The sequence below is a fragment of the Pseudomonas sp. RA_15y_Pfl2_54 genome, assembly GCF_963971015.1.
Classification (GTDB): Bacteria; Pseudomonadota; Gammaproteobacteria; order Pseudomonadales; family Pseudomonadaceae; genus Aquipseudomonas; species Aquipseudomonas baetica_A.
Genome location: NZ_CAXAPN010000040.1, coordinates 1 through 57,671, shown reverse-complemented (window position 1 = coordinate 57,671; position 57,671 = coordinate 1). Strand labels below are relative to the sequence as shown.

Here is a 57,671-nt window from a genome sequence, read left to right as displayed (position 1 = left end):
TGCTCCCACATGGATTTACGGAGATTGTTTTTCCGGCGTTTTTTCTCTGGTCATCATCAGGCTCAACAACACTGAGCCCAGAATCACCACACCCACCACCGCCAGCGACCACTCCACCGGCATGTGGAGCCACGGCATCAACGTCATCTTGGCGCCAATGAACACCAGCACAATCGCCAGCCCGTACTTGAGCAGATGAAAGCGCTCAGCCATGTCTGCCAGCAGGAAATACAGCGCCCGCAGGCCCATGATCGCGAAGATGTTCGAGGTGAACACGATGAACGGGTCGGTGGTGACGGCGAAGATCGCCGGGATGCTGTCGACCGCAAACATCAGGTCGCTCGCTTCGATCAACACCAGTACCAGAAACATCGGTGTGGCCCAGCGCACGCTGTTTTGCAGCACGAAAAAGCGCTCGCCATGAAAGTCCTTGGTGATCCGCATGTGCCCGCGGACCCAGCGCAGCAAAGGGTTTTTTTCCAGATCCGGTTGTTGCTCGGCGAACACCAGCATCTTGACCCCGGTGATGATCAAAAACACGCCGAAGGCATACAGCAGCCACTCGAACTGCGACACCAGCCACACGCCGGCAAAAATCATCACCGCACGCATCACGATCGCCCCGAGCACGCCGTACAGCAGCACCCGGCGCTGCAACTCCGGCGGCACGGCGAAGTAGCTGAAGATCATCACGAAGATGAACATGTTGTCGATCGACAACGATTGCTCGATCAGGTAACCGGTGAGGAATTCGAGGGTTTTCTGCCGGGCGATTTCGCCGCCGAACGTGCCGTTCAGGTACCACCAGAGCAACCCCGCGAAACTCAATGCCAACAAGCACCAGGCAATGACCCAGGACAAGGCTTCGCGCACCGAGACGCGATGCGCCTTGCGCCCCCCGAACACAAACAAATCCAGTGCCAGCATGGCGAGTACGAAGACGATGAAGGCGCCCCACATCCAGGGTTCGCCGATATTGATGTTCGTGGCAGGCATGTCGCGCTCCCTGTCTTTGTTGTACGAGCTTTGTTTGAGTGAGGGTCAGACGAGGCCATGCTAGCGACGAGTTTGCGCCAAAGAAAAATCGTTTATTTCTGGGGGAGAGTTCGTAAAAAACGAAGTGTCGGGTCGCAGCGGCGATCTTCTGGAGTCGCTGGCGGTTCGCTGATTAACGAAAAAACTCCCCTGGCGTTTCGCCGAACTGTTGGCGAAACGCCGCGATAAACGCCGAGGTCGAATCGTAGCCACAGGCCAGCGCGACGTCGGTAACGCGTTCACCTTTCTCCAATGGCGTCAGGGCGCCGAGCAGGCGTAAGCGCTGGCGCCAGGCACGAAAGGTCAGGCCGGTATCGCGCAGGAACAGGCGTGTCAGGGTCTTTTCGGTGACGCCGAATTTCTCGCTCCAGTGGCTTAGTGTGGTTTGCTGTTCCGGATGCTGCTCCAGGCTCTGGTAGATCTGCCGCAAACGTGCGTCCTGAGGCAGCGGCAGCATCAGATCAATCTGGGGTGCCTCGGCCAATTGATCGAGGATCACTTGCGCCAAGCGTCCATGGGCGCCGTTCTGGTCGTATTCCACAGGCACCCGGCTGAACGCGCGGATCAGCTCCCTGAGCAAATCGCTGACGCCCAGCACATGGCAATGCCCAACCGCCCAACCGGCGACACTGTAATCGATGTACAGGCTGCGCATCTCGGTGTGCGGTGAGCTGAATACCCGGTGCGGCACGCCGGCCGGAATCCACACGGCGCGCTCCGGCGGCGCAACGAAACGTCCGGCGCTGGTCTGTACTTCGAGCACGCCCTGAATGGCGTAAGACAGTTGCACCCAAGGGTGGCTGTGGCGACGGGTCAGCGCACGATTGGGCAGCGATTCGGTGCGCCCGTACAGTGGGCGCGGCAGGCTGGGCAGCCCGGGAATGCTGCGTCGGATGCTCTTTGTGTGTCCTTTAGGCGGCATCTGCGGGCTCTTCGGCGTTAGTCGGTAATGGCCTGTCACGTTAGAGTCGTCGGCACGCACTGGCAACCCCCGGATGAACACACCATGACGCGCCCACGATTTTTGCCCGACAACTTCACCCTGACGCTGATTGGCGTTGTGTTGCTGGCCAGTTTTCTGCCCGCCAGCGGCCAGGTCGCGGTCGGTTTTGGCTGGCTGACCAACATTGCCATCGCGCTACTGTTTTTCCTCCACGGCGCCAAACTTTCCCGCGAGTCGATCATTGCCGGTGCGGGTCACTGGCGCCTGCATTTGCTGGTGTTCGGCCTGACGTTTGTTCTTTTCCCGCTATTGGGTCTGGCGCTGAAACCGCTGCTGTCGCCGTTGATCGGTGATCAGCTGTACATGGGCATGCTTTACCTGTGCGCCTTGCCAGCCACGGTGCAGTCGGCCATTGCCTTCACTTCGCTGGCGCGGGGCAATATTCCAGCGGCGATTTGCAGCGCAGCGGCGTCCAGCCTGTTCGGGATTTTCCTCACGCCGTTACTGGTGACGTTGTTGCTTGACGTGCAGGGCGACGGCGGTTCGACCCTCGATGCGATCCTGAAAATCAGTGTGCAACTGCTGCTGCCCTTCATTGCCGGGCAGGTCGCACGGCGCTGGATTGGCGCGTGGGTGGGGCGCAACAAAAACTGGCTGAAATTTGTCGATCAAGGCTCGATTCTGCTGGTGGTTTATGGCGCGTTCAGTGAAGCCGTCAACGAAGGTATCTGGCATCAGATCCCAATCGCCGATCTGCTGGGGCTGGTGGTGGTGTGCTGCATCTTGCTGGCGCTGGTACTGGTGGCGTCGACGCTGCTGGGCAAGGCGTTTGGCTTCAGCCAGGAAGACCGCATCACCATTTTGTTCTGCGGCTCGAAAAAGAGCCTGGCCACCGGCGTGCCGATGGCGCAGGTGTTGTTTGCCGGGAGCACCATCGGCGTGCTGATCCTGCCGCTGATGCTGTTCCATCAGATTCAACTGATGGTCTGCGCGGTGTTGGCGCAGCGCTATGCGAAACGGCCGGAGTCGGTGCCGGAATTGATGGCGCAGGTGGATCCGTGATCAAAACCGAACGCCCTGATTTTCTGGGCGCCGCACTCCGTGAGGATGATGTTTGAAGATAGAGCGTTCGCTTCCTTGCAGGCAGCCGCAAGAACCAATCAGTCTAAAAACACTCATCCGTGCTCGCGTCGCTTTGCTAGGCTCAAAGATGTAGGCGAAGACGCAGACTGATGCGCAAGCGGATAGCAAGGGGACGTGGGGCGCGTTCCGAAGGGTACACGGTTAGAAAGATCTCCGCGCTGAGATCCAGCCCTTACGCCGTGTGAAGCAGCCGAGACCGTACCTTTTCAATTTGGTCCGGTACTGTGAGAAGCCTGATAAACCTTGTAAGCCAGAGACCAGCACTGGCCGCCTACTCGAATACCAAAGCCCGCATCGTGCGGGCTTTGTCGTGCTTGCCGGACTAGATTTTCGTCAGTGCTTGGGCCAGATCGGCGCGCAAGTCCTCGATGTCTTCGACACCGACGGACAAACGCACCAGCCCATCACCAATGCCCAGTTTTGCGCGGGTTTCAGGTGGAATGGTGGCGTGGGTCATGATCGCCGGATGCTCGATGAGGCTTTCGACGCCGCCGAGGCTTTCGGCCAGGGCGAAGATCTTCACGGTTTCCAGAAAACGCCGCGCACCGGCCAGATCGCTGTTCAAGTCCACGGCGATCATCCCGCCGAAGCCGCGCATCTGTCGCTTGGCCAGTTCGTGCTGCGGGTGGGATGGCAGGCCCGGGTAATAAACGCGCTTGACCTGCGGCTGATGTTCCAGCCACTGCGCCAGATCCAGCGCATTGCTGCAATGACGCTCCATGCGCAACGCCAGGGTTTTCACCCCGCGCAACGTGAGAAACGCATCGAACGGCCCGGCGATCGCGCCGACCGCATTCTGCAAAAAGCCCAAACGCTCGGCCAGTTCGGCGTTCTGCCCGACGACCGCGATGCCGCCGATCACATCGGAGTGACCGTTCAGGTACTTGGTGGTCGAGTGCAGCACAATGTCGAAACCCAGCTCCAGCGGCCGCTGGATATACGGGCTGGCGAAGGTGTTGTCGGCAACCGTGATGATCCCGCGGGCCCGGCAGAGGCGGGCAATGGCGGCCAGATCCGACAGGCTCAGCAATGGGTTGGTCGGTGTTTCGACCATGACCATACGCGTGTCCTCCTGCAGCGCCGCTTCGAACGCTGAGAGGTCGGTCAGATCGACGTAGCTGAAACGATGCCCGGCGCTGCGTTGACGCACCTTGTCGAACAGCCGGAAGGTGCCGCCGTACAGGTCGTTGCCGGAAATGACGTGTGAACCCGCGTCGAGCAATTCCAGTACCGTGGAGATCGTCGCCAGCCCGGAAGCGAACGCAAATGCACGGGTGCCACCCTCCAGATCCGCCACGCAGCGTTCCAGCGCAAAGCGCGTCGGGTTGTGCGAGCGGCCGTAGTCAAAACCCTTGTGCACGCCGGGGCTGTCTTGCAGGTAAGTGGAGTTGGCATAGATCGGCGGCATCAGCGCGCCGGTGGTCGGGTCCGGTTCCTGCCCGGCATGGATCACCCGGGTCGCGAAACCTTGGGCATTCTTGTCGTGCTGACTCATGCGAGGGATCTCCGTAATTGGTTAAGCATGTCGGTGCGGGTGATCAGGCCATGAAAGCCTGAAGCATCGGCGATGATTGCCACGAGGCCGCGGCTGAGCACTGATTCCAGCTCAGCGAGGGGCGCACCGGGGGCGAGGGTTTGCAGTTTGTCGGTCATCACGCTGGAGACCGATTGGCTGAAGCGAGCGGCATCTTCGTGAACGGCCAGCAGGATGTCCGATTCGTCGATCACGCCGACCAGTTCCTTGCCTTCAACCAGTACCGGCAACTGCGAGACATCCGCCAGGCGCATGCGCTGGAACGCGGTCAGCAACGTGTCGCCGGGGCCGACGCTGATCACCCGGCCGTCCTCGAAACGCCGTGCGATCAGATCGCGCAAGTCGCCGTAGCCCTTGCGCTGCAACAGGCCCTGATCGGTCATCCACTGATCGTTGTAGACTTTGGACAAATAGCGCGTGCCGGTATCGCAGACGAAACTCACCACGCGTTTCGGTTCGGTCTGTTCGCGGCAATAACGCAAGGCCGCTGCGAGCAGGGTACCCGTCGACGAGCCGCCGAGTATGCCCTCGGCGCGCAGCAATTGGCGGGCGTGATCGAAGCTTTCTTCATCGCTGATCGAGTAGGCGTGGCGGACGCTGGAGAGGTCGGTGATCGACGGAATGAAGTCTTCGCCAATGCCTTCAACCGCCCAGGAACCGGGTTTGGGCAGCGTGCCGTCGCGGCTGTATTGAGCCATCACCGAGCCCACCGGATCGGCCAGAACCATCTCCAGATCCGGTTGCACGCGTTTGAAGAAACGGGTCAGTCCGGTCAGCGTGCCGGCCGAACCGACGCCGACCACAATCGCATCCAGATCATGCTCGGTCTGCGCCCAGATCTCCGGCGCGGTGCTGCACTCATGGGCCAGCGGGTTGGCCGGGTTGTTGAACTGATCGGCGAAAAACGCGCCGGGAATGTCTTTCGCCAACCGCGCCGCGACGTCCTGGTAATACTCGGGATGACCCTTGCCGACATCCGAGCGGGTGATGTGCACCTCGGCACCCATGGCTTTCAAGTGCAGGACTTTCTCGGTGGACATTTTGTCTGGCACCACCAGCACCACGCGATAACCCTTGGCGCGGCCGACCAGTGCGAGGCCCAGCCCGGTATTGCCGGCCGTGGCTTCGACAATCGTGCCGCCGGGTTGCAGGCGACCATCACGTTCGGCGGTGTCGATCATCGCCAGGCCGATGCGGTCCTTGATTGAGCCGCCGGGGTTTTGTGATTCAAGTTTGAGAAACAGCGTGCATGGCCCGGTATTGAAGCGGGTGACTTGTACCAGCGGTGTATTTCCTATCAGCCCAAGGACGGCGGGGCGGGATTCCTTTGACATTCTTCACCTCTTGTTGGTGATGGATCGCGTTCCGTTCGCGAGGAAAAGCCTCGTTTGCAACATAGGCCCGGACAGACTTGCCCGCAACCTTTGAACAGTCTCATCGGGAAAGTGCTGACCGGGCTCAGGCCATAACGAAAAATGCTCCGCATCTTTCGATACGGAGCATTTTTTTGAGCACTTAGCCGATTGCCAGGTTTTCACGCCATCTGAATTGGCGTTTTTTATCGGCTAACCGAAGATCACTCTTCGATGTTGCCCATGGCGGTGGTGTTGAAACCGCCGTCCACGTACATGATTTCACCGCTGATGCCCGACGCCAGATCGGAGCACAGGAAGGCGCCGGCGTTGCCGACTTCGTCGATGGTGACGTTGCGACGCAGTGGGGTTTGCGCTTCGTTGGCGGCCAGCATCTTGCGGAAGTTCTTGATGCCGGAAGCGGCCAGGGTGCGGATCGGACCAGCCGATACGCAGTTGACGCGGGTGCCGTCCGGGCCCAGGGAACCGGCCAGATAACGCACGCCCGCTTCCAGCGAAGCCTTGGCCATGCCCATCACGTTGTAGTTCGGCATGGTGCGCTCTGCGCCCAGGTACGACAGGGTCAGCAGGCTGCCGTTGCGGCCTTTCATCATTTCGCGGCCAGCTTTGGCCAGGGCCACGAAGCTGTAGGCGCTGATGTCGTGAGCGATGCGGAAACCGTCACGGGTGGTGGCTTCGGTGAAGTCGCCGTCCAGTTGATCGCCCGGGGCGAAACCAACGGAGTGGACGATGCAGTCCAGGCCGTCCCACTTCTTGCTCAATGCTTCGAAGACCTTGGCGATTTCTTCATCGCTGGCCACGTCGCACGGGAAGCACAGCTCAGGGCTCGAACCCCAGCCTTGGGCGAATTCTTCGACACGACCTTTGAGTTTGTCGTTCTGATAAGTGAAGGCAAGCTCAGCGCCCTCGCGATGCATGGCGGCAGCGATGCCGGATGCGATGGACAGCTTGCTGGCGACACCGACGATCAGTACGCGCTTACCGGCGAGAAAACCCATGTGTTGCTCCTCTTTCAGGTTATTGCGCAGTGGCTGGTGCCAAAAAAGCGGCTTCCAGCAACTGCTGTGTATACGGATGTTGAGGGGCGGCAAAGATACTTTGCGCGTCCCCCTGTTCGACCACTTGGCCATGCTTGACCACCATCAACTGGTGGCTCAGCGCTTTGACGACAGCCAGATCATGGCTGATGAACAAATACGTCAGGTTGTACTTGGCTTGCAGTGAACGCAAGAGCTCCACCACTTGCCGCTGCACCGTCCGGTCGAGCGCCGACGTCGGCTCGTCCAAAAGGATCAGCGCCGGTTTGAGCACCAAAGCCCGGGCAATGGCGATTCTCTGCCGTTGCCCACCGGAAAATTCGTGGGGGTAGCGGTGCCGGGTTTCCGGATCCAGACCTACCTCCTTCAATGCCGCAATAATCGCCGCTTCCTGCTCGGCGGCGGTGCCCATCTTGTGAATCCGCAGGCCTTCGCCAACGATGTCGCTCACGCACATTCGTGGGCTCAGGCTGCCAAACGGGTCCTGAAACACCACCTGCATCTCCCGACGCAACGGACGAATCTCGTTCTGCGTCAGGCAGTCTAGCTGCTTGCCTTCAAAGCGGATCGCGCCTTTGCTGCCGATCAGCCGCAAAATCGCCAGACCCAGCGTGGATTTACCTGATCCGCTTTCGCCAACAATCCCCAGCGTCTGCCCCTGAGGCAAGCTGAAATGGATACCATCGACTGCCTTGACGTAATCCACCGTGCGCTTGAGCAAGCCTTTCTTGATCGGAAACCAGACTTTCAGGTTCTCGACTTCAAGCAGCGGCGCCCCGATTTCATTGGTCGCCGGGCCTCCGCTGGGCTCTGCGCCGAGCAATTCCCGAGTGTACGGGTGCTGCGGCGAACGGAACAGCTCTTCGCACGATGCCTGTTCGACGATGCAACCGCGCTGCATGACACATACGCGATGCGCAATTCTTCGCACAAGGTTCAAATCGTGACTGATCAGTAGCAGCGACATGCCCAATCGCGCCTGAAGCTCCTTGAGCAAATCGAGGATTTTCAGCTGAACGGTCACGTCCAGGGCGGTGGTCGGTTCGTCCGCGATCAGCAGTTCCGGCTCATTGGCCAGGGCCATGGCGATCATCACCCGCTGGCGCTGGCCACCGGATAATTCGTGGGGCAGGGCCTTGAGGCGCTTGTGGGGCTCGGGGATGCCAACCATCTCCAGCAATTGCAGCGTGCGCTGGGTCGCGACTTTGCCGGTCAGGCCCTTGTGGATGCCCAGCACCTCGTTGATCTGCTTCTCAATCGAATGCAGTGGGTTGAGCGACGTCATCGGCTCCTGAAAGATCATCGCGATGCGGTTCCCGCGGATGTGACGCAGGGCCTTTTCGCTCAGGCTCAGCAGACTTTTCCCGGAGTAATTGATGCTGCCGGCCGGATGGCGGGCCATCGGGTAGGGCAGCAAGCGCAGAATCGAATGCGCTGTCACCGATTTGCCCGAGCCGGATTCGCCGACCAAGGCCAGGGTTTCGCCGCGCTTGATGTCGAAACTCACACCTTCGACGACCCGGTGTACGCGCTCACCGAAACCGAATTCGACGGCGAGGTCGCGCACTTCGATCAGATTGTCCTGACTCATTTCACTTCCTCGGGTCGAAGGCATCGCGAGCGGACTCGCCGATAAACACCAGCAAACTCAGCATCAGCGCCAACACGGCGAAGGCACTGATGCCCAGCCACGGCGCTTGCAGGTTGGATTTGCCCTGAGCGACCAGTTCACCCAGCGACGGACTGCCGGCCGGCAAGCCGAAACCCAGGAAGTCCAGCGCGGTGAGGGTGCCGATGGCGCCGGTGAGGATGAACGGCATGAAAGTCATGGTCGAGACCATGGCGTTGGGCAGGATGTGGCGGAACATGATCGCGCCGTTCTGCATGCCCAGTGCCCTGGCTGCGCGCACGTACTCGAGGTTGCGGCCACGGAGGAACTCGGCACGTACCACGTCGACCAGACTCATCCATGAAAACAGCAACATGATCCCCAGCAACCACCAGAAATTGGGCTGGACGAAGCTGGCGAGAATGATCAGTAAATACAGCACCGGTAAACCCGACCAGATTTCCAGAAAACGCTGGCCGGCCAAATCGACCCAGCCGCCGTAGAAGCCCTGCAGGGCCCCGGCAAGTACGCCGATGATCGAGCTGAGTACGGTCAACGTCAGGGCAAACAGCACCGAGATACGGAAGCCGTAAATCACCCGCGCCAGCACATCGCGGCCCTGATCGTCAGTGCCCAGCAGGTTGTCCGCCGACGGTGGGGCCGGGGCCGGGACTTTCAGGTCGTAGTTGATGCTTTGATAGCTGTACGGAATTGGCGCCCACAGCACCCAAGCCTTTTTGGCTTCGAGCAGTTTGCGGATGTACGGGCTCTTGTAGTTGGCTTCCAGCGGAAATTCGCCGCCGAAGGTGGTTTCCGGGTAGCGCTTGATTGCCGGGAAATACCAATTGTTGTCGTAATGCACCACCAGCGGTTTGTCGTTGGCGATCAGCTCGGCGCCCAGGCTCAACCCGAACAGGATCAGAAACAGCCACAGCGACCACCAGCCACGTTTGTTGGCCTTGAACAATTCGAAGCGGCGGCGGTTGAGAGGGGACAGGTTCATCTCAATGCTCCCGGCTTTCGAAGTCGATGCGCGGATCGACCAGGGTGTAGGTGAGGTCGCCGATCAGTTTCACCACCAGCCCCAGCAGGGTGAAGATGAACAGGGTGCCGAACACCACCGGGTAATCGCGGTTGATCGCCGCTTCAAAACTCATCAGGCCCAGGCCATCGAGGGAAAAAATCACTTCCACCAGCAACGAGCCGGTAAAGAAGATGCCGATGAACGCCGACGGGAAACCGGCAATCACCAGCAGCATGGCGTTACGGAACACATGGCCGTAAAGCACGCGATGGCGGGTCAGGCCCTTGGCCTTGGCGGTGACCACGTATTGCTTGTTGATCTCGTCCAGGAAGCTGTTTTTGGTCAGCAGGGTCATGGTCGCGAAGTTACCGATGACCAGCGCGGTCACCGGCAATGCCAGGTGCCAGAAATAATCGAGGATCTTGCCGCCCAGGCTCAGCTCATCAAAGTTGTTCGAGGTCAGCCCCCTGAGCGGAAACCAGTCCAGATAACTGCCGCCGGCAAACACCACGATCAACAGAATCGCAAAGAGGAACGCGGGGATCGCGTAGCCGACGATGATTGCCGAACTGGTCCAGACGTCGAAATGGCTGCCGTGTCGTGTGGCCTTGGCGATCCCCAGCGGGATTGACACCAGGTACATGATCAACGTGCTCCACAGCCCCAGGGAGATCGACACCGGCATCTTTTCCTTGATCAGGTCGATGACCTTGGCATCGCGGAAAAAACTGTCGCCGAAGTCCAGCGACGCGTAGTTCTTGACCATGATCCATAGCCGTTCCGGCGCCGATTTATCGAACCCGTACATGTGCTCGATTTCTTTGATCAGTGCCGGGTCCAGGCCTTGCGCGCCGCGATAGGAGGAGCCCGCCACCGACACTTCGGCGCCACCGCCGGCAATGCGGCTGGTGGCGCCTTCGAAGCCTTCGAGCTTGGCGATCATCTGCTCCACCGGCCCACCGGGCGCGGCCTGGATGATCACGAAGTTGATCAGCAAAATGCCGAACAGGGTGGGAATGATCAGCAGCAGTCGCCGAAAAATATACGCCAGCATCTGATTACTCCGTGCCCGCAGGGTCGGCTTGCAGTTGGGTTTCGATTTCTACGGCTGGCTTCGTTTCCGGCTTGACCCACCAGGTATTAATGCCGATGTCGTACTTGGGGGAAACTTTCGGGTGACCGATGTGGTTCCAGTACGCCACGCGCCAGGTCTTGATGTGCCAGTTGGGGATCACGTAGTAGCCCCACTGCAACACGCGATCCAGCGCACGGGCGTGTGCGACCAGGCTTTTGCGCGAATCGGCATTGATCAGGCTCTCGACCAGTTGATCGACGATCGGATCCTTCAAGCCCATGGTGTTGCGGCTGCTGGGCCGGTCGGCGGCGGCGCTCATCCAGAATTCGCGCTGTTCGTTACCTGGCGAATTGGACTGTGGGAAGCTGCCGACGATCATGTCGAAGTCGCGCGAACGCACACGGGTGATGTACTGCGAAACGTCGACGCGACGGATCACCAGATCAATGCCCAGGTCGGCGAGATTGCGCTTGAACGGCAGCAGCACCCGTTCGAATTCGGTCTGGGCCAGCAGAAACTCGATCACCACCGGTTTTCCGGTGGCATCGACCATTTTGTCGTCCACGACCTTCCAGCCCGCTTCTTGCAGCAGTTGATAGGCCTCGCGTTGCTGAGCGCGAATCATGCCGCTGGCGTCAGTCTTGGGGTTTTCGAAGGCTTCGCTGAACACCTGGGCCGGCAGCTTGCTACGCAATGGATCAAGAATGGCCCGTTCTTCGGCGTCGGGCAGGCCGGTGGCGGCCATTTCCGAGTTCTCGAAATAACTGCGTGTGCGCACGTAGGCGCTGTTGAACAATTGCTTGTTGGTCCATTCGAAATCGAGCAAAAGGCTCAATGCACGACGTACCCGTATATCCTGGAATACCGGACGACGCAGGTTGTAGACGAAGCCTTGCATGCCGGTCGGGTTGCCGTTGGGGATCTGCTCCTTGATCAATCGGCCTTCGATGACGGCGGGGACGTTGTAGGCGTTGGCCCAATTCTTCGCGGTCATTTCCAGCCAGTAATCGAACTGGCCAGCCTTCAGCGCTTGCAGTGCGACGGTGTTGTCGCGGTAGTAGTCGGTGGTCATCGAGTCGAAGTTGTAGAAACCACGATTGACTGGCAGGTCCTTGCCCCAGTAGTTCTTGTCCCGTTCATAACGCACGGAACGGCCAGCGTTCACTTCGGCCACTTTGTAGGGGCCGCTGCCCAGCGGGATTTCCAGATTGCCCTTGGTGAAGTCGCGACCGGCCCACCAGTGTTTTGGCAGCACCGGCAACTGGCCGAGGATCAACGGCAATTCACGGTTGTTGGTGTCCTTGAACTTGAACAGGACTTTGAGCGGGTTCTCGGCAATGACTTCGGCAACGTCTTTGTAGTAGCCGCGAAACAGCGGTGAACCTTCCTTGGTCAAGGTCTGGAAACTGAACACCACGTCGTCGGCGCGCACCGGGTGGCCATCACTGAAGTGTGCTTCGGGGCGCAGGTAGAAACGCACCCAACTGTTGTCCGGAGCCTTTTCGATCTTGCCGGCGATCAGCCCGTACTCGGTGAACGGCTCATCGAGGCTGTGCTTGGTCAGGGTGTCGTAGATCTGGCCGATGTCATCGGCCGGCACACCTTTGCTGATGAACGGGTTGAGGCTGTCGAAGCTGCCGAATCCGGCCTGACGGAAGATTCCGCCCTTGGGCGCGTCGGGGTTCACATAGTCGAAATGCTTGAAATTGGCCGGGTATTTGGGCGGCTCGTTGTACAGGGTCAGTGCGTGTTGCGGCGCAGCGCAGGCCAGCCCGGCAAACAACAAGCCGCTGGCCTGCACGATCAGGGCGCGGAAAGGTTTCATTGATCTTTCTCCGAAGATTTCAGCCACCACGCGCTCAGGCCCAGGGTGTAGGGCGGCGTGGTGACGAAGGCCAACCGGCTACGGTAGGCCAAACGGTGATAATTGAGGTACCAGTTGGGAATGCTGTAGTGCTGCCACAGCAGCACACGGTCGAGTGCCTTGCCGGCGGCGATTTGTTCATCGCGGGTGCGTGCGGCGAGCAATTGTTCAAGCAGGTGATCGACCACCGGGTTGGCGATGCCGGCGTAATTCTTGCTGCCCTTGACCCTGGCCTGACTGGAGTGGAAATACTGCCATTGCTCAAGGCCCGGGCTGAGGGTCTGGTTGAGCGTCATCAGGATCATGTCGAAATCGAACTGATCCAGACGTTGTTTGTACTGGGCGCGATCCACGGTACGCAGGCGGGCGTCGATGCCGATGCTGTTGAGGTTTTCGATGTACGGCTGGAGGATGCGTTCCAGATTCGGGTTAACCAGCAACAGCTCGAAGCTCAGTGGCTGCCCGGCGGCGTTCTGCAAACGCTGGCCATTGAGCTTCCAGCCAGCCTCGGCGAGCAGTGCCAGGGCTTTACGCATGGTTTCTCGAGGAATACCACGCCCGTCGGTCCGCGGCAGCGTGAACGGCTCGGTGAACAGTTTGGCCGGCAGTTGATCCTTGTAGGGCTTGAGCATCAGCCATTCATGCCCGATCGGCAGGCCGCTGGCGGTGAATTCGCTGTTGGGGTAGTAGCTGGCCGTGCGTTTATAAGCGTCGCTGAACAAGGCGCGGTTGGTCCATTCGAAGTCGAACATCAAGCCCAGGGCTTCGCGGGTTTTGACGTCGGCGAACGTCGTGCGCCGGGTGTTCATGAACAGGCCCTGGCTCTGGGTCGGGATCTGATGCGGGATCTGTGCCTTGATCACGTCGCCGCGGCGTACTGCGGGGAAGTTGTAGCCGTTGGCCCAGTTCTTCGCCTGATGCTCGATGTAGATGTCGAACTCACCGGCCTTGAAGGCCTCGAACGCCACGTCGCTGTCGCGGTAGAACTCGACCTCCATGCGATCGAAGTTGTATTTGCCGCGATTGACCGCCAGGTCCTTGCCCCAGTAATCCTTGACCCGCTCGAAAATCAACTGCCGACCCGGCGTCACCGAGGTGATTCGGTATGGCCCGCTGCCCAGAGGTGGTTCGAAGGTGGTGGCCTTGAAGTCGCGGTCTTTCCAGTAATGTTGCGCCAGCACCGGCAATTCACCGAGGCGCAAAATCAATAGCGGGTTGCCGGAGCGTTTGAGCACGAAACGAATGCGCTGCGAGTTGAGGATGTCGACCCGCAACACCTCCTGAAGGGCCGTGCGATACAGCGGATGGCCTTCTTTGAGCAACAAGCGGTAGGAGAACGCCACGTCGTAGGCAGTGATCGGCGTACCGTCGTGGAAACGCGCTTGCGGGCGTAGATTGAATACCACCCAGCTGCGATCTTCGCTGTACTCCACCGATTGTGCGATCAGTCCATAGCTGGACGCCGGCTCATCACCGGACGGCGAGTATTGGCCAGTACCGACCATCAACGGCTCATTCAGCTCGTTGATGCCGTATTGGAGAAAATTCGCGGTAGTGACCGGGCTGGTGCCTTTGAATGTGTATGGATTGACCGTATCGAAGGTGCCGAACGCCATCACCCGCAACGTACCGCCCTTGGGCGCTTGCGGGTTGACCCAGTCAAAGTGGGTAAATCTGGCCGGGTACTTGAGCGTGCCGAATTGCGCATAACCGTGACTTTCGGTAATCGTCGCGCTTGCGGGTGAGCTCAAGGCCAGGCTGATCAGGAGCAGGAGGAGGGGACGCTTCAAGTCAGATCCGATCCAGGCGGCTGGGGCTTTGTGGGCCGTACAGTAACAGCTTGTATGGACAGGAAAAAGATAGCGGCTTAATGCTGTGTTAATACAAAAAAAGATCGCAGCCTTCGTCAGCGCCTGTCGGGGTCAATGCAGGCGCTGACGAAGGCTGCGATCTTTTGATATCAAATCAATGCGGCTGATAAACCGTGAGCATCTGCCCAGGCTTCAAGGCCTTGCCAGTGCCCGGATTCCAGCGCTTGAGGTGCTGCATCTCAACGTTGAAACGCTTGGCCACTCTGTACAGCGAGTCGCCTTGCTTGACCTTGTACTGGGTCCGCTGCTTGCTGGCGTTTTTGCCTTTGGTCTTGCTGTTGGCGGCGACAACGGTGTTGACCCGGCCACTGCTGCGCGAAGGGCTGCGCCTGGTGGTGTCCCGCATGACCAGGGTCTGGCCGATCTTGAGGTTATGGCCGGTCAGTTTGTTCCAGCGTTGCAGGTCCTTCACCTGGACCTTGTTGGCCTTGGCAATGGAACCGAGGTTGTCTCCACGCTTCACGCGATAGGCGCGCTTGAGCTGGGCCACTTCGCCAGGGTCGGCACCGTCGAATACCGGCTTCAACGAACGAGGACTCATCAGCTCTTCAGGTCGCATGGTCTGCAGGCTGGCGGTCAGCAGTTGCGCCTTGGACGTAGGCACCAGCAGATGCTGAGGACCGTCGATGGTGGTGCGCTGCTTGAAGGCCGGGTTGAGCTGGAACAGTTCGTCTTCGTCGATGTTGGCAACGGCAGCGACCTTGGACAGGTCCATGCGGTGGTTGATTTCGACGACCTGGAAATAGGGTTCGTTGGCGATCGGGTTGAGGTTCACACCGTAGGCTTCCGGCGTCAGCACCACTTGCGACAGTGCGAGAAGCTTTGGCACGTACGCCTGGGTTTCCGCTGGCAATGGCAGGTTCCAGTAATCCGTTGGCAGGCCGAGTTTCTCGTTGCGCTCGATCGCGCGGCTGACCGTGCCTTCACCGGCGTTGTAGGCCGCGAGGGCCAACAACCAGTCACCGTTGAACATGTCGTGCAGGCGGGTCAGATAATCCAGCGCCGCCGTGGTCGAGGCGGTGATGTCTCGACGGCCATCGTAGAAGCGGGTTTGACGCAGGTTGAAGTAACGCCCGGTGGAGGGGATGAATTGCCAGAGGCCCACCGCATTGGACCGAGAGTAGGCCATCGGGTTGTAGGCGCTCTCGATCACTGGCAGCAAGGCCAGTTCCAGCGGCATGTTGCGTTCTTCGAGGCGTTCGACGATGTAGTGAATGTAGAGGCTGCCGCGTTCGCCGGCATTTTCGAGGAAAGAGGGATTGCTGGCGAACCACAGGCGCTGCTGCTCGATGCGCGGGTTCACGCCCAGGCCATCCTGCAACTGGAAGCCTTCGCGCATGCGCTCCCAGACATCCTGAGGCGCCTGTTGGCTGGCCTTTTCGGTCAGCCAGATCGGCTTCTGTTTGGCTCGCGCAGCGATGTTCGGCGTATGGGTCGCTTCAGTCTGCGGTGCATGGCTGGAGCAGCCCGCCAGCGTGGCGGACACAGCCACCGCGATGGCTTGCGCCAAGCGGGTCAATGCGTCTGAATTGACGGACTTACGTATTGATGACGACATTGGCTGGAAGTAAGTTCCGGGCAAAAATGTCGGGCGATTCTAGAAAGCACACCCCCTGAGGTCAACCTTTCAGAATTTTTGTACCAAGCGGTGAGGTACTTAGAACTTATCTTTCCAGGCCCGCAGAGCCGCAAAAACCTCACTCGGCGCCCGGTTTTGAGCGCCTTCCCGTTCGTCCACTTTTTGTGTAACCAATCTTTCTCCGGTGCGCAAAAAGGGATTCGTGAGTTTTTCAAGGGCCAGGGTCGAAGGCAGGGTCATGACGTTGTTCTGCCGTTGCTGAATGACTTTTTCCAGACGAGCGGCGATGTCCGGGTTGCTCGGCTCGACCGCTGCGGCGAACTTGAGATTGCTCAGTGTGTATTCATGCGTGCAATAGACCAGCGTATCTTCCGGTAAAGCGGCGAGGCGGCTCAGCGAGTGGTGCATCTGCTGCGGCGTGCCTTCGAACAACCGGCCGCAACCAGCGGCGAACAGGGTGTCGCCGCAGAACAGCAAACCGTGGTGGTAATAGGCAATGTGTCCCAGTGTGTGACCGGGCACCGCGTAGACATCGAAGTCCCAGCCGAGCACGTTGACGGTGTCGTTGTCATTGAGCGCCACATCCCGCGCTGGAATGTTTTCGCTGGCCGGGCCGTAAACGGTTGCGCCGCAGGCGTTCTTCAAGCGCTCGACGCCGCCGACGTGGTCGTGGTGATGGTGGGTGATCAGAATGTCGCTCAACACCCAGCCCGGATGGGTAGCAAGCCACGCCTGGACCGGCGCGGCATCGCCCGGATCGACCACGGCACAACGCTGGGTACGGTGATCCTGTAACAACCAGATGTAGTTGTCGGTGAAGGCGGGCAGGGCACTGATCTGTATCATCGTCGGAATTCGCCAAGCGGAAAACATTGGCGCATCTTAGTGGTTCCTGGCGCGTTGGAGAATGACATGACCGATAAAGCGTTCGCTCAGGCTGATCCGGACTGGCTGGCGTTGATCAGCGCCGCCCGTGAATGGCTGTCGAGCCCGATCGGGCAATTTCTGCTGGATGAAGAGCGGCGCATGCTCGAAGACGAGTTGGGTCGCTTTTTTGGGGGCTACCTGGTGCATTACGGCCCGTCCGCCGACAATCCGCCCTCGGCACCGCAGGTGCAGCGCAACGTCCGTCTTGGTGCGCCATTGCCCGGTGTCGAGATCGTCTGCGAAGAGCAAGCCTGGCCGCTGAGCGAGCATGCCGCCGACGTGGTGGTGATGCAGCATGGGCTGGATTTCTGTCTGTCGCCCCACGGCCTGTTGCGTGAAGCGGCGAGCAGCGTGCGCCCCGGCGGGCATCTGCTGATCATCGGCATCAATCCCTGGAGCTCTTGGGGTTTGCGTCACGTATTCGCCCATGACGCCTTGCGCCAGGCTCGCTGCATCTCGCCCTCACGGGTTGCCGACTGGCTCAATCTGCTCGGCTTTGCGCTGGAGAAACGCCGCTTCGGGTGCTATCGTCCGCCGCTCGCGTCGCCCAAGTGGCAGGCCCGTCTGGCGGGTTGGGAACGCAAGGCCGGTGACTGGCAGCTGTCGGGCGGCGGCTTCTACTTATTGGTGGCGCGCAAGATTGTGGTCGGTCTGCGACCGGTGCGCCAGCAACGTCGCGAACCGATGGGCAAGCTGATTCCGCTGCCGATGGCCAAGGTCAATCGTCGCCGTATCGAACCGTAAACCTTCTTTTTCTAAGTGGCCGGACTCGCTCCGGCCGCGGCCATCATCGATCCACGATGGGTGGGGCCACGCATTTTTTTCTGGATAGATTGGTATGAGCGAAAGCGTCGATAGCGTAGAACTTTTCACTGACGGCGCCTGCAAGGGCAACCCCGGACCGGGCGGCTGGGGCGCGTTGCTGGTATGCAAGGGCGTCGAAAAGGAACTGTGGGGCGGCGAAGCCAATACCACCAACAACCGCATGGAGCTGCTTGGTGCCATCCGTGGCCTCGAAGCATTGAAGCGTCCGTGCGAAGTGCTGCTGGTGACCGACTCGCAATACGTGATGAAGGGCATCAACGAGTGGATGGCCAACTGGAAAAAGCGCGGCTGGAAAACCGCTGCGAAAGAGCCGGTAAAGAACGCCGATCTGTGGAAAGAGCTGGATGAACAAGTCAATCGCCACAAGGTCACCTGGAAGTGGGTGCGTGGGCACATCGGCCATCACGGCAACGAACGGGCTGACCAGTTGGCCAACCGTGGTGTAGACGACGTGCGCGGCTACAAGCAGACCTGATTCCACCGAAACGGTGTACCTGAAACACCTTGGTGAGCGTGTTAACATCGCCGCTTTTGCACGATTGCCCCCGTTGAGAGCTGAACACTGATGGCCACCAGATCCGTTGTACTCGATACCGAAACCACCGGCATGCCGGTGACCGATGGTCACCGGATTATCGAAATCGGTTGTGTCGAACTGATCGGTCGGCGCCTGACGGGCCGGCACTTTCACGTTTACCTGCAACCGGATCGCGAGAGTGACGAAGGCGCCATCGGCGTCCACGGCATCACCAATGAATTTCTGGTGGGCAAACCGCGGTTTGCCGAAGTCGCTGATGAGTTCTTCGAGTTCATCAAAGGCGCACAACTGATCATCCATAACGCGGCGTTCGACGTTGGCTTCATCAACAACGAATTTGCCTTGATGGGTCAGCAGGATCGTGCCGACATCACGCAGCATTGTTCGATCCTCGATACCCTGATGATGGCCCGGGAGCGTCACCCGGGGCAGCGCAACAGCCTCGATGCGTTGTGCAAACGTTATGGCGTCGACAACTCCGGTCGTGAACTGCACGGCGCCTTGCTCGACTCGGAGATTCTCGCCGACGTTTACCTGACCATGACCGGTGGCCAGACCAGCCTGTCGCTGGCCGGCAATGCTTCCGACGGTAATGGTACGGGTGATGGCGCGGACAACTCCGCCACGGAAATCCGTCGGCTGCCGGCCGATCGTCAGCCGGCACGAATCATTCGTGCGACGGAAGATGAGCTGGCGGCACACCAGGTACGCCTGGAGATCATCGCCAAGTCGGCCGGTGGCCCGGCGCTTTGGACGCAAATCGCAGAAGCGGACGCACAGGGCTGAAAGATCATCGCCTCGTGGAAGTACTGACAAGTGGCCACCCTCGCCACTTTCGCTGCAACCCTCTACCCTGAGTGCATGGGTGGATTCAAATCCGCCGCCTCAGGACACTGAGCCTCATGTACAAAGATTTGAAGTTTCCGGTGTTGATCGTCCATCGCGACATCAAGGCCGATACGGTCGCCGGCGAGCGTATTCGCGGTATCGCCCGGGAATTGGAACAGGAAGGTTTCAATATCGTTTCGGCCACCGACTATGCCGAAGGGCGCCTGGTGGCATCGACTCATCATGGTCTGGCGTGCATGCTGATCGCCGCCGAAGACGCCAGCACCAATTCACATCTGTTGCAGAACATGGCCGAACTGATCGGCCTGGCCCGGGTGCGCGCGCCGGACCTGCCGATCTTTGCCCTGGGTGAACAGGTCACGCTGGAAAACGCCCCGGCCGATGCCATGGCCGAACTCAATCAATTGCGCGGCATCCTTTACCTGTTTGAAGACACGGTGCCGTTCCTGGCCCGACAAGTCGCACGGGCGGCGCGCAAGTATCTCGACGGTTTGCTACCGCCGTTTTTCAAGGCGCTGGTGCAGCACACCGCCGATTCCAATTATTCCTGGCACACCCCCGGTCATGGCGGCGGCGTGGCGTATCACAAGAGTCCGGTAGGGCAGGCGTTTCACCAGTTCTTTGGCGAAAATACCCTGCGTTCGGATTTGTCGGTTTCGGTGCCAGAGCTCGGTTCATTGCTTGATCACACGGGGCCGCTCGCTGAAGCGGAAGAGCGTGCAGCACGCAATTTCGGCGCTGATCACACCTTTTTCGTGATCAATGGCACCTCGACGGCCAACAAGATTGTCTGGCATTCGATGGTGGCGCGCGACGATCTGGTGCTGGTGGATCGCAACTGCCACAAGTCGGTGCTGCACGCGATCATCATGACCGGCGCGATCCCGTTGTACCTGTGTCCGGAGCGCAACGAACTGGGGATCATCGGTCCGATTCCGCTGAGCGAGTTCAGTCGCGAATCGATTCAGGCGAAGATCGACGCCAGCCCGCTGACCCAGGGTCGTGCGCCGAAAGTCAAACTGGCAGTGGTGACCAATTCGACCTACGACGGCCTCTGTTACAACGCCGAATTGATCAAGCAAAGCCTTGGCAACAGCGTCGAAGTACTGCATTTCGACGAGGCGTGGTACGCCTATGCAGCGTTTCACGAATTCTTCGCCGGACGTTACGGCATGGCCACTTCGCGTAGCGCCGACAGCCCATTGGTGTTCACCACCCACTCCACCCATAAGCTGCTCGCTGCGTTCAGTCAGGCTTCGATGATTCATGTGCAGGACGGCGGTGCGCGGCAACTGGATCGCGACCGCTTCAACGAAGCGTTCATGATGCACATCTCCACTTCGCCGCAGTACAGCATCATTGCCTCGCTCGACGTGGCGTCGGCCATGATGGAAGGCCCGGCCGGGCGCTCGCTGTTGCAGGAAACCTTCGACGAAGCGCTGAGTTTCCGTCGGGCGCTGGCCAATCTGCGTCAGCACATCGCTGCTGATGACTGGTGGTTCTCGATCTGGCAGCCGCCAGGTGTCGAGGGCATCGACCGTGTGCAAACCGAAGACTGGTTGCTGCAACCGGATGCTGACTGGCACGGTTTCGGTGAGGTCAGCGACGACTATGTACTGCTTGACCCGATCAAGGTCACGTTGGTGATGCCGGGGTTGAATGCCGGTGGCGCGTTGAGCGAGAGGGGGATTCCGGCCGCCGTGGTCAGCAAGTTCCTCTGGGAGCGCGGGCTGGTGGTGGAGAAGACCGGTCTGTACTCGTTTCTGGTGCTGTTCTCCATGGGCATCACCAAAGGCAAATGGAGCACGCTGATCACCGAGTTGCTGGAGTTCAAGCGCAGTTACGACGCTAATGTCGGTCTGGCAACGTGCCTGCCGTGCGTTGCACAGGAGGACACCGCACGCTATCGCGGTATGGGCCTGCGTGACTTGTGCGATCAATTGCATGCCTGCTATCGCAGCAATGCCACTGCCAAACACCTCAAGCGCATGTACACCGTAATGCCGCAAATCGCCATGAAGCCTGCCCATGCCTATGATCATCTGGTGCGCGGTGAAGTCGAGGCCGTACCGATCGACGAGCTGGAAGGGCGGATTGCTGCGGTGATGCTGGTACCGTATCCACCGGGAATCCCGTTGATCATGCCCGGCGAGCGTTTTAGCGAGTCGACTCGCTCGATCATCGATTACCTGAAATTTGCCCGCACGTTCGATAGCAGCTTTCCCGGTTTTGTCGCCGATGTGCATGGACTGCAACATGAAGACCAAGGCAATGGACGGCACTACACCGTCGATTGCGTCAAGGAATGAGGACTTTTCCCAGTATGCAACCGGTCATGAATCCGAAATACCCAGGGCTGTCGGTGCGTGTCGCCGATGAAGGCTTTGCAGCTTATATCTGGGGCAGCGACTTCAGCTTTGAGGTCGCAGCGTATGGCGCCGCGGTGATCGGCAAGCCGGTGGAGCAGTGGTCGATGACGACGATTGTCCCTTACCGCAAGTGTTACGGCATTGATCCGGAGGAGTTCAGCAGCTACCGCGATGCGGCGGACAGCGCGATTTTCATGGCATACCTCGACGACGAACCGGTCGGCCATCTGGTCATCAGCACCAACTGGAATGGCTTTGCCCATATCGATGAGTTGGCGGTGCACGCGCCGGCCCGTCGCCACGGTGTAGCGAAGGCGTTGCTGGATGTGGCGCAATTCTGGAGTCGCAAAAAGAAGCTGCCGGGGATCATGCTGGAAACCCAGAACAATAACCTCGGTGCTTGTCGGCTTTATGAGCGCTGTGGGTATGTGATCGGTGGTGTCGACCAGTTACGCTATCGCGGCATCGACCCGAACACCGCCGAGGTGGCGCTGTTCTGGTATCGACTGTTCGATAATCCGCTGGAAAATTCAGTTAGCTCGTCAGCATCGCCTCGGCTTGTTCCGTGACGATGGCCAGTAAGGTCTGGATCGCCGATGACGGCGCGGCGTGCTTGAAGGTCAAGGCGTAGAGGCTGATCGTTATGGCGGGCGATAGCGGGCAGGTATCAAGCCCGGCGGAGCGTGCGCCCAATGCGGTGAACGGATCGACAATGGCCAGACCTTCGCCGGCCTCGACCATGCTGCGCATCATTTGATGGGTTTGCACGCGGGTCTGGATGCTCGGCGCCGGGCGTAAGGCCTGGAGTTTGTTTTCCAGTGCCGGGCTCAGCGGATCCTCACGTTCGAGGCCGATCATCGCCTGTCCCGCCAGGTCCTGCAGGGAAATGTACTTCTGCTTCGGTTGCAGCCAGCCATGAGGCGCAAGCAATTGCAGCTTGCCTTGGGCCAATGGCTGGCAATGAATGTCGGGATGGTCGGGATCGTGCAGGCTCAAACCCAGATCACATTCACGCAGCAAAAGGCTGCGGACGATGTCCCGGGTCGGGGCACTCAACAGGCTGCAAGGTGCATCCGGCAGGCGTCGACGCAGTGAGGCGAGGCTTTGTGGCAATAATTGCTGGGCCAGCGCAGGGGTGCCGATGATGCGCACCGGCGGGGCGAGGTATTGTTTGAGGCTGCTGGCCAGGCGTTGCACAGGTTCCAGCGCTTCATAGACGTGAGCGATTTCCACCTGCAACGCCCGAGCCTCGGGCGTCGGTTGCAGGCGCCCGCGAACGCTGGCGAACAGCATGAACCCCAAATGACTCTCGGCCTCGCGCAAACGCTCTTCGACCTCGGCCAGCGGCAACTGCAACCATTCGGCGGCAGTGCCCATATGACCGGCCTGCAAAAGCGCCTGAATCACTTCGATATGACGTAAACGCATGCGTGAAGTCCATGTTCAGCAGGTGGGGTCAGTGGCTGAATCCTACCCCAAGTCTGCGCATATGACTTCTGCTCATAACAGTCAGTTATGAAGCGACGGTTGGTTCAGGTTCGCGAGTCAGGGTGACACCCGATTGAACCAGCAAAAACTCGTTGTCACTGACCTTGTTGACGCGATCGCCAATGGCCAGTTTGTATGTGGTGACAGGCTCCGAGCCGGTAAAACCGTCCGCTGACGGAGTGGATTCCTGGAACTCATGCACCGAATAAACGCGGCCTTCCGCATCTCTTGCATGGAACTGACCGACCAGTACTGCTGCCATCTGCTTAGAACCTCTGGAGATAAAACGCTTGATTTGCGGCTTGGTAGACCGTCATCAAGGCCTGTAAGTTTTCCTACAGGAGAAAAATAATCAGCACGCGGGTATTTCCCGAGTCCGCTGGTGAAACTGTCATCGAATCATCTATAACTACTGGCTTCTTCCACTGACAATCGAGAGTCTTCCATGAGCAATGTCTACAACGTCGCCGTAGTGGTCGGTAGTCTTCGCAAAGCGTCGATCAACCGTAAAGTCGCCCTTGCACTGGCCGAGCTGGCTCCGGCTAACCTCAAGCTTGAGATTGTCGAAATCGGCGATCTGCCACTCTATAACGAAGACATTGACGGTGATTCACCGCCGGCAGCCTACAGCACTTTTCGACAAAAGGTGGGTTCATCCGACGCGGTGCTGTTTGTGACGCCGGAGTACAACCGCTCGGTGCCTGCACCGTTGAAAAATGCGATCGACGTTGGCTCGCGGCCTTACGGCAAGAGCGTCTGGGGCGGCAAGCCGTGCGCGGTGATCAGTGTTTCGCCAGGTGCGATCGGCGGTTTCGGCGCGAACCAGCATCTGCGTCAGTCGTTTGTGTTTCTCGACGTGCCCTGCATGCAGCAGCCAGAGGCCTATCTGGGCGGTGCGGGGTCGGCGTTTGATGAGGCGGGCAAGCTGAGCGAGACGGTGAAACCGTTTTTGCAGAAGTTCATCGATGCGTACGGGCTCTTTGTGGCACAACACAAGAAATGAGTTAATCGTTTCTCCGGATGTACACCGGAAACTGTGGGAGCGGGCTTGCTCGCGAAAGCGTAGTGTCAGATAGCAACTTTTTGTCTGACCTGCGGCCTTCGCGAGCAAGCCCGCTCCCACATGTGGATCCCTACCCATTTGATTGTTGAAGGCTGTCGAGAATGCTCGCTGCGTCACTGATTTTCCTGCTGACCATCACCCTTGTCATCTGGCAACCCAAAGGTCTTGGCGTCGGCTGGAGTGCGACGTTGGGCGCCGTACTGGCGCTGATCTTCGGCGTGGTGCATCTGAGCGACATCCCCCTGGTATGGCAAATCATCTGGAACGCCACCGGCACCTTCGTCGCGCTGATCATCATCAGCCTGTTACTCGATGAGGCCGGGTTTTTTGCCTGGGCCGCGCTGCATGTGGCGCGATGGGGGCGGGGCAGCGGGCGCAAGCTGTTTGCCTTTATGGTGTTGCTCGGTGCGCTGGTGTCGGCATTGTTTGCCAATGACGGTGCCGCACTGATCCTTACGCCGATTGTGATTTCGATGTTGCTGGCGCTGCGCTTTTCTCCGGCGGCCACCCTTGCGTTCGTCATGGGTGCCGGGTTCATTGCCGATACCGCGAGCCTGCCGCTGGTGGTGTCGAATCTGGTCAACATCGTTTCGGCAGACTTTTTCCATATCGGTTTCAATCGCTATGCGGCCGTCATGGTGCCGGTGAACGTTGTCAGCGTCGCCGCGACGCTGGCGATGTTGCTGTGGTTTTTCCGTCGTGACATTCCCAAGGCGTACGCCCCCGAACAGCTTGAACTGCCGCACACTGCGGTTCACGACAAAGCGACGTTCTACGCCGGTTGGGGGGTGTTGGCGATCCTGTTGATCGGCTGCTTCTTCCTCGAACAACTGGGCATCCCGATCAGCGCGATATCGGCGGTCTGCGCTGCGCTGTTGCTGGGTATCGCCGCCCGTGGTCACAAGATTTCAACGCGCAAGGTGCTGAAAGAAGCACCGTGGCAGATCGTGATTTTCTCGCTAGGCATGTATCTGGTTGTCTACGGCCTGCGCAATGCCGGGTTGACCGGGTATCTGGCGGGTTGGCTGGATGTTTTCGGCGGTCATGGCGTATGGGGTGCGGCAATGGGCACCGGTGTGCTGACCGCGTTGTTGTCCTCGATCATGAACAATCTGCCGACCGTTTTGATCGGGCTGCTCTCGATTGAGGCCAGTCAGGCGAGCGGGGTGGTCAAGGAGGCGATGATCTATGCCAACGTGATCGGCAGTGATCTGGGGCCGAAGATCACGCCGATTGGCAGTCTGGCGACGTTGCTGTGGCTGCACGTGCTGGAACGCAAGGGGATCAGGATTGGCTGGGGGTATTACTTCAAGGTGGGGATTGTGCTGACGGCACCGGTTTTATTGGTGACGTTGGCGGCTTTGGCTGTGCGGTTATCCCTTTAGACCGAGTCGGCACCCATCGCTGGTTTGCCAGCGATGGGTGGCGAACAGGCACTGCAAATTTTCAGGCTTGGCCAGGCACATTCGGCCAAAGATCCGAGACCAGAAACAACCGCTCCGCTTCCTCCCATTCGCCCTGCACATTCTCGATCAGCCGCACCATTAGCTGCGCCGGGGCTAGCGGTTCCAAACCCTCCAGCCACATTTGCAAGTGTTCCTCTTTCCAGGTCTGTTCCACCGGATAGTGCGCCGGTGCCAGCCAGGCATGGCGGGGCAGGGGTTGCCAGCGTCCGGCCGGGCGTTGCGCGACGAACGCCGGCCAATCCTTCTGATGCAACCAACTGCCGCGCAAATGTTGTGGGTGGGCACCCCGCGGCGATTGCGCTTGCCCCGGCCACGGATACAACAGATAACCACCGAGCCACAGCTGCGCACTGAACACCTCGATATCCAGCGCTGCCAGGACTTCGCGACTTTCCGGGCGCGTGGAAATCGGCAGTTGATGCTCGGCCAGATGCGCCAGCTTGCGATCCAGTCGATCATGGCAACCGGGCCCCAGCCATTGCGCCGGATCATGACCATCGCCGTTTTGCGGGCCGAGGTAGAGCTTGATTGCCAGCTCCAGGTGATGCACGCCGTCGCGGTCACGCAGCAACATGTCCAGTTCGCCGAGGGTATGGCCACCCCGGCGAATCGGCAGGTTGGCGGCGATCAGTTCGATACCCGGTGCATGTTGCACAGCAAACTGCCACAACCGCTCGTAATAAAGGCCCAACCGCCGCGTGCGTGCCTGGGACAGCCAGTGCAGCAATCCGTAACTGTCACGGTCGAGCTGACGCAGCCAGTGTTCCAGGCGCTCGGGATCGGCGACCCAATCGCTGCCGGCCAGCGGATGACGCTGCGGCCATGGCGTTGTGGCCAGCATCGGCGGGGCGAGGATCACCCACGCCAGATCGCGCACTTCGGGATGGCGTAACTGGTGGGGCAACTGGAGCAAGTCAGGAAATAGGATCATCTTGCGAGCATAGCCTTAAACACGGGCACACCCTTGAGGCTGAAAGGATTTTGTCTATCGCAGGCTTTCGCCCATAATCGTGCTTTTCGCGTTTTCGATTGTCCGCAGAGGTCCCATGGAGCAATTTCGCAATATCGGCATCATCGGTCGCCTGGGCAGTTCCCAGGTGCTGGATACCGTCCGCCGACTGAAACGGTTTCTGCTCGATCGTCACCTGCATGTGATCCTCGAAGACACCATTGCTGAAGTTCTGCCCGGCCACGGCCTGCAAACTTCGTCGCGCAAGATGCTCGGCGAAGTCTGCGACATGGTCATCGTCGTCGGCGGCGACGGCAGCCTGCTCGGCGCTGCCCGGGCGCTGGCGCGGCACAACATTCCGGTGCTCGGGATCAACCGTGGCAGCCTCGGGTTCCTCACCGACATTCGCCCCGATGAGCTGGAAGTCGAAGTCGCCAAGGTGCTCGACGGCCATTACCTGGTGGAAAACCGCTTTTTGCTGCAAGCCGAAGTCCGCCGCCATGCCGAAGCCATCGGCCAGGGCGATGCGCTGAACGACGTGGTGTTGCACCCTGGCAAGTCGACGCGGATGATCGAGTTCGAGCTGTACATCGACGGCCAGTTCGTCTGCAGCCAGAAGGCTGACGGCCTGATCGTCGCCACGCCCACCGGTTCTACCGCCTATGCGCTGTCTGCCGGCGGACCGATCATGCATCCCAAACTCGATGCCATTGTGATCGTGCCGATGTACCCCCATATGTTGTCGAGCAGGCCAATTGTGGTCGATGGCAACAGTGAGCTGAAAATCGTCGTGTCGAAAAACATGCAGATCTACCCGCAGGTCTCCTGCGATGGGCAGAACCACTTCACCTGCGCGCCGGGCGACACCATCACCGTCAGCAAGAAAGCGCAGAAGCTGCGACTGATTCACCCGCTCGACCACAACTACTACGAAGTCTGCCGCACCAAGCTCGGCTGGGGCAGCAAGCTGGGTGGTGGAGGCGACTGATGCTCGATCCCGCGCGCAGTTATGACCTGATTGGTGACGTGCACGGATGCGCCCTGACCCTGGAACACTTGCTTGACCGACTCGGTTATCACAAGCAGGGCGGGGTCTGGCGGCATCCATCGCGCATGGCCGTGTTCGTCGGCGACATCATCGACCGTGGCCCGCGGATTCGCGAGGCGCTGCACATCGTTCATGACATGGTCGAGGCCGGTCAGGCGTTGTGCATCATGGGCAACCACGAATTCAATGCGCTGGGCTGGAGCACCCCGGCGCCTCCGGGCAGCGGCAAGCAGTTCGTGCGTGAGCACACGCCGCGTCATGCGCGTTTGCTTCATGAAACCCTGACTCAGTTCGAAGATCATCCCGGCGACTGGCACGACTTTCAGCAGTGGTTCTATGAACTGCCGCTGGTGGTGGACGCCGGGCGTTTCCGTGTTGTGCATGCCTGCTGGGACGCCGGCCTGATCGAACCGTTGCGCGGCCTGTTTCCCGATGCGCGTATCGATGAGCATTTCCTCCAGGCTTCGGCGGTGCCCGGCAGCTTTGCCTGCACGGTGTTCGACCGCCTCCTGCGTGGCACCGACATGCGCCTGCCCGGGGGCCAGACCATGACCAGTGGCGACGGTCTGGTGCGTTCGTTCTTCCGCACCAAGTTCTGGGAAGACGATCCGAAAACCTACGGCGACATCGTCTTCCAGCCTGATGCGCTGCCGGAACCGGTGGCACGGACGCCGCTGACCTCTACCGAAAAAAACTCCCTGCTGCGCTATGGCGTCGACGAGCCGTTGCTGTTCGTCGGCCACTACTGGCGCAGCGGCAAACCGGCGCCGATCCGCCCCAACCTCGCGTGTCTGGATTACAGCGCGGTGCTCTACGGCAAACTCGTCGCCTATCGTCTGGATCAGGAAACCCGCCTCGATCCGGCTAAATTCGTCTGGGTCGATGTCGAGCGGCCGGAGGTGCTGCAATGAGTGCGATAGCGGTATTGCGTTTGCCACTGGCGGTGGATTTGAGTGGTTTTGTCCAGTTGCTGCAACGGATGCAAGTGCCACATCGAGTCAGCGAAGAGGCGGGCGAGCAAGTGCTGTGGGCGCCTGCGGAAATCAGCGAAGACGTGCGCTCGCTTTACGAACGCTTCCCGGCCGGCGATCCAGATCAGCAACTGGACATTCCCGTGGCCCAGACACTCAAGCGTCCAAGCTTCGTCGAACAGTTGAAATATGCCAAAGCCACGGGGTTTATCCTGCTGCTGTGCCTGATTGTGGGCGGCCTGACTTACCTGGGCGAAAACCTGCAGACCTTGCGCTGGCTCACCTTTCTCGATTTTCGGGTGGTCGGCGATTACATCCATTTCACGCCGCTGGCTGATAGCTTGGCGGCGGGGCAGTGGTGGCGCTTGTTTACGCCAATGCTGATTCACTTCGGCATTCTCCACCTGGCCATGAACGGTATGTGGTACTGGGAGCTGGGCCGGCGTATCGAGTCGCGTCAGGGCAGCATCAACCTGATCGGCCTGACGCTGCTGTTCAGCCTTGTCTCCAACTACGCGCAATTTGCCTGGAGCGGCGCGACCCTGTTCGGCGGCCTGTCCGGCGTGCTGTACGGCTTGCTCGGGCATTGCTGGATCTTCCAGTTGCTGGCGCCGAACCCGGCCTATCGTCTGCCGCGTGGCGTGCTGGTGATGATGCTGGTGTGGTTGCTGGTGTGCATGTCCGGGCTGATCTCGATGATCGGTTTCGGCGAAATCGCCAACGCCGCCCACGTCGGCGGGTTACTCATCGGATGCTTCACCGGTTTGTTGGGTGGTTTGTATAACCGCCGTAAACTGGCCGCCTGAAATTTTTCTGTAGATAAAGAGCACGGAGACCCTGATGTCCTCTTTTAACGACATGATCAACAACATTACCCCGGACATCTACGAGAGCCTGAAGCTGGCCGTGGAAATCGGCAAGTGGTCGGACGGTGGCAAACTCACCGCCGAACAGCGCGAATTGTCCTTGCAGGCGATGATCGCCTGGGAAATCCAGAACCTGCCTGAAGAACAGCGCACCGGTTACATGGGCCCGCAGGAATGTGCGTCGAAGTCGATCGAAGTGCCGAATATTCTGTTCAAGTCGGATGCCATCCATTGATCGAGATTGGCCGCGGTGCAATCAGCAAAATGTCGGCGCGCCTGGACGGGCCGAACGTGCAATACGCGTTTCGTCTGGATGACGTCGAGGTGCCGGTCAATCCCATGATCGGCACCACGGTGCGTCTTGAATACCTGGGGGCGATCCATTGCACCCATTGCGGGCGCAAGACTAAAACCAGTTTCAGTCAGGGCTACTGCTATCCGTGCATGACCAAGCTGGCGCAGTGCGATATCTGCATCATGAGCCCGGAGCGCTGCCACTATGACGCCGGCACCTGTCGGGATCCGGCGTGGGGCGAGCAGTTCTGCATGACGGACCATGTGGTTTACCTGGCCAATTCGTCGGGGATCAAGGTTGGCATCACTCGTGCTACCCAATTGCCGACGCGCTGGCTCGATCAGGGGGCCAGTCAGGCGTTGCCGATCATCCGCGTCGCCACGCGGCAGCAATCGGGCTTCGTCGAAGATCTGTTGCGTAGCCAAGTGGCTGACAAGACCAATTGGCGTGCACTGCTCAAGGGCGATGCCGTCGCCGTGGATCTGGCACAGGTGCGTGATCAGTTGCTCGACACCTGCGCCGAGGGCCTGCAAGGCTTGCAGGAGCGATTCGGCCTACAGGCCATTCAGACGATTCCCGATGTCGAACCGCTGGAAATCCGCTATCCGGTCGTGCAATACCCGGCCAAAATCGTCAGCTTCAACCTGGACAAGAACCCGATTGCCGAAGGCACGCTGCTGGGGATCAAGGGCCAGTACCTGATCTTCGACACCGGCGTGATCAACATTCGTAAGTACACGGCTTATCAGCTCGCCGTGCATCAGTAAGGACTCCAGCATGCGCACCGAACAACCGAAGATGATTTACCTGAAGGACTATCAGGCGCCCGAGTACCTGATCGACGAAACGCACCTGACCTTCGAGTTGTTCGAGGATCACAGCCTGGTCCACGCGCAATTGGTGATGCGCCGCAATCCGGCGCGTGGCCCGGGCCTGCCGCCGCTGGTGCTCGATGGCCAGCAACTGGAATTGCTGTCGGTGACCTTGGCCGATCAGGAACTGAGCGCTGCGGACTATCAGCTCAGTGAAAACGAACTGACCCTGCAACCGACCAGCGAAACCTTCACGCTCGACACCAGCGTCAAGATCCATCCGGAAACCAACACCGCGCTGGAAGGCCTGTACAAGTCCGGCACGATGTTCTGCACCCAGTGCGAGGCCGAAGGTTTCCGCAAGATCACCTATTACCTCGACCGCCCGGACGTGATGAGCAAGTTCACCACCACGGTGGTCGCCGAACAGCACAGCTATCCGGTGCTGCTGTCCAACGGCAATCCGATTGCTTCCGGCCCGGGCGAAGACGGCCGGCATTGGGCGACCTGGGAAGACCCGTTCATGAAGCCGGCGTACCTGTTCGCGCTGGTGGCCGGTGACTTGTGGTGCGTTGAAGACACGTTCACCACCATGACCGAGCGCAATGTGGCGCTGCGCATTTACGTCGAGCCGGAAAACATCGACAAGTGCCAGCACGCGATGAACAGCCTGAAGAAGTCGATGCGCTGGGACGAAGAGGTTTACGGTCGCGAGTACGATCTGGACATCTTCATGATCGTCGCCGTGAACGACTTCAACATGGGCGCGATGGAGAACAAAGGCCTCAACATCTTCAACTCCAGCGCCGTACTGGCCCGCGCCGAAACCGCCACCGACGCCGCGCACCAGCGGGTCGAGGCGATTGTCGCGCACGAATACTTCCACAACTGGTCGGGCAACCGCGTGACCTGCCGCGACTGGTTCCAGCTGTCGCTCAAGGAAGGCTTCACCGTGTTCCGTGATTCCGGTTTCTCCGCCGACATGAACTCCGCCACGGTCAAGCGCATACAGGACGTGGCGTACCTGCGTACCCATCAGTTCGCCGAGGATGCCGGCCCGATGGCCCACGCGGTGCGTCCGGACAGCTTCATCGAAATTTCCAACTTCTACACCTTGACCGTGTACGAAAAGGGCTCGGAAGTGGTCGGCATGATCCACACCTTGCTCGGCGCCGAAGGCTTCCGTAAGGGCAGCGATCTGTACTTCGAACGCCACGACGGCCAGGCCGTGACTTGCGACGACTTCATCAAAGCCATGGAAGATGCCAATGGCGTCGACCTGACCCAGTTCAAGCGCTGGTACAGCCAGGCCGGCACACCGCGTCTGGCGGTGAGCGAGTCTTACGACGCCGCCGCGAAAACCTACAGCCTGACGTTCCGGCAGAGCTGCCCGGAAACACCGGACAAGGTGGAAAAACTGCCGTTCCTGATTCCCGTGGAGCTGGGCCTGCTCGACAGCAAGGGCAACGCGATTGCCCTGCGGCTGGCTGGTGAAGCCGCTGCCCAAGGCTCCACTCGCGTCATTTCCGTGACCGAAGCCGAGCAGACCTTCACTTTCATCGACATCAGCGAACAGCCGTTGCCGTCACTGCTGCGTGGTTTCTCGGCGCCGGTGAAACTGAGCTTCCCGTACAGCCGCGATCAACTGATGTTCCTGATGCAGCACGACAGCGACGGCTTCAACCGCTGGGATGCCGGCCAGCAACTGTCGGTGCAGGTGCTGCAAGAGCTGATCACTCAACAGCAGAAGGGCGAAAGCCTGGTGCTTGACCCGCGCTTGATTACCGCGTTGCGCACAGTGCTGTGCGACGAATCGCTGGATCAGGCGATGGTCGCGGAAATGCTCTCGCTGCCGGGTGAGGCGTATCTCACCGAAATCAGCGAAATAGCGGATGTCGAAGCTATCCATATCGCGCGCGAATTTGCCCGCAAACAACTGGCGGACAACCTGTTCGAAGCGCTGTGGCTGCGTTATCAGGCCAACCGCGACCTGTCGAAGAACACCCCGTATGTGGCCGAGGCCGAGCATTTCGCCCGTCGTGCGTTGCAGAACATCGCGCTGTCGTACCTGATGCTCAGCGGCAAGCCAGAAGTGTTGGCGGCGGCGCTGGAACAGTTCGACACCAGCGATAACATGACCGAGCGCCTGACGGCGCTGGCAGTGTTGGTCAACTCGCCGTTCGAAGAACAGAAAGCCGTGGCGCTGGCGAGTTTCGCCGAGCACTTCAAGGACAATCCGTTGGTCATGGATCAGTGGTTCAGTGTGCAGGCCGGCAGCGCGTTGCCGGGCGGTCTGGAGCGCGTGAAGGCGTTGATGCAGCACCCAGCGTTCAACATCAAAAACCCGAACAAGGTGCGTGCGCTGGTCGGCGCGTTTGCCGGACAGAACCTGATCAACTTCCACGCGGCAGATGGCTCGGGCTATCGCTTCCTGGCGGATCTGGTGATCGAACTGAACGGCTTCAACCCGCAGATCGCCTCGCGGCAATTGGCGCCACTGACGCGCTGGCGCAAATACGACAGCGCGCGGCAGGCGCTGATGAAAACCGAACTGGAGCGGATTCTGGCTTCAGGTCAGTTGTCCAGCGACGTCTATGAGGTGGTCAGCAAAAGCCTGGCTTAACGCGGATCTAAATGTGGCAGCGGGCTTGCTCGCGAAGAGGGTGTGTCAGGCACAGAGTTGTCGCCTGACATACCTCTTTCGCGAGCAAGCCCGCTCCCATAGTTTTTGCGTTACTTCAGATCAAACCGGTCGAGGTTCATCACTTTTGTCCAGGCGGCGACAAAGTCTTTGACGAACTGTTCCTTCGCATCCGAACTGGCATACACCTCCGCCAGCGCCCGCAATATTGCGTTGGAGCCGAACACCAGATCAACCCGCGTCGCCGTCCATTTCACGCTGCCGGTTTTACGGTCGCGGCCCTCGAACTCGTCCGCCGCTTTTGACGTTGGTTTCCACTCAACGCCCATGTCCAGCAGGTGGGTGAAGAAGTCGTTGGTCAACGCTTCGGTCTGGTGGGTGAACACGCCATGACGGCTTCCCCCGACGTTAGTGTTCAACACCCGCAACCCACCCAGCAGCACGGTCATTTCCGGCGCGGTGAGGGTGAGCAGTTGTGCCTTGTCGATCAGCAGCGCCTCGGCCGACACCGTGTATTTGCCTTTGCTGTAGTTGCGGAAGCCATCGGCGATTGGTTCGAGAAAACCGAATGAATCCACATCGGTTTGCTCTTGCGAGGCGTCCGTACGCCCCGGTGTGAATGGGACGGTGACGGAGTGCCCGGCATTTTTCGCCGCTTGCTCGACCCCGGCATTGCCGGCCAGCACGATCAGGTCTGCCAGCGAGACTTTCTTGCCCGATGCACCACCATTGAACGCGTTCTGAATGCCCTCAAGGGTTTTCAGCACGCTGGCCAGTTGTTCCGGCTGGTTGGCTTGCCAGGACTTCTGCGGCTCCAGGCGCAGACGGCCACCGTTGGCGCCGCCGCGCTTGTCCGAGCCACGGAACGTCGAAGCGGCAGCCCAGGCCGTCGAGACCAGTTGCGACACCGACAGACCGGATGCCAGCACTTTGCTCTTCAATGCGCCAGCGTCGTTTTCATCGATCAGTGGGTGAGTGGCATCGGGAATCGGGTCTTGCCACAGCAGTTCTTCGTTGGGCATCTCCGGGCCGAGATAGCGAGAGAGGGGACCCATGTCGCGGTGGATCAGTTTGTACCAGGCGCGGGCGAAGGCGTCGGCCAATTGATCGGGATTGGCCAGAAAACGCCGGGAGATCTGCTCGTAAGCCGGGTCGAAGCGCAACGCCAGATCAGAGGTGAGCATGGTTGGCGAGAGTTTTTTGCTCGGGTCATGGGCATGGGGAACGGTGCCTGCACCCGCGCCGTTTTTCGGAATCCACTGATGCGCACCGGCCGGGCTTTTGGTCAGTTCCCACTCGAAACCGAACAGGTTTTCCAGGTAGTTGTTACTCCACCGGGTCGGCGTGGTGGTCCAGGTCACTTCGAGGCCGCTGGTGATGGTGTCGCCGCCCTTGCCGGTGCCGAACGCGTTGCGCCAACCGAGGCCTTGTTCTTCTAGTCCGGCGGCTTCCGGTTCCGGGCCGACATTATCGGCAGGGCCGGCACCGTGGGTTTTGCCAAAGGCGTGACCGCCAGCAATCAGGGCCACGGTTTCTTCATCGTTCATGGCCATGCGGGCGAAGGTTTCGCGAATGTCGTGGGCCGAGGCCACGGGGTCAGGGTTGCCTTCAGGACCTTCCGGGTTGACGTAGATCAGGCCCATCTGCACCGCTGCAAGCGGGTTTTCCAGAGTGCGCTCGCCCTGATCCGTGCGGCTCTCTTCTTTGCCGTGCAGATCCGGTTCGGCTACCAGCGTGCCGTCACCGGGTTCCTGCATGGCGGCCTTGTCCTTGCCATAACGGCTATCACCGCCCAGCCATTCATTTTCCGAACCCCAGTACACGTCTTCGTCCGGTTCCCACACATCAGGGCGGCCACCGGAGAAACCGAAAGTCTTGAAGCCCATGGATTCAAGCGCGACGTTACCGGTGAGGACAATCAGGTCGGCCCAGGAAATGTTGCGGCCATATTTCTGTTTGATCGGCCACAGCAGGCGTCGGGCCTTGTCGAGGCTGACGTTATCCGGCCAACTGTTGAGCGGGGCGAAACGCTGCTGGCCCGATCCGGCACCACCGCGGCCATCCGCGGTGCGATAGGTGCCGGCGCTGTGCCAGGCCATGCGGATGAAGAGCGGGCCATAGTGGCCGAAGTCCGCCGGCCACCAGTCCTGGGAGTCGGTCATCAACGCATTGAGGTCTTGTTTCAGCGCCTGGAAGTCCAGGCTCTTGAAGGCTTTGGCGTAGTCGAAGTCCTTGCCCAGTGGGTCGGACTTGGGCGAGTGCTGACTCAGGATCTTCAGGTTGAGTTGATTCGGCCACCAGTCACGGTTCGTCGTACCACCACCAGCGGCGTGGTTGAACGGGCATTTCGATTCAGTTGCCATGTTCGGGTCCTTATCAGGTCGTCTACGGCCGGCTCGTGCCGACTTCGGACTTGTAAGGCTAGACCCGACTTGACGAGTCGGCTAATAGCCCGACTATTGGACGCTGATAGGCAGAACCTCTTAACGCGGTGTCAACTCGACTGTGCGGCCTCATCCTCCGGCACTTCATCCAGCAGATCCTCTTGCCCTGGCAGCTCGGTGATCACACTGAAATCCGTGACTTCAACAGCGCCCGATCCATAACCCAGCAAATGGAAGGAGAAAGCCTTGCGGTCTTGCGGATTATCGAAGCTGAAATCCATCTCCAGCGGCTGATCCGCCGTGGCGACCATTTCTGGCGGCAACCCGATCTGCACCTCTTTTTCGAATTCCTTGGCTTTGAGCTGAATGTACGCGACCTGGTGCGGATCAAGCGAACGCACAGTCATGCGTACGCGGGTGTACGAGCCCTTGGGCATTTCCAGGTATTGCGCGCCGATCAGATTGTCGGCCCAGTCATTATTGATCTGTGCCTGCAGCGCGATGACGTTGGTGCTGCCGAACTGATAGCGGTGATTGAGCGGCGTGCGCAGCAGGGACAGGTCCAGCGCATCGGCGCGCGCTGCGATCTGTCGGGCGCGATGGCCACTGTAGGTGCCCTTGAACGTGGCACTGTCGGCTATGAAACCGGCGCTTTCGTAATAGCGGCAGCGGCGCGGCATGTCACATTCGGAGAACATACCGTGGCCATCGTGATAGCGCAGCTTGCCGTTGGTGAACGACATCATTTCACGACCGGAATCGTAATCGCGAAACAGCGAACGGCCGCTCAATGAGTGAGGTACTGGCAGGGCGAAGTAGTCGAGGATCGAGGTGCTCAAATCAACATGGCCATACACCCCGGCCTTGAGGCGCGGGAGTTGCTCCTGCTCGGGTGCCAACGTCAGATTGAAACCCCATGACGAAGCCAGGCGCACGCCATCAATGCCGTGGGACTCATCGGAGGTGATCACCACCAGCGTGTCTTTCAACACGCCCTGGCGTTCGAGGCCACTGAGGAACTGCTCCAGTGCATCGTCGAGATAACCGACCGCCGCCTGCTTCGGCGTTTCGTAGCGCTCCCGATATTCTTCCGGTGCGGAGTAGGGCTGGTGCGTGCCTACGGTCAGCAATGTCAGCATCCACGGCTTTTTTTGCTTTTCCAGTTGGCCGACATAACTCAGCGCGCCCTCGAAGAATGCCTTGTCATCCTTGCCCCACGGAAATTCCACATAGTTGGCGTTGGTGAACCACTCCAGGCCATGGGTCGCATCGAAACCGATGTGCGGCATGATCTTGTCTTTGGCCATGAAACGCAGGCCGGCGCCTTGCAGATAGTGGGTGCTGAAACCGTGCGCGCGCAGTTGCGCCGGCAGACAAGCCTGATTGCGCTCGTTCAGGGTGAGCATTTCCACGCCTTTGGGCGTGCCGTTGTTGAGCTTGTCGTAATCGCCGCAGAGCATGGCGTACAGACCGCGAATGGTCTGGTGTGTGTGCACAACGTAGTCAGGTGTGTTCATGCCGCGTTCGGCCCAGCGACTGAGATTGGGCATCAGGTCTTCCTGATAATGGCTGCCAATGGCCTCGCGGTTGGCGCGGATGTAAGCGCCGGGAATGCCTTCCAGGGTGATGATCAGCACGTTGCGTGCCCGACCCGGTGCATTCAGCAGTTTCTGCCCGTTGAGGTCGACGTCGGTGAGTCCGGTCATGACCGGTGTGGTTTCCACAACATCGCCGTCCAGCCATTGCTCGGCCCGGATCTGCACATCGGCGACCTCAGTGGCTAGCAAATGGTGCGAAAGGCTGTACAAACGCCAAGGATCGGCCTCGCTCGGCCACAGGTTCTGTGCGCCCCAGTGCACAGCGAACAGCACCAGCGGCACACTCCAGAACGCACGGGGCAGGGCAGGACGGACAATGCCGCGTGCGGCAAACTGCGCCAGCAGCCAAAGCAACAGTGCCAGCAGCAACGAAATGCCCACCGCCGGATGCGCCAGTCCTGCGCCACTGGAGTTCTCGACAAACTGCGGATCGAACAGGTAATGCAGATCGGAAGGATTGGGCAGGCGACCGACGGCACTGACCAGTTCCGCAGTCGCCACCGCGAGCAAGCCCCAGAACAGCAGCAGCGGCAATGCCAGCCACCACGCGCGACGATGCAACAAAATCACCAGCGAACTGCCGATCGCCAGATCCGACAAATAACCCAGCGGAGTCGACCAGCCGAGTGTCGCGCGCAGGCACACTGGCACGATCAGCACCAGAACGATCAGGGAAAAGAGGCGGGCGTGTGGGTGTCGAAACCCGTTCAAAAGAGCGCTCACAAAAAAAGACCTTCCAGTCATCAAATCGTAAAAAAAGTGTGGGTGATGATAGCAAGGGTGGGCGGTCTGATCGTTGTTTTAAACGTGCATTTGATTGGTTTTCGGAGCCGTTTGGGGTTACACGAAACGCCATAAGCTCTAGCTGACGTTGGTGTTGGCTGGCAATCGGCGATGTTGATGCAGTATCTCGGCAGCAGATTTATTGTTTCATCTTATTTAGTGCGCCTTAGAACCGGCATGACAGCATGTGTTAAACGCTGCGATTCACACGACCACTTCGGCGTGGTGGTTGCCACGCCGTCCTGCAGAGTGCCTGTCTTCTGTGCGAGTTATCGGCTCAAGCTTCATCATCAAAGATGCTTTCAATCGTCATCTCGAACGCCCGGGCAATCTGAAACGCCAGCGGCAGGCTCGGGTCGTAGCGTTCATTCTCGATGGCGTTGATCGTCTGACGCGACACGTTCAGGCGCTCCGCCAGATCGACTTGGGACCATTTGCGCTGGGCGCGTAATTGCTTGAGGCGGTTTTTCATTGGTAGCGACGCTTGGCGAAGCGCAAACCGATCATCCACATCAGGCCCATCACCGGCCAGACCCACAACCAAGGGATGTGCGGTGCACCGACGGTCTCCAGAAAGCCGTAGGTAAAGGTCAGCAGGGCTGAGGCGGCGAAAGAAAAGCCCAGGGCTTCGAACTGGATGCGCAGGTACATTTCGTCGAGACGGCGCATGTCACGCACGATAGTCCAGCAGAACAGACCGACCGGAATAATGGGCAACAGGGTGATGACGGTACGCAGCCAAAAGCTGGCGTCGGCGAAATACAGCAAGGCAAATTGCGATGTCAGCAATACCAATATGTACAGCGCCATCGCAGCGGCCATTTCGCGATTAAAACTCTTCATGCTTCACTTCCTGTGTAAAAGACCCTTTACATCCTCTCTGATGAATTCTTTGGTGTAAAGCACGCTTTCCATAAACTTTACATCCGCAAAAAAATGGGCGGCATGATCGTCTATCAGGCCGCCCCGTTTTTTATTGCCGTAAAGTCAGATCAATGCATCTTGCTGTGATCGTGACCTTCCATGTTGGTCAGCGCGCGTACCGGCGCTTTAACCTCGATGGTTTCTTTCTCGCCCTTGGCGTTCTCAACGGTCAGGGTCAGCGGCACGCTTTCGCCTTCTTTGAGCTGGCCGTTCAGGCCCATCAGCATTACGTGGTAGCCGTTCGGATCAAGCTTGACGGCTTTGCCGGCCGGCAGTTCGACGAACTTCACCGGGCCCATGCTCATGACGTCGTTCTTCATGGTCATTTCGTGGATCTGCACGTCTTTGGCCACGGGCGTTGCGACGCTGAGCAGCTTGCTGTCGCTGTCGGCGGTGAGGGTCATGAACGCGCCACTGGCGGTCTGGGTTGGCACGGTCGCACGTACCCAGGCGTCGTCGACCTTGGTCTGCGCCGAGACCTGAAACGCCAGACCCATCAACGAAAGGGCGAAAACGGTGCGTTTGATGTTGTTCAGAACGGGGTGCATCAGCAAACCTCCATAACAGTTAGCAAATCTTCCGTGCATTCTTCTGCCGAAAGTGAGGTGGACAGTCCCAGGCGCAGTTCGCCGCGCGAGTCGTAGACATAACTGGTGGCGGTGTGCGAGATGGTGTAGGTGTCGCCGGCCGGCACCTTCTCGAAGAACACGTCGAATTCCTTGGCCGTGGCCTTGGTTTCTTCAAGCGTGCCGTACAGCGCGACGAAGGTCGGGTCGAAGGCCTTCATGTAGGCATCGAGAATCTCTGGCGTGTCGCGCTCGGGGTCGAGGCTGATGAAGATCACCTGCAAGCGATCGCCGTCCCGGCCCATGAGCTTTTTGATTTTTGCCGCACGGGCCAAGGTCGTCGGGCAGACTGCCGGGCACTGGGTGAAACCGAAGAACACCATTGGCATCAGGCCGCGAAAGCTCGACAGGGTCATGGTTTCGCCGTCGGTGTTCTTCAGTTTGAAGGTGCGTCCCATGATCTTGTTACTCAGATCCTTGCCGTACTTGTACGACAATTGGCCGCGGGTGTCGCAGCCGGCGAGCAGGCCAAGCCCGAGCACGCCCATTCCCGCAAGCACCTTGCGGCGAGTCAACAAAGCCGTCATCTAATACCGCCTTTTGCAGCCCGTCAGTCGGCAGGACTGGCGGGGGGTTAACCGTAAAAGCGGCGCATCATACCAAACTGAAGGCAGACGCCGGCTGCGGATCGGCGGACAGGGTGTCGCAGGGTGACAAAAGGTGTAAGAAAAAGTGACGAGAGATAGCGCGATAGCCTCCTGCAGATTTGACGTTGCGAGGTCGTCGCTGAGGAGGGGTCCGTGACAGGAGTTCGAATAGATTGGCTCTGTAGTCACCGCCCTTTATCCAATGCCAATTGTCCTTTCTGAGTTGACAGTTAAACGCTTTTCAGCCGATTTATCTCGCCACGGTGCGTCAGTAATCTGTGCCCATCTTGAACGCAACAAGAACCCCCACAACTAAAAAGGAATGCACAGATGAACACTCCAACCTACAACCGCCTCAACAAAGACGACGCCGTAGTGCTACTGGTTGATCACCAGACCGGTTTGATTTCTCTGGTGCAGGACTTCTCGCCGAACGAGTTCAAGAACAACGTGCTGGCGCTGGCCGATCTGGCGAAGTTCTTCCAGTTGCCGACCATCCTCACCACCAGTTTCGAGCAAGGCCCGAACGGTCCGCTGGTACCGGAGTTGAAAGAGATGTTCCCTGATGCGCCTTACATCGCTCGTCCAGGGCAGATCAACGCCTGGGACAACGAAGACTTCGTCAAAGCAATCAAAGCTACCGGTCGCAAACAGATCATCATCGCCGGTGTCGTGACGGATGTGTGCGTCGCGTTTCCGACCCTGTCGGCGCTGGCGGAGGGGTTTGATGTGTTCGTGGTGACTGATGCGTCCGGCACGTTCAACACCACCGTGCAACAAGCCGCGTGGAGTCGCATGACCCAGGCCGGTGCGCAGATGATGAACTGGTTCTCGGTGGCCTGTGAGCTTCACCGCGACTGGCGCAACGACATTGAAGGCCTGGGTCATTTGCTGTCGCAGCGGATTCCGAACTACCGCAATTTGATGAATGGCTATGCGGCGCTGACGGCTCAACAGAAGTAAGCGAGCCGCGTCACACGAAAAGCCTGCCCTGAAAAGCAGGCTTTTTACGTCGCAACAAATTATTGCGGCACTTCAGAAGAATGTTCGCGACAGCTTCATTCAACGTTAGCCGACATCAGGCTAACGACGCGCGAAACGAGGGTGTCGATCGCAAACGGCTTGGTCAACACCTGCATTCCCGGCCCGAGTTGACTGTTGCCAATGACGGCATTTTCGGCATAGCCGGTGATGAACAAGGTTTTCAGTTCAGGCCTCATTGCCCGGCCCGCATCGGCCACCTGTCGTCCGTTCATGCCACCCGGTAATCCGACATCGGTGATGAGCAAGTCGATTTTCGCAGTGGAGCGTAATGCTTCGAGTCCTTCGACGCTGTCGGCGGCTTCCAGCAGGTTATAACCGAGTTCGCCCAGCACGTCGCAAAGCAACATGCGCACGGAGGGTTCGTCGTCGACAATCAGAATTGTCCCGCCTGACTTGGCAAGAGGCGTTGTCGCGTTGCGCGTGGCATCCTGATTTGCCCGCGTTTCGCCACAGTACCTTGGCAGGTAGAGACTCATCGTGGTGCCTTGGCCCTCTTGTGAATGTACCCGCACCTGACCGCCGGATTGCTTGGTGAATCCGTAGATCATCGACAGCCCCAGGCCGGTGCCCTGGCCCAAAGGCTTGGTGGTAAAAAACGGGTCGAAGGCTTTGGCGATGACCTCGGGCGTCATGCCTGTGCCGGTATCAGTGACACACAGGGACAAGTACTCGCCTTCGGGCATGTCCTGCGCGCGGGCCGACGCCGAGTCCATTGTGCGATTGGCCGTCTCGACCGTGATACGCCCGCCATCAGGCATCGCATCGCGGGCGTTGATGCACAGATTCAGCAGTGCGTTTTCCAGTTGACTGGCATCGACCAGGGTCGGCCAGAGTTCGGGCGCCGCGACAGTCTTCAAGCGGATGGCGGGGCCGACGGTGCGCTGGATCAACTCGGTCATGCCGAGGATCAGGGAATTGACATCCGTCGGCCGTGGATCAAGCGTCTGGCGTCGCGAGAAGGCCAGCAATCGATGGGTCAGGGCCGCCGCACGTTTGGTGGCGCCTTGGGCGGTGACCATGTACTTATCGACGTCTTTCAGACGGCCTTGGGCGATGCGCTTTCCCATTAATTCCAACGCCGCCGAGATGCCGGCCAGCAGGTTGTTGAAATCATGGGCCAAGCCCCCGGTCAGTTGTCCGACCGCTTCCATCTTCTGCGACTGGCGCAGTTTTTCCTCGGTTTGCATGAGTTCGGCTGTGCGCGTCGATACGCGTTGTTCCAGTGTGTCGTTGAGCGCGCGCAACGCGGCGTTGGCCCGGTCGCGTTCGGCCTCGACGTTGCGTCGTTCCTCAACATCGATGAGTACGCCGGGAAATCGCAGCGGGGTGCCGTCATCGGCGCACTCGACGCGTCCGTTGGCCTCGATCCAGTTGTATGTTCCGTCTGCGCGGCGCACACGATACTGATGGGAGTAGGCGCCGCCGCGGGCAATTGCTTCGTTGATCGCGGCCGTAAGCCCGTCCCGGTCATCGGGGTGTACGGTCATCACGACTTGCTCCAGGCTCAGACCGGTGCGGCCCAACGCGGGATCAAGGTCAAAAATCCTGGCAAAGGACTCATCCATGGTGAAGCAATCTGTCGGCAAGTCCCAATGCCAGGTGCCAATAATGGCCCCGGCGGCGAGGGCCAGTTGCACGCGCTCGACGTTTTCACGCGCGACCGCCTCGCTGATCCGCAGGCGCTCTTCGGCGTCTCGGCGTTGGGTGACGTCGCTGAAGAAAATCGCGATTTGTCGATCGGCAGGATCGCCGACACGCACGGCGCGAACATCGAACCAGCGTTCAAAGGTATTGGCGTAGTTTTCGAAGTTGGCCGGCTCGCCGGTCTTGGCCACGTGCCCGTAAGTCTCGAACCAGAAACTCTCCAGGTTGGGGGCGAACTCGGTCACCCATTTACCCCGCAGGTTGACGCCGCATTGACGTTCGAACGCAGGGTTGGCCTCGACGAAGTAGTAATCGACGGGGCGATCGTCAGCGTCGAATTTGACTTTGACGATCGCGAACGCGGCCTCGATGGTTTCCAGGATGGTGCTGAAACGCGCCTCGCTACTGGCAAGCGCCGCTCGGCTGGCGGCAAGCTGGGCGGCCATATCCGGTGATGCTGCTGCGCTGCTCTCCAGAAGCAGGCGCAGACGCATGACCTCTGTCTCAAGCGCCTCGCGAGTAAGTTGCTTCAGAGTTTCCACCAAGGGGGCCTTCTTGATTTTTGTGTGAGTTCATTCAACGCGGCTCAAACGTACACCGGGAATCCTCACATTGACCTGTCACCGGGTGTTTAAGTTGCACCCGCACGGGGAAGGACGCCGGGTTTTATAGCGGCTCGCCACGATCCAGTGTGTCGAGCAGTTTCTGCCCCCGCTGCCAAAGCGCTTGTTGCTTGTCTTGCGGCATGCGGTCGAGGTTTCTGTACATCATGCTCATGCGCTGATTACCGCGTAGAAGATCGCCGTGGCGCATCAGGAAATGCCAGTACAGCGCATTGAAAGGGCAGGCGTTGTCAGCCGTGCTTTCGCTGACTTTGTAAGCACAGCCGCGACAGTAGTCAGACATTCGATTGATGTACTGGCCACTCGCGCAGTAAGGCTTGGAGCCGAGATATCCACCGTCAGCGTGCATGACCATGCCCAGGGTATTGGGCAGTTCCACCCAGTCGAACGCGTCCATGTAGATCGCCAGGTACCACTCGCAGATCTGGCTCGGCGCGATGCCAGTGAGCAAGGCAAAATTGCCCGTGACCATGAGCCTCTGGATGTGGTGGGCATAGGCATGTTCGAGGCTTTGACCGATTGCCTGGCGCATGCAGTTCATCTGCGTTTCGCCCGTCCAGTAGAACGCCGGCAAGGCCCGGTGGTTACCAAATGAATTACCTTGGGCATAGTCAGGCATCTTCAGCCAGTAAACCCCTCGCACATATTCCCGCCAGCCGATCAATTGCCGAATGAACCCCTCGGCTGCATTCAATGGGATGCGGCCAGACCTGTAAGCCGACTCAACGTCGCTGCACAGTTGACGTAAATCCAACAGACCGATATTGAGCGCTGCGCTGATCCGCGCATGGAACACAAAGGGTTCGTCGCTGGCCATGGCATCCTGGTAATCGCCGAACCCGGCCAGACCATAGTCCAGAAAGTAATCCCATAAGGCTTGGGCGTCGGCATGTGTGACCGGATAGTTGAAATTGTCCAGAGAGCCGTAGTGGCTGCTGAAGCGCTCTTTGACCAGTGCAAGCACGTCGCGAGTGATGGCGTCGCCGGAAAACCGCGCCGGGTAGGGCGCTTTCACTCCTTTGGGCAAGGCTTTGCGGTTTTCAGCGTCAAAGTTCCACGCGCCACCGACCGGCGTACCGTCGCCATTGATCAATAAACCGCTCTTGCGGCGCATCTCGCGGTAGAAAAACTCCATGCGCAGCTTTTTTTTGCCGGCCGCCCACGCGCTGAACTCAGCGCGACTGCACAGAAAACGCGTGTCGGCATGCCAGTCAATGGCTGAGCCGCATTCCTTGAGAGACTGTTCGAGGCGCCAGTCGCCGCATTCGGTGACGTGCAGTTCGTCCGCTTGTAGCAGGTCCTGCCAGCGGCGTAATTCCCCCGGTACCGATCCGCTGTTGTGCGGGGCATCAAGGGTGACGTACTCGACACGCACGCCTCTGGCCTGCAGCGCCTGGGCGAAATGACGCATGGCGCAGAAGATCAGCGCGATCTTCTGCGGATGATGAGGCACATGGCTGGCTTCTTCCATCACCTCGACCATCAGTACCGCATCCCGTTCGGGATCGAGCCCTTGCAATGAGGCCAGGTCAAACGACAGTTGATCGCCGAGGATCAGGCACAGGCGATTGACCTTGTTCATTCGGGGCAGCCCACCAGCGTTCGGTTCATAAAGGAGGTGTCAGCGAAAAAGGCAGGCGCAGTTCCTCGACAGGGCCTGTGTCCCGGCCGCACATTTCGTCGTGCACGCATTGCTGCACCAACACGCAGGGAAAGGCCGGAACGGTTTGCAACAAGTCACGCAGATGAGTGATTGAACGTAGACGCATGGGTTTGGCGGTATCGTCCAGCAAGGTGAATTGGCCTTGATCCATGCGGATGCGTGCCAGATAGAAACCACCTTCGAGCGACAGCAGTTCCAGTTCCCGTACTTCGCTGTTGGCGGCGTGCTCGGTGAGGGTTTGCAGATTCATGAATCACTCCTTGCCTACCAAGGTAGGCGTTCTCCGTCGTAGGCAAAGAAAGGCGCAAGACCATCGCCGGTCCCAGCGTGTTCACTTGAAAAACGGCCTGCAGCGCGGCGTCTTCCATGGCGCTGTAACTTTTTTCCGGTTTGAGGGTGTCGCGATGTAGCAGGCCCGCAGCGTGCACGATCAACTGGTACGGCGCTTCTTTGGCCAGTTCGGCGGCGGCGCTGGCGATTGTCTGCGGCTGTTCCAGGTCAAGTGCGGGATCGGTCTTGCGCCCCAGTTCCCGCACACTTGCACACCGTGGGTCGTGTTTGAGCCACTCACAGAAGGCTGTGCCGAGTGCGCCGCTGGCGCCGATCACCAGGGCGCGGTAGCCGTCGCCCAGGGAGGTCATGGTGAGCGAATCACTCATTGGTTTTCTCCCCCGGACTGGCGGCGGAAGAACAATGTCACCTGGCCGATCTCGACACCGAACTTGGACATGCGGGTGCGATTGATCAGCGTGTCCTCGTCCATCTGGTACATCCAGTCGTCCATGTTCACTTCATGAACGGAGCCATCGACCGGGAGGCTCAGGACATAGCGCCAACGTAATGCGTTGCCGGCCACTTCACCTTTGGCCTCGCCCACGACATCGCCAGCGCGACCGCGCCAATGGCCTGCACCTTCTGGCGTCAGGGTCCAGACGCGCCGCTCGCGAGTGCCATCGCTGTAGACGAAACGCTCGTCGAGAATCAGGTCATGACCCTGGCGATGACTCTGGATATTGACCTCAAAGCGTTTGACAACCTCGCCTGAGCGCTTTTGAAACATGCCCCAGGCTTTGACAGGTTTGCTGAAGAAATGCTCCAGGTTCAGGGCCGGTTGCTGGTCGGCATAGCGACCGACATCGACGCTGCCGCAGCTCGTGACGCTTAACACCAATGCCAGTACAACCAAAAAACGGGCCATTGCTTTACTCCCTGAAGACACGGGTGAAGGTGGAGAACACCCCTTTGAAAAGGCTTGTACAGATACCTATGCGTGTACAGGTTTGTCGGCGCATTTGATTCGACAAACCGACAACAAAGTCACTGTCATCGGCTGATCAGTTGAAGGAACTCCTGGCGTGTACTGGAGGACTTTCGAAAGGCACCGAGCATGACCGATGACGTCATGACCGAATTCTGCTTTTCCACACCGCGCATCATCATGCACATGTGCCTGGCTTCAATGACCACGGCCACACCAGCCGCGTCGGTAATTTGCTGGATCGCGTCGGCGATCTGTCGTGTCAGGTTTTCCTGGATCTGCAAGCGGCGCGCGAACATGTCGACCACTCGGGCCACTTTCGACAGCCCCAAGACCCGGCCAGTCGGTATGTAGGCCACATGGGCCTTGCCGATGAAGGGCAGCATGTGGTGTTCGCACAACGAGTAGAGCTCAATGTCGCGAACGATGACCATTTCATCGTTCTGTGACTCGAACAACGCGCCATTGATGATTTCTTCGAGATTCATCGTGTAGCCGTCGCACAGGAACTGCATGGCTTTGGCTGCGCGCTTGGGCGTGTCTCGAAGTCCTTCGCGGTCGGGGTTTTCACCGACGCCGAGAAGAATTTCACGGTAGTGACTGGCTAATGATTGAGTCATTCGGATTTCTCGCGGCGTTGCGGCTGGATAAGAGTGCGACAACTGCTGTGGCCGTCGTGACAACGCCGGCTGCCGTCAGGGTGAGGCAGCCACGCCAAGTGAGGGCGCAAGTGGCAGAACAGGCGATATGCAATGGCAAACAAAGGACGGGTCAAACGCCAGCTCAGGGGTGCAACCCAGATCCCAAGCCCTGCGGCTCGCCAGCTCCATAGCGTGGCGTCGAGGCCTTTCACCCAGCATCCATCGTCGAATCTTGCATGCAGTGAGGATTGCATTTGCGTAAGCGTGAAGCCCAGAGCGGCTGGATCGAAGTCCTCAGGGCTAAGGTCAACGAAGCGCAGTCGTGTTTCGACCGCATGTTGGCGCAACAGCTTGATTTCTCGCGCACAGAGTGGGCATTCACCGTCAAAGTAAAGCGTTAATGGCCACGGCTCTGAATTGTACATTGCGGCGTGCCTTGTATAGGTTTTTTACAAAGATAGGCCGAAAAAATCGAGCTGACAATGGAGCGTCGTTCTTTTTGTGAAGATGGGAAGACGTTACATCCAGTCGCCTCTGAGGGGGGGAGACGGATTGGGTGGCGTAACGCAGCACTCCCGCAGGAGCGGGAGCACTTTGTCGAGATCCTTGCGTCAGGCGACGTATGCCGGGTAATCCACATACCCTTCGGCATTGCCGCCATACACCGTGGCCGGGTTCAACGCATTCAACGGCCAGTCGTTGGCGATTCGCGCAGGCAGGTCCGGGTTGGCCATGAACGGTCGGCCGAAGGCGACAAAATCCGCCAGGCCGCAATCGAGCAATTTCGCACCCGACTCAGCGTTGTAACGCCCGGCATAAATGATTGCGCCGCTGAAGGTATCGCGCACCGCCTGGCGAAAGGTCTCTGGCATGGCTGGCGCATTGTCCCAATCCGCTTCGGCGATGGACAGATAAGCGATGCCCACGTCTTGCAGCACCTTGATGGCCTCAATGTAAGTCGTGTGTGGATCTTCCTCGACCATGCCCAGGTAAGTCCGCGCTTCATCGGTGGTGGTGAACAATGGCGCGAAACGCACGCCAACCTTTTCCTTGCCGATGCACTCGGCGACGCCGGACACCACTTCACGCAGAAAACGCAGGCGGTTGTGCAGCGAACCACCGTACTGATCGGTGCGCAGGTTGCTATGGGCGGAGATGAACTGGTTGACCAGATAACCATTGGCGCAGTGCAGTTCGATACCGTCGAATCCGGCTTGCATCGCATTACGCGCCGCCTGGATGTAGAGCTGCACGAGCTCCTGGACTTCGTCGGTGGTCAGGGCGCGCGGGGTAGACGGCGCCACCAGTTCGCCGGCGCCAGGCGTGGTTTCGATGAACACACTGACCCGGTCAGTGGCCACGGCGGAGGCTGATACCGGCGCATCACCGTTGGGCTGCAACGCGATGTGGGAAACGCGACCGACGTGCCAGAGTTGGGCGAAAATCACGCCGTCACGGGCATGCACGGCTTCGGTGACTTTGCGCCACCCGGCGATTTGCTCGGCGGTATGGATACCCGGTGTCCAGGCATAACCCTGACCACGGGGTTCGATCTGGGTGCCTTCGGTGACGAGCAAACCAGCCCCGGCACGCTGTTGGTAATACTCGGCCATCAATTCATTGGCGACGTTGCCCGGTTGGGTACTGCGCTGGCGGGTGAGCGGTGGCAGGACGATGCGGTTTTTCAGGGTGTGAAGGCCCAGTGTGGCGGGCGTGAAGAAACTGCTGTGGTGCATGGAGGTGACCTTGATAAATGAGTGCGATCCGATCGCTTATTAGACCAGTCGACTATTGGGTGAATGAAAAAAAACACCGTGCATCACGCACACGGTGTTCGGATCTGTAAAAGAATCAGCCGAGCATTTTCAGCAGTTTCTCGGCCACAGCAGCGGAGCTGGCCGGATTCTGCCCGGTGACCAGTTGCCCATCAGCCACCACATACACCTGCCAGTCGGCGGCTTTGGTGTAGCGCCCGCCCAGACGCTGAAACTCGTCTTCGATCAAGAACGGCACCACATCCGTCAGGCCGACCGCGGCTTCTTCGGAATTGGTGAAACCGGTCACTTCGCGATTCTGGATCAGCGGTTTGCCATCCGCGGCAACGACGTGACGCAGCACGCCAGGTGCGTGGCAGACAAAACCATGGGGTTTGTTGCTGCGGTCGAAGGCTTCGATCAACGCGATCGAGTGTTTGTCTTCGGCCAGATCCCAGAGCGGGCCGTGGCCACCTGGGTAGAACACGGCATCGAAATCATCAGCGCTGACATCGGCCAGGCGCCCGGTGTTGGCCAGAACCTGTTGAGTGGCCGGGTCATTGCGAAAACGCTCGGTTTCAGCCGTTTGTGCATCAGGCTCATCACTTTTCGGATCAAGCGGCGGCTGGCCGCCAGCGGGTGAAACCACGGTGATCTGAGCGCCGGCATCTTTGAAGGCGTAGTAGGGCGCGGCGAACTCTTCGAGCCAGAAGCCGGTCTTCTTACCAGTAGTGCCAAGTTGATCGTGGGAAGTCAGAACCATCAGGATTTTCATAAAGCACCCTTGCGTTGATCAGGTGTTATCGAAGCGCGACGGATTCGCACGTTGTGGACACCCGTTGATGTTTGTCGGGGCACAGCATAGGTTTCAATTAGACCAGTCGTCTAGTGTTTTTTTTGCCATGGGTTTTTATCGCTCGGGTATGGCAAACTCTCGCCTCCGTGAAATATACGACTGGTCTATTGTTTGGTAATTTGCGCCCCATGAAACCGACCTACGACGACACCCGCCAGCATTTGCTCGATACCGGCCACCGGATGATGGCCGAGAAGGGCTTCACCAGCGTTGGCCTCAACGAAATCCTGCAAACCGCAGGCGTGCCCAAGGGCTCGTTCTATCACTACTTCAAATCCAAGGAACTCTACGGCCAGGCGCTGCTTGAGGACTACTTTGTCGGCTACCTGGCCGATATGGAGCGGCGCCTGACACTGCCGGGCCTGAGTGCCTATGAACGGCTGATGGATTACTGGCAGGGCTGGCAGAATCGCTGCACCCTCGAAGGGCACGGCGACGAGTGTCTGGTGGTAAAACTCAGTGCGGAGGTTGCCGATCTGTCCGAGTCGATGCGCCTGACGCTGCGTGATGGCGCCGAGCAAGTGGTGGCGCGCATTACCCTGTGCATCGAGCAGGGCCAGGCCGAACAGAGCCTGCCTGAGGGCGATGCGCGTCAGTTGGCGGAAACGCTGTATCAACTGTGGTTGGGGGCCAGTTTGCTGAACAAACTGCAACGGACGGGGCAATCGTTGAACACCTCGATGGCGACCACCAGGCAGTTGCTCGGTAGTTGACATCGGCAACCTGAGGGATGCTGGCGAAGAACGTTAGAACGTTGTGTGCTTTTGGCGAGGTGAAATTACGCGCATAAGCGAATGGGAATACGTTTCAATTGCAGAATTTCCGGTATACCATGCGTCGCGGTTTGCTGGCCGTTTTGCCCTTCGTTTTTGCCTATCCGTAAGGTTTTCCTCATGCGTCGAACTCTGCTTTCCATCTGTGTGCTGCAGGCGTTGTCCCCTTATTCCTGGGCTGAGCAAGCCAATTCCGGCGCTTCAGCGCTTGAGCTGGAGGCAACCGACGTGGTTGGCACGGCAGATTACGAGCGGGCAGACGGCCCGGTACAGGGTTATCGCGCAACGCGTTCCGCCAGTGCCACGCGTACCGACACCTCGATTCATGACATACCGCAATCCATCAGCGTGGTGTCGAAGGACGCCGTTGAAGACATCGGCGCCACCCGTCTGCAAGACGCATTGGATTACGCCGGCGGCGTAGGGCGGGCGAACAATTTTGGTGGCCAGGGTCTGACCACGTTTACGGTGCGCGGTTTTACCACCGGTGAGTTCTATCGCAATGGTTTCCCGATCAATCGCGGTTATCCGAACATGCCGGATGCCAACATTATCGAGCGTCTGGAGGTTCTTCGCGGGCCGGCAACCATGCTGTATGGCCGAGGCGATCCTGGCGGTACGTTCAATATCGTTTCCAAGCAGCCGCTCGCCGAGCCCACGGTCACATTGGGTAGCCAGTTGAATGACCAAGGCATGAAGCGCGGCACGCTGGACGCTTCCGGTCCGCTGGATGAAGAGGGGCGACTGGCCTATCGGCTCAATGTAGTAGGCGAGGGTGGCGATACGTTCCGTGATCACGTTGAAACCGAGCGCTATGGTGTGACGCCGGTTCTCACCTGGCAGGCGACCGATGCGACGCGGGTGATTTTCGAAGGCGATTTCATGCGCAACAATCATCCGCTGGATCGTGGCGTAACGCGCTACGCCAGGCAAATCGGCACCGCGTCGCGCGACACGTTCTTTGGCGAAAAAGACGCCGGCAAGTTGCACAACGATAACAACATGGCGCAACTGCGTTTCGAACACATTCTCAACGACGACTGGACGTTGGGCGGGGGCTTCCAGTGGCTGGAGGGTACGTTGCAGGGCAATGCGATCGAGGCCAATGGCATTGCAGCTGACGGTCGAACCCTGGGGCGCAATTTCAACTACCGCAAGCTGGAGTGGACAGACAAGGACACCCAGCTCAACCTGACCGGCCACTTCACCACCGGTGGTTTGCAGCACACGTTGCTGACCGGCATCGAATACGAAGACTACGACTACAATTCGATCATCCAGCGCTCCAGTGGCGCAGTGGGTGCCTATGCGATCGACATCTTCAATCCTGACTACGGCCAGCCGCGCCCGGCGTTGACCCGAACCCCGACCCACGACAAAGAAAACCTCAAGACCTACGCCGCGTTTGTGCAGGACCAAGTGGCACTGACCGAACGACTCAAGGTACTGGCCGGGGCGCGTTTCGAGCGTTTCGAACACGACTACGAAACCTATGTGCCCGGCGCTAAAAGCTGGCAGGCCAGTGAAAACGCGGTGACGCCGCGCATCGGTTTGACCTACGACCTGACCGACACCGTTGCGGTCTACGCGGACACTGCGCGCTCGTTCAAACCCAACACCGGCGCCAGTCGACAGGGTGGTGGCTTTGAGCCGGAGAAAGGCAAGTCCTATGAAATCGGGTTGAAGTGGGAGGCACTGGAGCAGCAGTTGAGCGTCGATGCGGCGATCTATCAGATCGAGAAACGCAACGTGTTGACCACCGACCCTGTGGACTCGACGTTCAGTGTGGCCGCCGGCCAAGTGCGTAGCCGTGGCCTGGACGTGAACGTCGCCGGCAACCTGACCCCCGAATGGCGTGTCATCGGCGGATATGCCTATGTTGATGCCGAGGTGACCAAGGACAACGTGATTCGTTCCGGTACACGACTGGTGAACATCCCGAAAAACAGCTTCAGCCTGCTCAACGTTTATGAATTCCAGGACGGTGCCCTCAAAGGGCTGGGTCTGGGAACGGGGCTCAAGTACGTCGATGAGCGCGCCGGACAAACCGCCAACACCGCTTTCTCGATGGACAGCTACACCGTTGTCGATTTGCTCGGCTACTACAAAGTCAATGACAAGGTGCGGCTCAACCTCGACGTGAAGAACCTGTTTGACCGCGATTACGAAGAGGGCGCGTTCGGCAACGTCTACGCCTATCCGGGGGCGCCACGAACGGTGCAAGTCGGGATCGCCTATACCTTGTAGCGCGTGGTCGTTCTGACTCGGTGGACCGCTCTCTAACGCCCCGCCCACTTGTCTCGATATAGCAGGAGAAAATCGACGAAAGCCCGCACGCGCCGCGGTACATGGCGACCGTGCGGGTATAGCAAGGTGTAAGGCCTTGAGCAACCACTGTAAGACTGAAGGATCTCGACGAGACTGCCGTCTGCCAGTTGCTGTTCGACGATGAATGCGTAGGTCTGAAAGAGTCCCGCACCGTGCCGTGCCAGCGTCACGCCGCCGAGCACATCGTCGGAGCAGCAATAGCCACCGGCAGTGAAAATCTCGCGATCCTTGCCGTTTTCCTGGAACAGCCAGGAAATTCGTCGCCCGCTACTGGGCAGTTCGAACTGGATGCACTCGTGCTGATCCAGATCTGCCAGGGTCTGGGGTATACCAGCCTTGTGCAGGTATCCGGGAGAGGCGACCACCACCAGCTTCGCGTCCTCGAGCAGGCGCGCAACCAGGGTCGAGTCCGCTTGTGTCCGCACTCGAATCGCCAAATCGTAGCCTTCCGAGACGAAGTCGATATTGCGGTTGCCCAAGTGAATATCCACGGTGACTTCTGGGTAGAGCGCTCGAAATTCGGGTAGCAGCGGCAGAATGCGGTGATGCCCGTAAGTTGTCGGAAGACTGATGCGCAAACGCCCTGAAGGTGTTGTCTGCGCGCCCATGACTTCTTGTTGGGCTTCAACCAGTTGGGTCAAAGCCTGACGGCATTGTTCGAAGAATTTTGTTCCCGCCTCGGTCAATCGAATGCTGCGCGTCGTTCTCGCAAACAGTCGGGAACCCAGTCTTTTCTCCAGACGAAGAATCGATCGGCTCACCGCTGCCGGTGTCACCCCGGCGAGTTGGGCGGCAGCCGTGAAACTGCCTGCCTCGGCGGCGAGGCAAAACAGTTCGATACTGCCCAACTGCAAATCATCAAAGTGTCGCTTCATAAGTGCTTGCACCGAAGATCAAGTGACATTTTCATCCTGATGTTTAACACATGAAACGACACCGCCGGTACACACCGGCGGTGAAGCAGGGCATCGATCAATGGCCGGCGCTCTGGCCGCCGTCGACATGCAGGATCTCGCCTGTGACGAAGTTCGCGCTGTCCAGATAAAGAATCGCTTGAACGATGTCATCGATTTCACCCATCTGGCCCATGGGATGCAGCTTGCCGAGTGCTTCGTGAGTCTCCACGCCATGCATGGGCGTTTTGATGATGCCGGGTGAAACCGCGTTGACGCGAATGCCGCGTTTGGCGTACTCGATGGCCAGCGACTTGGTTGCGGCGTTGATGCCGCCCTTGGTCAGTGACGCGAGCACCGACGGTACACCGTCGATAGCATGGTCGACCAGGCTGGTGGTGACGCTGACGATGTGTCCGCTGCCGTGCTTCTCCATCTGCGCGATGGCCAGTTGAGAGATGTGAAAGAAGCCGCTCATGTTGGTGGCCACGACCTGTGCGTAATCTTCTTTGCTGTAATCGGTAAACGGTTTGGCAACAAAGATGCCGGCATTGTTGACCAGCGTATCGATCCGGCCAAAGCGTGCGATGGCTTCGTGGATAACCCGCTCGGCGGTGTGAGGATCGGCAATGTCGCCAGCGACAGTCAGAATATCCGGATCTGCCGAAGGTTTGATTGAACGGGACGTTGCGACAACCAGGTACCCGCTATCCCGAAAAGCTTTAACCAGGCCTGCGCCAATGCCTTGGGATGCGCCAGTGATCACGGCTACTTTATTGGACATGGTCATGATGATTCCTCATTGATAGACGTTAGTTGCTCGACAACTGTTTGCGGTACTGCGTGGTCGTCATGCCCGCATAACCCCAGTTATCCGTTTCAACTTCCTCGATCACGATGTGCGTGAGTTTCGGATCCTTGTTCAGAACCCGTTCCATCGTTTGAGTGATTTCCTTGATCACTTGGGCTTTCTGTTCCTTCGTGACGCCGTCACGAGTAATGCGCACGCTGATGAAAGGCATTTGGCTATCTCCCGTCGCTGACCCCTCGGCATGAAGGGTTGCTGTTGGCGAGGACTTTAAGAAGTTGCCGGAAATTGATAAATACGACTTCAGGTACTTTATTTGTGATGCCATGTATCGAATCGAAACAATCCGTGCAAACAAGTGGATAACGGGCAGTACCATCGCTGCGCGAAGAGGTACTGCGCTTTCATCTCCCAACGGTTGACCGTCATCAACCTTTCGTCCTTCGCACTGGCGCAGTCTTGGGTCCATGCTGAACTCAGGCGAATGCACATGGGCATATTCCCTCGATAGTTCGCTGCGAAATGCTGCACCCTGCAACGAAACGACGCGCGGGGGTGTGCTACCGGATTGAAAGGGCTCAATACTCACTCGGACGGGGACGCTATGAATGAAACCCTTGGCATGACCGGTGCGGCGGCAGCGCTGGGGATCGGCATGCTCGTCGGTCTGGAGCGCGAACGGCACAAGGGCGAAGGGGCCAGCCGAGCCTTCGCCGGCTTGCGCACGTTCGCCATTACGGCGTTGCTGGGGTACGTGGCGATGCAGGTCGGTGGTGGTCTGCTGCTAGGGATCGTGGCGATCTGTTTAGCTCTGCTGATCACCGTGGCGTACTGGCGCAGCCTGAGCGACGACCCGGGCGTGACCAGTGAAGTGGCGTTGCTCGCGGTGTTGATATTGGGGGCCTTGTGTGGCACCGCGCCGGAACTGGCCATTGCCATAGGCGTGGTGATCGCGGGGCTGCTGACGTACCGCCAGAAATTGCATTACTTCGCCAACAGCCAGTTGACCGAAGCAGAAATGCGCGATGGTCTGGTGCTTTTGGTCGTCGCACTGGTGGTTCTGCCTTTGGCTCCGGACCGTTTCATCGGCCCCTACGGCGCGATCAATCTGCGCACCATTTGTACCCTGACCGTGATGCTGATGGCGGTCGGGGCCTTGGGTCATATAGCCGTGCGTAACCTGGGCACCCATTACGGCTACGCGGTCAGTGCCATCGCCTCCGGATTTGCTTCCAGCACCGTGACCATCGCCTCCATGGGACACCTGGTCACCACGGAGCCGCAAAACATCAAAGTCCTGGCGGCGGCCGCGATTTTGTCCAATCTGGCCACTGTCGTTCAGGTCGGTTTGATCCTGGCGGCGGTCGACACCGCTCTGTTACGTCACATGTGGGCGCCGCTGTTAGGCGGTTTCGCCGCCACAGCGTTGTACGGCGTGTGCCTGATGTTTCCCAGGCCTGACGCCCGCGCCAACCAACCGATCAAGGTTGGAGGTGCGTTTAACCTCAAGCTGGCCTTGGTCGTGACGTTGACCCTGACGGGCATCACCTTGTTGTCGTCGGTCATGCTCAACCTCTTTGGTGAGGTGGGTGTGATGTTGACGGCCACGTTTACCGGTTTCGCTGACGCACACGCTTCAACGGCATCAATCGCCGCGTTGGCCGAATCCGGCCAGTTGCCGCTTGAGGCCATTGCTGGCCCTGCGCTGATCGCTGTCAGTAGCAACTCGGTGAGCAAGTGTGTGGTGGCGTGGGTCAGTGGCGGCCGACGGTTCGCCGCGTATGTGATTCCCGGCCAGGCAGGGTTGACGCTGGCGATGTGGGCGGGTGTCTGGCTGCAATGACAACGCCTCGCGTCGTAAGCGGGGCGATTCACTGCTCCATTAAAAATCCCTCAATCTCCTCAACGGTACTGCGCGCCGTACGGGTGACACCGATCAGTGTCGCGGATGCGGCGCCTGTCCAGTCTCCGTAACCCACCAACCACAAGCGCGGCTCCTGGATCGAACGCGTGCCTTCGACGGCCACACGCCCGTCGGCGGTACAGACGCCCAGTGACTCCAGATAGCCGAGGGCAGGGCGGAAACCGGTGCACCAGATCACCGCATCGACCGGTGTTTGCGAGCCATCAGCCCACGTCACGCCGGTTTCGGTGAATCCCAGGAAAGGCCGAACCGCGTGCAGTACGCCGCGCTCCCGGGCTTCGACGACTGGCGGCACCATCACAATGTCACCCAAGCCACCCACCGGTTGCTCCACGACGATGCCCGCGAGTTGGGCTTTCCAGCGTTCTGTGGCGCGCTCGAACAGCACCCGTCCATCGACGTCATCAGCCAGAAATTGCGGGGGCTGCTGGGTGATCCATATGGTGTCGGCCACCAGGGACACTTCCGCGAGGATCTGTGCGCCGGAGTTGCCACCACCCACCACCAGAACTTTTTTTCCGGCGAATGGCTTGGCGTCAACGTAGTGAGCCGAATGCAGTTGTTGGCCGGTAAAGGTCTCACTGCCGGGGTAATGTGGCACGTAGGGATGACGCCAGGTGCCCGTTGCGCTGACGACCGCGCGCGCCAGCCAACTGCGGCCCTGGGCCTTTACGTGGAGGCGATCGGCCCAGCGCTCAACGGCGTTTACCCAAAAGGGGCGTTCGGTAGGGAATTGGTAGCGTTGCTCATACTGGCGCAGATAATCCAGTACGTGGTCGCGGCTCGGATAACCGTCCGTGACCGGCGGCATCATCCAGCCAGCGATGGAACTCCAGGTCGAGGGTGAAAACAGTCGTAACGAGTCCCAGCCATGCCGCCAGGCGCCGCCCGGCGCGTCTTCAGCGTCGATGATGACAAAGGAACGTCCGGTTCGGCGCAGAAAGTAAGCGACGGCAAGTGCGGACTGGCCTCCGCCGATAATCGCGACATCCACTTCAGGGCGGTTGGCAAGCATGTGCAATCCTCAAGTCGGCGAGAGTCTGGCTACGTTAACCCATCCGAATCGCGGTGTTGTTGACGTTTCTCAAGGGATGCGCACATCGGAGACAAAAACGAGGCCGATGGTCGTAAGTAGGAGGTGTGACTCCTGCGGGGGAGACAACTGAGCGGAAAATCCAGAATGATTGAAGTGCGCAACTTCTTGCGCACTCAAATGTGGATAACCGTGTGGACACATCTCTACAGCCCACGTAATCCGTTCTGTACAGACGAGTGCGCAAGAAGTTGCGCAGTACTGCGCAAGAAGTTGCGCACTTCAGACCTCAAATCCGCACGAAAAACAGTCAAAAACCCGATCAGGTGCAGC

51 protein-coding genes and 1 pseudogene are annotated in these 57,671 nt (G+C 59.2%); 18 read left to right on the top strand and 34 right to left on the bottom strand.

The features are described from left to right. Window positions 1-15: 15 nt before the first annotated feature. Together AACY50_RS24955 and AACY50_RS24950 are read right to left on the bottom strand one after the other, a co-directional pair. The gene (locus AACY50_RS24955; protein WP_339433726.1) at window positions 16-996 is read right to left on the bottom strand and encodes a TerC family protein; all 981 of its coding nucleotides are present in this window, start codon (window positions 994-996) and stop codon (window positions 16-18) included. 172 nt (window positions 997-1,168) lie between these two features. Further along, the gene (locus AACY50_RS24950; protein WP_339539299.1) at window positions 1,169-1,957 is read right to left on the bottom strand and encodes an AraC family transcriptional regulator; all 789 of its coding nucleotides are present in this window, start codon (window positions 1,955-1,957) and stop codon (window positions 1,169-1,171) included. Window positions 1,958-2,041: 84 nt separating this feature from the next. Between AACY50_RS24950 and AACY50_RS24945 the strand changes: the two genes are divergently transcribed. Next, complete coding sequence (locus tag AACY50_RS24945; RefSeq protein ID WP_339466437.1) at window positions 2,042-3,040, top strand: bile acid:sodium symporter family protein; 999 nt, start codon at window positions 2,042-2,044, stop codon at window positions 3,038-3,040. A gap of 403 nt (window positions 3,041-3,443) precedes the next feature. On the opposite strand, the gene AACY50_RS24940 is transcribed toward AACY50_RS24945, so the two are convergent. From AACY50_RS24940 to gloB, 10 genes are all read right to left on the bottom strand, one after another. Further along, complete coding sequence (locus AACY50_RS24940) at window positions 3,444-4,616, bottom strand: cystathionine gamma-synthase (protein ID WP_339433729.1); 1,173 nt, start codon at window positions 4,614-4,616, stop codon at window positions 3,444-3,446. Next, the gene (locus tag AACY50_RS24935) at window positions 4,613-5,989 is read right to left on the bottom strand and encodes a cystathionine beta-synthase (protein WP_339433730.1); all 1,377 of its coding nucleotides are present in this window, start codon (window positions 5,987-5,989) and stop codon (window positions 4,613-4,615) included. Before AACY50_RS24935 ends, AACY50_RS24940 begins: the two co-directional genes overlap by 4 nt. 242 nt (window positions 5,990-6,231) lie before the next feature. Then, window positions 6,232-7,026 (bottom strand): enoyl-ACP reductase FabI, encoded by a 795-nt coding sequence (gene fabI / locus AACY50_RS24930; RefSeq protein ID WP_007910591.1) that lies wholly within the window; start codon window positions 7,024-7,026, stop codon window positions 6,232-6,234. Between the two features lie 19 nt (window positions 7,027-7,045). Then, entirely contained in the window at window positions 7,046-8,656 is a 1,611-nt protein-coding gene (locus AACY50_RS24925) for an ABC transporter ATP-binding protein (RefSeq protein WP_339433731.1), read from the bottom strand. A gap of 1 nt (window position 8,657) precedes the next feature. Next, on the bottom strand, window positions 8,658-9,677 hold the full coding sequence (locus tag AACY50_RS24920) for an ABC transporter permease (protein WP_339495869.1): 1,020 nt from the start codon (window positions 9,675-9,677) through the stop codon (window positions 8,658-8,660). A 1-nt stretch (window position 9,678) separates the two neighbouring features. Beyond that, window positions 9,679-10,752 (bottom strand): microcin C ABC transporter permease YejB, encoded by a 1,074-nt coding sequence (locus AACY50_RS24915; RefSeq protein ID WP_095190979.1) that lies wholly within the window; start codon window positions 10,750-10,752, stop codon window positions 9,679-9,681. A gap of 4 nt (window positions 10,753-10,756) precedes the next feature. Further along, a complete protein-coding gene (locus AACY50_RS24910; protein WP_339433733.1) occupies window positions 10,757-12,598 on the bottom strand; it encodes an extracellular solute-binding protein in 1,842 nt (613 codons plus the stop codon). Next, the gene (locus AACY50_RS24905; RefSeq protein ID WP_339539298.1) at window positions 12,595-14,427 is read right to left on the bottom strand and encodes an extracellular solute-binding protein; all 1,833 of its coding nucleotides are present in this window, start codon (window positions 14,425-14,427) and stop codon (window positions 12,595-12,597) included. Before AACY50_RS24905 ends, AACY50_RS24910 begins: the two co-directional genes overlap by 4 nt. Before the next feature lie 175 nt (window positions 14,428-14,602). Continuing rightward, entirely contained in the window at window positions 14,603-16,066 is a 1,464-nt protein-coding gene (locus AACY50_RS24900; protein ID WP_339466435.1) for a transglycosylase SLT domain-containing protein, read from the bottom strand. A 99-nt stretch (window positions 16,067-16,165) separates the two neighbouring features. After that, complete coding sequence (gloB, locus tag AACY50_RS24895) at window positions 16,166-16,933, bottom strand: hydroxyacylglutathione hydrolase (protein WP_339433736.1); 768 nt, start codon at window positions 16,931-16,933, stop codon at window positions 16,166-16,168. 66 nt (window positions 16,934-16,999) lie between these two features. Between gloB and AACY50_RS24890 the strand changes: the two genes are divergently transcribed. From AACY50_RS24890 to AACY50_RS24870, 5 genes are all read left to right on the top strand, one after another. Then, window positions 17,000-17,758 carry a class I SAM-dependent methyltransferase gene (locus AACY50_RS24890; protein ID WP_339433737.1) on the top strand — a complete coding sequence of 253 codons (759 nt, stop codon included), beginning with the start codon at window positions 17,000-17,002 and terminating at the stop codon, window positions 17,756-17,758. 94 nt (window positions 17,759-17,852) lie between these two features. Beyond that, window positions 17,853-18,314, top strand: a complete 462-nt coding sequence (rnhA, locus tag AACY50_RS24885) for a ribonuclease HI (protein WP_339433738.1) — start codon at window positions 17,853-17,855, stop codon at window positions 18,312-18,314. Between the two features lie 90 nt (window positions 18,315-18,404). Then, window positions 18,405-19,163 carry a DNA polymerase III subunit epsilon gene (dnaQ, locus tag AACY50_RS24880; protein WP_339433739.1) on the top strand — a complete coding sequence of 253 codons (759 nt, stop codon included), beginning with the start codon at window positions 18,405-18,407 and terminating at the stop codon, window positions 19,161-19,163. Window positions 19,164-19,279: 116 nt separating this feature from the next. Then, entirely contained in the window at window positions 19,280-21,535 is a 2,256-nt protein-coding gene (locus AACY50_RS24875) for an Orn/Lys/Arg decarboxylase N-terminal domain-containing protein (protein ID WP_339466429.1), read from the top strand. Window positions 21,536-21,549: 14 nt separating this feature from the next. Next, complete coding sequence (locus AACY50_RS24870; protein ID WP_339433741.1) at window positions 21,550-22,164, top strand: GNAT family N-acetyltransferase; 615 nt, start codon at window positions 21,550-21,552, stop codon at window positions 22,162-22,164. On the opposite strand, the gene AACY50_RS24865 is transcribed toward AACY50_RS24870, so the two are convergent. Further along, complete coding sequence (locus AACY50_RS24865) at window positions 22,130-23,023, bottom strand: LysR family transcriptional regulator (protein WP_339495878.1); 894 nt, start codon at window positions 23,021-23,023, stop codon at window positions 22,130-22,132. The two genes, AACY50_RS24870 and AACY50_RS24865, sit on opposite strands and share 35 nt — an antisense overlap. A gap of 85 nt (window positions 23,024-23,108) precedes the next feature. Then, window positions 23,109-23,345 (bottom strand): hypothetical protein, encoded by a 237-nt coding sequence (locus AACY50_RS24860; RefSeq protein ID WP_221733433.1) that lies wholly within the window; start codon window positions 23,343-23,345, stop codon window positions 23,109-23,111. Between the two features lie 183 nt (window positions 23,346-23,528). Here AACY50_RS24860 and AACY50_RS24855 point away from each other — a divergent pair, with 183 nt between their 5' ends. Next, window positions 23,529-24,086, top strand: a complete 558-nt coding sequence (locus AACY50_RS24855) for an NADPH-dependent FMN reductase (RefSeq protein WP_339539297.1) — start codon at window positions 23,529-23,531, stop codon at window positions 24,084-24,086. Between the two features lie 161 nt (window positions 24,087-24,247). Beyond that, complete coding sequence (locus AACY50_RS24850; RefSeq protein WP_339539296.1) at window positions 24,248-25,531, top strand: arsenic transporter; 1,284 nt, start codon at window positions 24,248-24,250, stop codon at window positions 25,529-25,531. A gap of 61 nt (window positions 25,532-25,592) precedes the next feature. Here AACY50_RS24850 and AACY50_RS24845 read toward each other — a convergent pair whose 3' ends face one another. Continuing rightward, the gene (locus AACY50_RS24845) at window positions 25,593-26,543 is read right to left on the bottom strand and encodes a DUF1853 family protein (protein ID WP_339539295.1); all 951 of its coding nucleotides are present in this window, start codon (window positions 26,541-26,543) and stop codon (window positions 25,593-25,595) included. Window positions 26,544-26,658: 115 nt separating this feature from the next. Here AACY50_RS24845 and AACY50_RS24840 point away from each other — a divergent pair, with 115 nt between their 5' ends. The 6 genes from AACY50_RS24840 to pepN are packed head-to-tail and all read left to right on the top strand — an operon-like array spanning window position 26,659 to window position 33,176. Continuing rightward, on the top strand, window positions 26,659-27,549 hold the full coding sequence (locus AACY50_RS24840) for an NAD(+) kinase (protein WP_221733429.1): 891 nt from the start codon (window positions 26,659-26,661) through the stop codon (window positions 27,547-27,549). Further along, a complete protein-coding gene (locus tag AACY50_RS24835; protein WP_401159898.1) occupies window positions 27,546-28,520 on the top strand; it encodes a metallophosphoesterase in 975 nt (324 codons plus the stop codon). The genes AACY50_RS24840 and AACY50_RS24835 overlap by 4 nt, the downstream gene beginning before the upstream one ends. Further along, on the top strand, window positions 28,517-29,386 hold the full coding sequence (locus AACY50_RS24830) for a rhomboid family intramembrane serine protease (protein WP_339495882.1): 870 nt from the start codon (window positions 28,517-28,519) through the stop codon (window positions 29,384-29,386). The genes AACY50_RS24835 and AACY50_RS24830 overlap by 4 nt, the downstream gene beginning before the upstream one ends. A gap of 34 nt (window positions 29,387-29,420) precedes the next feature. Continuing rightward, the gene (locus tag AACY50_RS24825; RefSeq protein ID WP_320328438.1) at window positions 29,421-29,681 is read left to right on the top strand and encodes a YeaC family protein; all 261 of its coding nucleotides are present in this window, start codon (window positions 29,421-29,423) and stop codon (window positions 29,679-29,681) included. Next, window positions 29,678-30,508, top strand: coding sequence for a DUF2797 domain-containing protein (locus AACY50_RS24820; protein ID WP_339433748.1), 831 nt, complete (start codon window positions 29,678-29,680; stop codon window positions 30,506-30,508). Before AACY50_RS24825 ends, AACY50_RS24820 begins: the two co-directional genes overlap by 4 nt. Before the next feature lie 10 nt (window positions 30,509-30,518). Then, window positions 30,519-33,176 (top strand): aminopeptidase N, encoded by a 2,658-nt coding sequence (gene pepN / locus AACY50_RS24815; protein WP_339495884.1) that lies wholly within the window; start codon window positions 30,519-30,521, stop codon window positions 33,174-33,176. Between the two features lie 110 nt (window positions 33,177-33,286). Here pepN and katG read toward each other — a convergent pair whose 3' ends face one another. The 6 genes from katG to AACY50_RS24785 form a co-directional block, all read right to left on the bottom strand. Then, window positions 33,287-35,557, bottom strand: coding sequence for a catalase/peroxidase HPI (gene katG, locus AACY50_RS24810; RefSeq protein WP_339539294.1), 2,271 nt, complete (start codon window positions 35,555-35,557; stop codon window positions 33,287-33,289). 131 nt (window positions 35,558-35,688) lie between these two features. After that, window positions 35,689-37,899, bottom strand: a complete 2,211-nt coding sequence (locus AACY50_RS24805) for an LTA synthase family protein (RefSeq protein WP_445261501.1) — start codon at window positions 37,897-37,899, stop codon at window positions 35,689-35,691. A 337-nt stretch (window positions 37,900-38,236) separates the two neighbouring features. Further along, a complete protein-coding gene (locus AACY50_RS24800; RefSeq protein WP_339466416.1) occupies window positions 38,237-38,431 on the bottom strand; it encodes a helix-turn-helix transcriptional regulator in 195 nt (64 codons plus the stop codon). Next, window positions 38,428-38,802 carry a hypothetical protein gene (locus AACY50_RS24795; RefSeq protein ID WP_339466415.1) on the bottom strand — a complete coding sequence of 125 codons (375 nt, stop codon included), beginning with the start codon at window positions 38,800-38,802 and terminating at the stop codon, window positions 38,428-38,430. Before AACY50_RS24795 ends, AACY50_RS24800 begins: the two co-directional genes overlap by 4 nt. A 149-nt stretch (window positions 38,803-38,951) precedes the next feature. After that, window positions 38,952-39,431 (bottom strand): copper chaperone PCu(A)C, encoded by a 480-nt coding sequence (locus AACY50_RS24790; RefSeq protein ID WP_339433752.1) that lies wholly within the window; start codon window positions 39,429-39,431, stop codon window positions 38,952-38,954. Beyond that, entirely contained in the window at window positions 39,431-40,036 is a 606-nt protein-coding gene (locus tag AACY50_RS24785; protein ID WP_339433753.1) for an SCO family protein, read from the bottom strand. The genes AACY50_RS24790 and AACY50_RS24785 overlap by 1 nt, the downstream gene beginning before the upstream one ends. Window positions 40,037-40,426: 390 nt before the next feature. Here AACY50_RS24785 and ycaC point away from each other — a divergent pair, with 390 nt between their 5' ends. After that, complete coding sequence (gene ycaC / locus AACY50_RS24780; RefSeq protein ID WP_339433754.1) at window positions 40,427-41,059, top strand: isochorismate family cysteine hydrolase YcaC; 633 nt, start codon at window positions 40,427-40,429, stop codon at window positions 41,057-41,059. Window positions 41,060-41,154: 95 nt separating this feature from the next. On the opposite strand, the gene AACY50_RS24775 is transcribed toward ycaC, so the two are convergent. The 9 genes and pseudogenes from AACY50_RS24775 to AACY50_RS24735 all read right to left on the bottom strand — a co-directional run bounded on the left by AACY50_RS24775 (window position 41,155) and on the right by AACY50_RS24735 (window position 49,498). Then, entirely contained in the window at window positions 41,155-43,326 is a 2,172-nt protein-coding gene (locus AACY50_RS24775; protein WP_339539293.1) for an ATP-binding protein, read from the bottom strand. A gap of 124 nt (window positions 43,327-43,450) precedes the next feature. Next, window positions 43,451-44,989, bottom strand: coding sequence for a cryptochrome/photolyase family protein (locus AACY50_RS24770; RefSeq protein ID WP_339539292.1), 1,539 nt, complete (start codon window positions 44,987-44,989; stop codon window positions 43,451-43,453). 25 nt (window positions 44,990-45,014) lie between these two features. Beyond that, window positions 45,015-45,320 (bottom strand): DUF6482 family protein, encoded by a 306-nt coding sequence (locus tag AACY50_RS24765; RefSeq protein WP_339466406.1) that lies wholly within the window; start codon window positions 45,318-45,320, stop codon window positions 45,015-45,017. A gap of 40 nt (window positions 45,321-45,360) precedes the next feature. Continuing rightward, window positions 45,361-45,729: pseudogene (locus AACY50_RS24760) on the bottom strand (short-chain dehydrogenase); the annotation flags it as partial. After that, window positions 45,726-46,268: a DUF3833 domain-containing protein gene (locus AACY50_RS24755; protein ID WP_339433758.1), complete on the bottom strand. Its 543-nt coding sequence runs from the start codon at window positions 46,266-46,268 to the stop codon at window positions 45,726-45,728. The pseudogene AACY50_RS24760 and the gene AACY50_RS24755, both read right to left, overlap by 4 nt. 125 nt (window positions 46,269-46,393) lie before the next feature. Beyond that, window positions 46,394-46,948, bottom strand: a complete 555-nt coding sequence (gene folE, locus AACY50_RS24750; protein ID WP_339433759.1) for a GTP cyclohydrolase I FolE — start codon at window positions 46,946-46,948, stop codon at window positions 46,394-46,396. Then, complete coding sequence (locus tag AACY50_RS24745; protein WP_339433760.1) at window positions 46,945-47,394, bottom strand: thiol-disulfide oxidoreductase DCC family protein; 450 nt, start codon at window positions 47,392-47,394, stop codon at window positions 46,945-46,947. The genes folE and AACY50_RS24745 overlap by 4 nt, the downstream gene beginning before the upstream one ends. Before the next feature lie 186 nt (window positions 47,395-47,580). Further along, on the bottom strand, window positions 47,581-48,705 hold the full coding sequence (locus tag AACY50_RS24740) for an alkene reductase (RefSeq protein WP_339433761.1): 1,125 nt from the start codon (window positions 48,703-48,705) through the stop codon (window positions 47,581-47,583). A 115-nt stretch (window positions 48,706-48,820) separates the two neighbouring features. After that, the gene (locus tag AACY50_RS24735; protein ID WP_339433762.1) at window positions 48,821-49,498 is read right to left on the bottom strand and encodes a type 1 glutamine amidotransferase domain-containing protein; all 678 of its coding nucleotides are present in this window, start codon (window positions 49,496-49,498) and stop codon (window positions 48,821-48,823) included. 209 nt (window positions 49,499-49,707) lie between these two features. Between AACY50_RS24735 and AACY50_RS24730 the strand changes: the two genes are divergently transcribed. Continuing rightward, window positions 49,708-50,292: a TetR/AcrR family transcriptional regulator gene (locus AACY50_RS24730; RefSeq protein ID WP_339433763.1), complete on the top strand. Its 585-nt coding sequence runs from the start codon at window positions 49,708-49,710 to the stop codon at window positions 50,290-50,292. 180 nt (window positions 50,293-50,472) lie between these two features. Continuing rightward, window positions 50,473-52,599 carry a TonB-dependent siderophore receptor gene (locus tag AACY50_RS24725; protein WP_339539291.1) on the top strand — a complete coding sequence of 709 codons (2,127 nt, stop codon included), beginning with the start codon at window positions 50,473-50,475 and terminating at the stop codon, window positions 52,597-52,599. A 32-nt stretch (window positions 52,600-52,631) separates the two neighbouring features. Here AACY50_RS24725 and AACY50_RS24720 read toward each other — a convergent pair whose 3' ends face one another. From AACY50_RS24720 to AACY50_RS24710, 3 genes are all read right to left on the bottom strand, one after another. Further along, entirely contained in the window at window positions 52,632-53,555 is a 924-nt protein-coding gene (locus AACY50_RS24720) for a LysR family transcriptional regulator (protein ID WP_339466398.1), read from the bottom strand. A gap of 97 nt (window positions 53,556-53,652) precedes the next feature. Beyond that, on the bottom strand, window positions 53,653-54,363 hold the full coding sequence (locus AACY50_RS24715) for an SDR family NAD(P)-dependent oxidoreductase (protein ID WP_339466396.1): 711 nt from the start codon (window positions 54,361-54,363) through the stop codon (window positions 53,653-53,655). A 22-nt stretch (window positions 54,364-54,385) separates the two neighbouring features. Then, entirely contained in the window at window positions 54,386-54,595 is a 210-nt protein-coding gene (locus AACY50_RS24710; protein ID WP_339466394.1) for a tautomerase family protein, read from the bottom strand. A gap of 390 nt (window positions 54,596-54,985) precedes the next feature. On the opposite strand from AACY50_RS24710, the gene AACY50_RS24705 reads away from it, so the two are divergent. Beyond that, window positions 54,986-56,224 carry an MgtC/SapB family protein gene (locus AACY50_RS24705; RefSeq protein ID WP_339539290.1) on the top strand — a complete coding sequence of 413 codons (1,239 nt, stop codon included), beginning with the start codon at window positions 54,986-54,988 and terminating at the stop codon, window positions 56,222-56,224. Window positions 56,225-56,252: 28 nt separating this feature from the next. Here AACY50_RS24705 and AACY50_RS24700 read toward each other — a convergent pair whose 3' ends face one another. Next, window positions 56,253-57,320 carry an ArsO family NAD(P)H-dependent flavin-containing monooxygenase gene (locus tag AACY50_RS24700; protein WP_339433766.1) on the bottom strand — a complete coding sequence of 356 codons (1,068 nt, stop codon included), beginning with the start codon at window positions 57,318-57,320 and terminating at the stop codon, window positions 56,253-56,255. Window positions 57,321-57,671: the final 351 nt, after the last annotated feature.

Coding starts and splice junctions, on each gene's coding strand:
- AACY50_RS24955 (WP_339433726.1), bottom strand. CDS start 996: ATGCCTGCCACGAACATCAATATCGGCGAACCCTGGATGTGGGGCGCC.
- AACY50_RS24950 (WP_339539299.1), bottom strand. CDS start 1,957: ATGCCGCCTAAAGGACACACAAAGAGCATCCGACGCAGCATTCCCGGG.
- AACY50_RS24945 (WP_339466437.1), top strand. CDS start 2,042: ATGACGCGCCCACGATTTTTGCCCGACAACTTCACCCTGACGCTGATT.
- AACY50_RS24940 (WP_339433729.1), bottom strand. CDS start 4,616: ATGAGTCAGCACGACAAGAATGCCCAAGGTTTCGCGACCCGGGTGATC.
- AACY50_RS24935 (WP_339433730.1), bottom strand. CDS start 5,989: ATGTCAAAGGAATCCCGCCCCGCCGTCCTTGGGCTGATAGGAAATACA.
- fabI (WP_007910591.1), bottom strand. CDS start 7,026: ATGGGTTTTCTCGCCGGTAAGCGCGTACTGATCGTCGGTGTCGCCAGC.
- AACY50_RS24925 (WP_339433731.1), bottom strand. CDS start 8,656: ATGAGTCAGGACAATCTGATCGAAGTGCGCGACCTCGCCGTCGAATTC.
- AACY50_RS24920 (WP_339495869.1), bottom strand. CDS start 9,677: ATGAACCTGTCCCCTCTCAACCGCCGCCGCTTCGAATTGTTCAAGGCC.
- AACY50_RS24915 (WP_095190979.1), bottom strand. CDS start 10,752: ATGCTGGCGTATATTTTTCGGCGACTGCTGCTGATCATTCCCACCCTG.
- AACY50_RS24910 (WP_339433733.1), bottom strand. CDS start 12,598: ATGAAACCTTTCCGCGCCCTGATCGTGCAGGCCAGCGGCTTGTTGTTT.
- AACY50_RS24900 (WP_339466435.1), bottom strand. CDS start 16,066: ATGTCGTCATCAATACGTAAGTCCGTCAATTCAGACGCATTGACCCGC.
- gloB (WP_339433736.1), bottom strand. CDS start 16,933: ATGATACAGATCAGTGCCCTGCCCGCCTTCACCGACAACTACATCTGG.
- AACY50_RS24890 (WP_339433737.1), top strand. CDS start 17,000: ATGACCGATAAAGCGTTCGCTCAGGCTGATCCGGACTGGCTGGCGTTG.
- rnhA (WP_339433738.1), top strand. CDS start 17,853: ATGAGCGAAAGCGTCGATAGCGTAGAACTTTTCACTGACGGCGCCTGC.
- dnaQ (WP_339433739.1), top strand. CDS start 18,405: ATGGCCACCAGATCCGTTGTACTCGATACCGAAACCACCGGCATGCCG.
- AACY50_RS24875 (WP_339466429.1), top strand. CDS start 19,280: ATGTACAAAGATTTGAAGTTTCCGGTGTTGATCGTCCATCGCGACATC.
- AACY50_RS24870 (WP_339433741.1), top strand. CDS start 21,550: ATGCAACCGGTCATGAATCCGAAATACCCAGGGCTGTCGGTGCGTGTC.
- AACY50_RS24865 (WP_339495878.1), bottom strand. CDS start 23,023: ATGCGTTTACGTCATATCGAAGTGATTCAGGCGCTTTTGCAGGCCGGT.
- AACY50_RS24860 (WP_221733433.1), bottom strand. CDS start 23,345: ATGGCAGCAGTACTGGTCGGTCAGTTCCATGCAAGAGATGCGGAAGGC.
- AACY50_RS24855 (WP_339539297.1), top strand. CDS start 23,529: ATGAGCAATGTCTACAACGTCGCCGTAGTGGTCGGTAGTCTTCGCAAA.
- AACY50_RS24850 (WP_339539296.1), top strand. CDS start 24,248: ATGCTCGCTGCGTCACTGATTTTCCTGCTGACCATCACCCTTGTCATC.
- AACY50_RS24845 (WP_339539295.1), bottom strand. CDS start 26,543: ATGATCCTATTTCCTGACTTGCTCCAGTTGCCCCACCAGTTACGCCAT.
- AACY50_RS24840 (WP_221733429.1), top strand. CDS start 26,659: ATGGAGCAATTTCGCAATATCGGCATCATCGGTCGCCTGGGCAGTTCC.
- AACY50_RS24830 (WP_339495882.1), top strand. CDS start 28,517: ATGAGTGCGATAGCGGTATTGCGTTTGCCACTGGCGGTGGATTTGAGT.
- AACY50_RS24825 (WP_320328438.1), top strand. CDS start 29,421: ATGTCCTCTTTTAACGACATGATCAACAACATTACCCCGGACATCTAC.
- pepN (WP_339495884.1), top strand. CDS start 30,519: ATGCGCACCGAACAACCGAAGATGATTTACCTGAAGGACTATCAGGCG.
- katG (WP_339539294.1), bottom strand. CDS start 35,557: ATGGCAACTGAATCGAAATGCCCGTTCAACCACGCCGCTGGTGGTGGT.
- AACY50_RS24800 (WP_339466416.1), bottom strand. CDS start 38,431: ATGAAAAACCGCCTCAAGCAATTACGCGCCCAGCGCAAATGGTCCCAA.
- AACY50_RS24795 (WP_339466415.1), bottom strand. CDS start 38,802: ATGAAGAGTTTTAATCGCGAAATGGCCGCTGCGATGGCGCTGTACATA.
- AACY50_RS24790 (WP_339433752.1), bottom strand. CDS start 39,431: ATGCACCCCGTTCTGAACAACATCAAACGCACCGTTTTCGCCCTTTCG.
- AACY50_RS24785 (WP_339433753.1), bottom strand. CDS start 40,036: ATGACGGCTTTGTTGACTCGCCGCAAGGTGCTTGCGGGAATGGGCGTG.
- ycaC (WP_339433754.1), top strand. CDS start 40,427: ATGAACACTCCAACCTACAACCGCCTCAACAAAGACGACGCCGTAGTG.
- AACY50_RS24770 (WP_339539292.1), bottom strand. CDS start 44,989: ATGAACAAGGTCAATCGCCTGTGCCTGATCCTCGGCGATCAACTGTCG.
- AACY50_RS24765 (WP_339466406.1), bottom strand. CDS start 45,320: ATGAATCTGCAAACCCTCACCGAGCACGCCGCCAACAGCGAAGTACGG.
- AACY50_RS24755 (WP_339433758.1), bottom strand. CDS start 46,268: ATGGCCCGTTTTTTGGTTGTACTGGCATTGGTGTTAAGCGTCACGAGC.
- folE (WP_339433759.1), bottom strand. CDS start 46,948: ATGACTCAATCATTAGCCAGTCACTACCGTGAAATTCTTCTCGGCGTC.
- AACY50_RS24745 (WP_339433760.1), bottom strand. CDS start 47,394: ATGTACAATTCAGAGCCGTGGCCATTAACGCTTTACTTTGACGGTGAA.
- AACY50_RS24740 (WP_339433761.1), bottom strand. CDS start 48,705: ATGCACCACAGCAGTTTCTTCACGCCCGCCACACTGGGCCTTCACACC.
- AACY50_RS24735 (WP_339433762.1), bottom strand. CDS start 49,498: ATGAAAATCCTGATGGTTCTGACTTCCCACGATCAACTTGGCACTACT.
- AACY50_RS24730 (WP_339433763.1), top strand. CDS start 49,708: ATGAAACCGACCTACGACGACACCCGCCAGCATTTGCTCGATACCGGC.
- AACY50_RS24725 (WP_339539291.1), top strand. CDS start 50,473: ATGCGTCGAACTCTGCTTTCCATCTGTGTGCTGCAGGCGTTGTCCCCT.
- AACY50_RS24720 (WP_339466398.1), bottom strand. CDS start 53,555: ATGAAGCGACACTTTGATGATTTGCAGTTGGGCAGTATCGAACTGTTT.
- AACY50_RS24715 (WP_339466396.1), bottom strand. CDS start 54,363: ATGACCATGTCCAATAAAGTAGCCGTGATCACTGGCGCATCCCAAGGC.
- AACY50_RS24710 (WP_339466394.1), bottom strand. CDS start 54,595: ATGCCTTTCATCAGCGTGCGCATTACTCGTGACGGCGTCACGAAGGAA.
- AACY50_RS24705 (WP_339539290.1), top strand. CDS start 54,986: ATGAATGAAACCCTTGGCATGACCGGTGCGGCGGCAGCGCTGGGGATC.
- AACY50_RS24700 (WP_339433766.1), bottom strand. CDS start 57,320: ATGCTTGCCAACCGCCCTGAAGTGGATGTCGCGATTATCGGCGGAGGC.